Origin of the sequence: Yinghuangia soli (genome assembly GCF_021502675.1) — a bacterium.
GTDB lineage: Bacteria > Actinomycetota > Actinomycetes > Streptomycetales > Streptomycetaceae > Yinghuangia > Yinghuangia soli.
Genome location: NZ_JAKFHA010000013.1, coordinates 178532 through 234404 on the forward strand (window position 1 = coordinate 178532; position 55873 = coordinate 234404).

54 protein-coding genes and 1 pseudogene (1 of these 55 only partly in view) are annotated in these 55873 nt (G+C 72.8%); 33 read left to right on the forward strand and 22 right to left on the reverse strand.

What is annotated here, in order from left to right; all coding sequences use genetic code 11:
- The 3 genes from LZ495_RS22240 to LZ495_RS22250 form a co-directional block, all read left to right on the forward strand.
- A protein-coding gene (locus tag LZ495_RS22240; RefSeq protein WP_235054548.1) for a TetR/AcrR family transcriptional regulator crosses the window boundary here: on the forward strand, positions 1-123 show its 3' end. 432 nt of this gene lie to the left of the window's left edge; 123 of the gene's 555 nt are visible here — the last part of the coding sequence; its start codon lies off the left edge, out of view; its stop codon occupies positions 121-123.
- 68 nt (positions 124-191) lie between these two features.
- Positions 192-1301, forward strand: coding sequence for a ferritin-like domain-containing protein (locus LZ495_RS22245; RefSeq protein ID WP_235054550.1), 1110 nt, complete (start codon positions 192-194; stop codon positions 1299-1301).
- A 55-nt stretch (positions 1302-1356) separates the two neighbouring features.
- Positions 1357-2067, forward strand: coding sequence for an HAD family hydrolase (locus tag LZ495_RS22250; RefSeq protein ID WP_235054551.1), 711 nt, complete (start codon positions 1357-1359; stop codon positions 2065-2067).
- A gap of 25 nt (positions 2068-2092) precedes the next feature.
- On the opposite strand, the gene LZ495_RS22255 is transcribed toward LZ495_RS22250, so the two are convergent.
- Entirely contained in the window at positions 2093-2902 is an 810-nt protein-coding gene (locus LZ495_RS22255; RefSeq protein ID WP_235054553.1) for a DUF4097 family beta strand repeat-containing protein, read from the reverse strand.
- Between the two features lie 316 nt (positions 2903-3218).
- Here LZ495_RS22255 and LZ495_RS22260 point away from each other — a divergent pair, with 316 nt between their 5' ends.
- Positions 3219-3746, forward strand: a complete 528-nt coding sequence (locus LZ495_RS22260; RefSeq protein WP_235054555.1) for a DUF2231 domain-containing protein — start codon at positions 3219-3221, stop codon at positions 3744-3746.
- Positions 3747-3807: 61 nt separating this feature from the next.
- Here the strand turns inward: LZ495_RS22260 and rsgA are convergent, their stop codons facing one another.
- Both rsgA and aroA read right to left on the reverse strand, forming a co-directional pair.
- Positions 3808-4857, reverse strand: a complete 1050-nt coding sequence (rsgA, locus tag LZ495_RS22265; protein ID WP_235054556.1) for a ribosome small subunit-dependent GTPase A — start codon at positions 4855-4857, stop codon at positions 3808-3810.
- Between the two features lie 6 nt (positions 4858-4863).
- Entirely contained in the window at positions 4864-6153 is a 1290-nt protein-coding gene (gene aroA, locus LZ495_RS22270) for a 3-phosphoshikimate 1-carboxyvinyltransferase (protein ID WP_235054557.1), read from the reverse strand.
- Between the two features lie 92 nt (positions 6154-6245).
- Here aroA and LZ495_RS22275 point away from each other — a divergent pair, with 92 nt between their 5' ends.
- The 5 genes from LZ495_RS22275 (at position 6246) to LZ495_RS22295 (ending at position 10335) form a co-directional block, all read left to right on the forward strand.
- The gene (locus LZ495_RS22275; RefSeq protein ID WP_235054558.1) at positions 6246-7028 is read left to right on the forward strand and encodes an SOS response-associated peptidase; all 783 of its coding nucleotides are present in this window, start codon (positions 6246-6248) and stop codon (positions 7026-7028) included.
- A 296-nt stretch (positions 7029-7324) separates the two neighbouring features.
- Positions 7325-7993, forward strand: a complete 669-nt coding sequence (locus LZ495_RS22280) for an alpha/beta hydrolase family protein (RefSeq protein WP_235054560.1) — start codon at positions 7325-7327, stop codon at positions 7991-7993.
- 103 nt (positions 7994-8096) lie between these two features.
- Positions 8097-8870 carry a sigma-70 family RNA polymerase sigma factor gene (locus tag LZ495_RS22285; protein ID WP_235054562.1) on the forward strand — a complete coding sequence of 258 codons (774 nt, stop codon included), beginning with the start codon at positions 8097-8099 and terminating at the stop codon, positions 8868-8870.
- Positions 8867-9205 carry a mycothiol system anti-sigma-R factor gene (gene rsrA / locus LZ495_RS22290; RefSeq protein ID WP_235054563.1) on the forward strand — a complete coding sequence of 113 codons (339 nt, stop codon included), beginning with the start codon at positions 8867-8869 and terminating at the stop codon, positions 9203-9205. Before LZ495_RS22285 ends, rsrA begins: the two co-directional genes overlap by 4 nt.
- A 296-nt stretch (positions 9206-9501) precedes the next feature.
- The gene (locus tag LZ495_RS22295; protein ID WP_372498623.1) at positions 9502-10335 is read left to right on the forward strand and encodes an HD-GYP domain-containing protein; all 834 of its coding nucleotides are present in this window, start codon (positions 9502-9504) and stop codon (positions 10333-10335) included.
- A gap of 93 nt (positions 10336-10428) precedes the next feature.
- On the opposite strand, the gene LZ495_RS22300 is transcribed toward LZ495_RS22295, so the two are convergent.
- From LZ495_RS22300 to LZ495_RS22310, 3 genes are all read right to left on the reverse strand, one after another.
- The gene (locus LZ495_RS22300) at positions 10429-11412 is read right to left on the reverse strand and encodes a RodZ family helix-turn-helix domain-containing protein (RefSeq protein ID WP_235054565.1); all 984 of its coding nucleotides are present in this window, start codon (positions 11410-11412) and stop codon (positions 10429-10431) included.
- Positions 11409-11945: a SigE family RNA polymerase sigma factor gene (locus LZ495_RS22305; protein WP_372498624.1), complete on the reverse strand. Its 537-nt coding sequence runs from the start codon at positions 11943-11945 to the stop codon at positions 11409-11411. Before LZ495_RS22305 ends, LZ495_RS22300 begins: the two co-directional genes overlap by 4 nt.
- Positions 11946-12039: 94 nt before the next feature.
- Positions 12040-12603: a DUF5317 family protein gene (locus tag LZ495_RS22310; RefSeq protein ID WP_235054569.1), complete on the reverse strand. Its 564-nt coding sequence runs from the start codon at positions 12601-12603 to the stop codon at positions 12040-12042.
- 288 nt (positions 12604-12891) lie between these two features.
- On the opposite strand from LZ495_RS22310, the gene LZ495_RS22315 reads away from it, so the two are divergent.
- Complete coding sequence (locus LZ495_RS22315) at positions 12892-13107, forward strand: biotin/lipoyl-binding carrier protein (protein ID WP_235054570.1); 216 nt, start codon at positions 12892-12894, stop codon at positions 13105-13107.
- Between the two features lie 48 nt (positions 13108-13155).
- On the opposite strand, the gene bsaP is transcribed toward LZ495_RS22315, so the two are convergent.
- Entirely contained in the window at positions 13156-13389 is a 234-nt protein-coding gene (gene bsaP / locus LZ495_RS22320) for a biotin synthase auxiliary protein BsaP (RefSeq protein WP_235054572.1), read from the reverse strand.
- 19 nt (positions 13390-13408) lie between these two features.
- On the opposite strand from bsaP, the gene LZ495_RS22325 reads away from it, so the two are divergent.
- On the forward strand, positions 13409-13816 hold the full coding sequence (locus LZ495_RS22325; RefSeq protein ID WP_235054573.1) for a thioesterase family protein: 408 nt from the start codon (positions 13409-13411) through the stop codon (positions 13814-13816).
- 7 nt (positions 13817-13823) lie between these two features.
- On the opposite strand, the gene LZ495_RS22330 is transcribed toward LZ495_RS22325, so the two are convergent.
- Together LZ495_RS22330 and bioB are read right to left on the reverse strand one after the other, a co-directional pair.
- Entirely contained in the window at positions 13824-15563 is a 1740-nt protein-coding gene (locus LZ495_RS22330) for an acetolactate synthase (RefSeq protein ID WP_235054574.1), read from the reverse strand.
- A gap of 216 nt (positions 15564-15779) precedes the next feature.
- Positions 15780-16820 carry a biotin synthase BioB gene (gene bioB / locus LZ495_RS22335; protein WP_235054576.1) on the reverse strand — a complete coding sequence of 347 codons (1041 nt, stop codon included), beginning with the start codon at positions 16818-16820 and terminating at the stop codon, positions 15780-15782.
- 128 nt (positions 16821-16948) lie between these two features.
- Here bioB and LZ495_RS22340 point away from each other — a divergent pair.
- Positions 16949-18183: pseudogene (locus LZ495_RS22340) on the forward strand (RNA-guided endonuclease InsQ/TnpB family protein).
- Between the two features lie 34 nt (positions 18184-18217).
- Here the strand turns inward: LZ495_RS22340 and bioD are convergent.
- A complete protein-coding gene (gene bioD / locus LZ495_RS22345; RefSeq protein ID WP_235054577.1) occupies positions 18218-18949 on the reverse strand; it encodes a dethiobiotin synthase in 732 nt (243 codons plus the stop codon).
- Between the two features lie 433 nt (positions 18950-19382).
- Positions 19383-20123, reverse strand: a complete 741-nt coding sequence (locus LZ495_RS22350) for a GntR family transcriptional regulator (RefSeq protein WP_235054644.1) — start codon at positions 20121-20123, stop codon at positions 19383-19385.
- Positions 20124-20511: 388 nt separating this feature from the next.
- On the opposite strand from LZ495_RS22350, the gene LZ495_RS22355 reads away from it, so the two are divergent.
- The 5 genes from LZ495_RS22355 (at position 20512) to LZ495_RS22375 (ending at position 26490) form a co-directional block, all read left to right on the forward strand.
- A complete protein-coding gene (locus tag LZ495_RS22355; protein WP_235054578.1) occupies positions 20512-21816 on the forward strand; it encodes an extracellular solute-binding protein in 1305 nt (434 codons plus the stop codon).
- A 174-nt stretch (positions 21817-21990) separates the two neighbouring features.
- A complete protein-coding gene (locus tag LZ495_RS22360; protein WP_235054579.1) occupies positions 21991-23004 on the forward strand; it encodes a carbohydrate ABC transporter permease in 1014 nt (337 codons plus the stop codon).
- Positions 23001-23834, forward strand: coding sequence for a carbohydrate ABC transporter permease (locus tag LZ495_RS22365; protein WP_235054580.1), 834 nt, complete (start codon positions 23001-23003; stop codon positions 23832-23834). The genes LZ495_RS22360 and LZ495_RS22365 overlap by 4 nt, the downstream gene beginning before the upstream one ends.
- 6 nt (positions 23835-23840) lie before the next feature.
- Positions 23841-25346 (forward strand): glycoside hydrolase family 3 protein, encoded by a 1506-nt coding sequence (locus LZ495_RS22370; protein WP_235054581.1) that lies wholly within the window; start codon positions 23841-23843, stop codon positions 25344-25346.
- Between the two features lie 82 nt (positions 25347-25428).
- A complete protein-coding gene (locus LZ495_RS22375; protein WP_235054645.1) occupies positions 25429-26490 on the forward strand; it encodes an SIS domain-containing protein in 1062 nt (353 codons plus the stop codon).
- Between the two features lie 247 nt (positions 26491-26737).
- Here the strand turns inward: LZ495_RS22375 and LZ495_RS22380 are convergent, their stop codons facing one another.
- Positions 26738-27628 (reverse strand): LysR family transcriptional regulator, encoded by an 891-nt coding sequence (locus LZ495_RS22380; RefSeq protein WP_235054582.1) that lies wholly within the window; start codon positions 27626-27628, stop codon positions 26738-26740.
- An 87-nt stretch (positions 27629-27715) separates the two neighbouring features.
- On the opposite strand from LZ495_RS22380, the gene LZ495_RS22385 reads away from it, so the two are divergent.
- The 3 genes from LZ495_RS22385 to LZ495_RS22395 all read left to right on the forward strand — a co-directional run bounded on the left by LZ495_RS22385 (position 27716) and on the right by LZ495_RS22395 (position 30670).
- Positions 27716-28411 carry an SDR family oxidoreductase gene (locus tag LZ495_RS22385; protein ID WP_235054583.1) on the forward strand — a complete coding sequence of 232 codons (696 nt, stop codon included), beginning with the start codon at positions 27716-27718 and terminating at the stop codon, positions 28409-28411.
- A 337-nt stretch (positions 28412-28748) separates the two neighbouring features.
- On the forward strand, positions 28749-29528 hold the full coding sequence (locus LZ495_RS22390; protein ID WP_372498628.1) for a GNAT family N-acetyltransferase: 780 nt from the start codon (positions 28749-28751) through the stop codon (positions 29526-29528).
- Between the two features lie 266 nt (positions 29529-29794).
- A complete protein-coding gene (locus LZ495_RS22395) occupies positions 29795-30670 on the forward strand; it encodes a lysophospholipid acyltransferase family protein (protein WP_235054585.1) in 876 nt (291 codons plus the stop codon).
- Between the two features lie 482 nt (positions 30671-31152).
- Here LZ495_RS22395 and nagA read toward each other — a convergent pair whose 3' ends face one another.
- Both nagA and LZ495_RS22405 read right to left on the reverse strand, forming a co-directional pair.
- Positions 31153-32307, reverse strand: coding sequence for an N-acetylglucosamine-6-phosphate deacetylase (gene nagA / locus LZ495_RS22400; protein WP_235054587.1), 1155 nt, complete (start codon positions 32305-32307; stop codon positions 31153-31155).
- A 216-nt stretch (positions 32308-32523) separates the two neighbouring features.
- The gene (locus tag LZ495_RS22405) at positions 32524-33702 is read right to left on the reverse strand and encodes an 8-amino-7-oxononanoate synthase (RefSeq protein WP_235054589.1); all 1179 of its coding nucleotides are present in this window, start codon (positions 33700-33702) and stop codon (positions 32524-32526) included.
- A 231-nt stretch (positions 33703-33933) separates the two neighbouring features.
- On the opposite strand from LZ495_RS22405, the gene LZ495_RS22410 reads away from it, so the two are divergent.
- Positions 33934-35400: a sensor histidine kinase gene (locus LZ495_RS22410; RefSeq protein WP_235054646.1), complete on the forward strand. Its 1467-nt coding sequence runs from the start codon at positions 33934-33936 to the stop codon at positions 35398-35400.
- 135 nt (positions 35401-35535) lie between these two features.
- On the opposite strand, the gene LZ495_RS22415 is transcribed toward LZ495_RS22410, so the two are convergent.
- Both LZ495_RS22415 and LZ495_RS22420 read right to left on the reverse strand, forming a co-directional pair.
- Entirely contained in the window at positions 35536-35790 is a 255-nt protein-coding gene (locus tag LZ495_RS22415) for a WhiB family transcriptional regulator (protein ID WP_231778498.1), read from the reverse strand.
- A 321-nt stretch (positions 35791-36111) separates the two neighbouring features.
- Positions 36112-37041, reverse strand: coding sequence for a diacylglycerol/lipid kinase family protein (locus tag LZ495_RS22420; RefSeq protein WP_235054590.1), 930 nt, complete (start codon positions 37039-37041; stop codon positions 36112-36114).
- Between the two features lie 161 nt (positions 37042-37202).
- On the opposite strand from LZ495_RS22420, the gene LZ495_RS22425 reads away from it, so the two are divergent.
- Entirely contained in the window at positions 37203-37751 is a 549-nt protein-coding gene (locus LZ495_RS22425; RefSeq protein ID WP_235054592.1) for a hypothetical protein, read from the forward strand.
- A gap of 130 nt (positions 37752-37881) precedes the next feature.
- On the opposite strand, the gene LZ495_RS22430 is transcribed toward LZ495_RS22425, so the two are convergent.
- The 3 genes from LZ495_RS22430 to sodN all read right to left on the reverse strand — a co-directional run bounded on the left by LZ495_RS22430 (position 37882) and on the right by sodN (position 40219).
- Positions 37882-38841 carry an RNA polymerase sigma factor SigF gene (locus LZ495_RS22430; protein ID WP_235054594.1) on the reverse strand — a complete coding sequence of 320 codons (960 nt, stop codon included), beginning with the start codon at positions 38839-38841 and terminating at the stop codon, positions 37882-37884.
- 68 nt (positions 38842-38909) lie between these two features.
- The gene (locus tag LZ495_RS22435; RefSeq protein ID WP_235054595.1) at positions 38910-39341 is read right to left on the reverse strand and encodes an ATP-binding protein; all 432 of its coding nucleotides are present in this window, start codon (positions 39339-39341) and stop codon (positions 38910-38912) included.
- Positions 39342-39814: 473 nt separating this feature from the next.
- Positions 39815-40219 (reverse strand): superoxide dismutase, Ni, encoded by a 405-nt coding sequence (sodN, locus tag LZ495_RS22440; RefSeq protein ID WP_235054597.1) that lies wholly within the window; start codon positions 40217-40219, stop codon positions 39815-39817.
- A 159-nt stretch (positions 40220-40378) separates the two neighbouring features.
- Between sodN and sodX the strand changes: the two genes are divergently transcribed.
- Positions 40379-40741, forward strand: a complete 363-nt coding sequence (sodX, locus tag LZ495_RS22445) for a nickel-type superoxide dismutase maturation protease (protein WP_235054598.1) — start codon at positions 40379-40381, stop codon at positions 40739-40741.
- A gap of 7 nt (positions 40742-40748) precedes the next feature.
- Here sodX and LZ495_RS22450 read toward each other — a convergent pair whose 3' ends face one another.
- Positions 40749-41303, reverse strand: coding sequence for a CGNR zinc finger domain-containing protein (locus LZ495_RS22450; RefSeq protein WP_235054599.1), 555 nt, complete (start codon positions 41301-41303; stop codon positions 40749-40751).
- 395 nt (positions 41304-41698) lie between these two features.
- Here LZ495_RS22450 and LZ495_RS22455 point away from each other — a divergent pair, with 395 nt between their 5' ends.
- The 10 genes from LZ495_RS22455 to LZ495_RS22500 all read left to right on the forward strand — a co-directional run bounded on the left by LZ495_RS22455 (position 41699) and on the right by LZ495_RS22500 (position 54303).
- The gene (locus LZ495_RS22455; RefSeq protein WP_235054601.1) at positions 41699-42892 is read left to right on the forward strand and encodes an NAD(P)-dependent malic enzyme; all 1194 of its coding nucleotides are present in this window, start codon (positions 41699-41701) and stop codon (positions 42890-42892) included.
- Between the two features lie 179 nt (positions 42893-43071).
- Positions 43072-44034: a zinc-binding dehydrogenase gene (locus LZ495_RS22460; RefSeq protein ID WP_235054603.1), complete on the forward strand. Its 963-nt coding sequence runs from the start codon at positions 43072-43074 to the stop codon at positions 44032-44034.
- A 79-nt stretch (positions 44035-44113) separates the two neighbouring features.
- Positions 44114-45655, forward strand: a complete 1542-nt coding sequence (locus tag LZ495_RS22465) for an ABC transporter substrate-binding protein (RefSeq protein WP_235054605.1) — start codon at positions 44114-44116, stop codon at positions 45653-45655.
- Between the two features lie 27 nt (positions 45656-45682).
- Entirely contained in the window at positions 45683-47266 is a 1584-nt protein-coding gene (locus LZ495_RS22470; protein ID WP_235054607.1) for a N,N-dimethylformamidase beta subunit family domain-containing protein, read from the forward strand.
- 123 nt (positions 47267-47389) lie between these two features.
- Positions 47390-48772 carry a PucR family transcriptional regulator gene (locus LZ495_RS22475; protein WP_235054608.1) on the forward strand — a complete coding sequence of 461 codons (1383 nt, stop codon included), beginning with the start codon at positions 47390-47392 and terminating at the stop codon, positions 48770-48772.
- A gap of 325 nt (positions 48773-49097) precedes the next feature.
- Positions 49098-50027 (forward strand): ABC transporter ATP-binding protein, encoded by a 930-nt coding sequence (locus LZ495_RS22480; RefSeq protein ID WP_235054610.1) that lies wholly within the window; start codon positions 49098-49100, stop codon positions 50025-50027.
- Positions 50024-50965 (forward strand): ABC transporter ATP-binding protein, encoded by a 942-nt coding sequence (locus LZ495_RS22485; RefSeq protein WP_235054612.1) that lies wholly within the window; start codon positions 50024-50026, stop codon positions 50963-50965. The genes LZ495_RS22480 and LZ495_RS22485 overlap by 4 nt, the downstream gene beginning before the upstream one ends.
- A complete protein-coding gene (locus LZ495_RS22490; protein ID WP_235054614.1) occupies positions 50962-51852 on the forward strand; it encodes a branched-chain amino acid ABC transporter permease in 891 nt (296 codons plus the stop codon). Before LZ495_RS22485 ends, LZ495_RS22490 begins: the two co-directional genes overlap by 4 nt.
- Positions 51845-53032: a branched-chain amino acid ABC transporter permease gene (locus tag LZ495_RS22495; protein ID WP_372498626.1), complete on the forward strand. Its 1188-nt coding sequence runs from the start codon at positions 51845-51847 to the stop codon at positions 53030-53032. Before LZ495_RS22490 ends, LZ495_RS22495 begins: the two co-directional genes overlap by 8 nt.
- Positions 53029-54303 carry an ABC transporter substrate-binding protein gene (locus LZ495_RS22500; protein WP_235054624.1) on the forward strand — a complete coding sequence of 425 codons (1275 nt, stop codon included), beginning with the start codon at positions 53029-53031 and terminating at the stop codon, positions 54301-54303. The genes LZ495_RS22495 and LZ495_RS22500 overlap by 4 nt, the downstream gene beginning before the upstream one ends.
- Before the next feature lie 252 nt (positions 54304-54555).
- On the opposite strand, the gene LZ495_RS22505 is transcribed toward LZ495_RS22500, so the two are convergent.
- Entirely contained in the window at positions 54556-55302 is a 747-nt protein-coding gene (locus LZ495_RS22505) for a hypothetical protein (RefSeq protein ID WP_235054625.1), read from the reverse strand.
- 102 nt (positions 55303-55404) lie between these two features.
- Positions 55405-55873 (reverse strand): pyridoxal-dependent decarboxylase (locus LZ495_RS22510; protein ID WP_235054626.1); only part of this gene is annotated, 469 nt, incomplete at its 5' end.

Genomic DNA, 55873 nt, shown 5'->3' on the forward strand with positions numbered 1-55873 from the left:
TGGGTGGCCGAGTTGGCCGTCCGGCTCACCGTCTCGCACCTGGTGGTCCCCACCGAGGCGGTCGAGGTGACCGCCGACCACATCGCGCTCATGGTCAGACGGCTGCTCGCGCCCGCCGCCTGACCATCCGCCCCGTACCGGCCCCGCACTGCCGCACCGCCCGAACCTCCGCCCTCCGAAGGAGTTCGCACGTGTCGACGCATGAGCTGTACGCCCTCCCGGCCGACATGACGGTCTGGGAAGTCCCCGCCACCGGCGCCGCCCGCTTCAACTGGGAGTACGACGACGGCCGCGACCGCCTCCTCGCGCTCTACGCCAAGGGCAAGGACAAGCAGTGGGACGCGGCCCGCCGCATCGACTGGGACCTCCCGGTCGACCCCGTCAAGCCGCTCGGCCTCCCCGAGGAGACCCACGCGCTGTACGGCACACCCAGCTGGAACAAGATGTCCCAGAAGGAGCGCGACGAACTGGGCCGGCACAGCACGGCCTGGCAGTTCAGCCAGTTCCTGCACGGCGAGCAGGGCGCGCTCATCTGCAGTGCGCGGATCGCCGAGTCCGTGCCCGATCTGGACGCCAAGTTCTACGCCGCGACCCAGGTCATGGACGAGGCCCGGCACGCCGAGACGTACGCGCGCTTCCTCAAGGAGAAGGTCGGGCTCTACTACCCGATCAACCCGCAGCTGAAGGAACTCCTCGACGACACCCTGTCGGACTCCCGCTGGGACATGCCCTACCTCGGCATGCAGGTGCTCATCGAGGGCCTCGCCCTGGCCGCGTTCGGCATGCTGCGCGACCTGACCCCGGTCGAACTGCCCAAGCAGATCCTCGCGTACGTCATGCAGGACGAGGCCCGGCACGTCGCCTTCGGCCGCCTCGCGCTGCGCGACTACTACCGCGAGCTGAGCGACGCGGAGCTGGCCGAACGCGAGGAATTCGTCGTGCACGGCTGCTACTTGATGCGCGACCGGCTCCGCGGCGAGGAGGTCTGGCAGAACTTCGAGATCGACAAGAGGGAAGCCACCGAGGCCACCGCGAACTCCGAGTACCTGCGCGCCTTCCGCAAGCTGCTGTTCAGCCGCATCGCGCCGACCATCAAGGACGTCGGCCTGTGGGGACCCAAGGTGCGCGCTGCGTTCGAGGACATGGGCGTCCTGGACATGGCCGGCACCGACGTCGAGGTCATGATGCGCCAGGACGAGGACATCGCCGAGAACATCGACCGCGAACGCCGGTTCGCGGCCGAGGAGGCCGCCCGTGCGGCCGAGGTGGACGCGATGGTGAAGCTCGGCGCCGACACGTGACGGGTACGCGGGCCGGGCGGCGGCCTGCCGCCGGTGCCGGGGTTAGATTCGGGGCATGAGCGATCTTATGCCGGGCTCGGCAGCCCTCCCGAGGCCTCCCGCGCCCGCGTTCGTCTTCGACCTCGACGGGACCCTCGTCGACAGCGTCTACCAGCACGTCGTGTCGTGGCAGGAAGCGCTGGCCGAGGCCGGGATCCCGCTCGCCACCTGGCGGATCCACCGCAAGATCGGGATGAGCGGCGGACTGTTCGTCAAGGGCGTCCAGCGCGAGACCGGCATCGCGCTCGACGCCGAGCAGGTCGAGCGGCTGCAGGACGCGCACGGCCGGCACTACGCGGCCCGGGTCGCCGAGGTGCAGCCGCTGCCCGGCGCCCCCGAACTCCTGCGCCACCTCACCGCCGTCGGCATCAAGTGGACGATCGCGACCAGCGGCCGCCGGACCGGCGCCGAGCCGATGCTCGCCAAGCTCGGCGCCCCCGCCGACCTGCCGATGGTCACGCGCGACGAAGTGGCCCGCGCCAAGCCCGACCCCGACCTGTTCCTGGCCGGGGCCGCCAAGCTCGGCGTCGACCCGAGCAACGTCGTGGTGGTCGGCGACAGCATCTGGGACCTGCTCGCCGCGCGGCGCGCCGGCTCGCTCGGCGTCGGGCTGCTGTCCGGCGGCTACGGCCAGGACGAACTCGAACGCGCGCACGCCTTCCGGGTGTACGAAGAGCCCGGCGACCTGCTCACGCACATCGACGAACTGGGTGTACGGGGCGCCTGACGCCGCGGGGCCGCGGCGCCGCGGGTCACGACGGCTGACGCGGCGCCTCGGTCACCCCGAACGGCCCGTAGTTCACCCGCACCGAACCGTTGTCGGACGAGACGTCGAGGAGGAAGTTCGACGCCGCGCTGTCCTTGATGCCCGAGGTGTTCTTGGAGCCGTTGTCGGTGTCGACCTTCAGCTTGTAGACGCGGTCGCCCTGCGGCAGCGTGAGGCGCGCGCTGCCGTTGTCGGACGAGGCCTTCACCCAGGACGGCTCGTTGTTCAGGGTGATCTTGAGGCTGCCGTTGTCCGACGAGGCCTCGATGCGGTCCGCCCACGTGCGGTCCACGTTGATCGAGCCGTTGTCGCTGTCCATCTTCAGGTTGCCGACCGAATCGCGGACGGTGATGGACCCGTTGTCGCTGGTCAGGTTGAGGTCCTTGTGCATGCCCTCGGCCCGGATCGCCCCGTTGTTGTTGCGCACCGTGACCACCTTCACGGCAGCCGGCACCGTCACCGTGTAGTTGCCGTCGCAGTTCACCGAGAAGAACATCGGGCAGTTGGTGTCCAGCTTCAGCTTGTCGCCGGCCATCGACCACTTCGGCTTGGCGCCGCGGATGGCGTGCGTGGTGGTGCGGTCCACATTGACCACGCCCGGCTCGCCCGGCACCAGCTTCACACCGCCGCCGTCGCTCTCGATGACCAGCGTGTCGGCGGTGAGCGTGAACTGCGTGTGCGCCTTGTCGTCGTGCGCGGACAGGAGCACGATCCCGGTGAACGCGGCCGAGCCGATCGCGCCGGCGAGCACCACACCGCCGACGGTGAACAGGGCGACGCGCGACGGGCTGGGCATGGTGGCTCCTGAGGTCGGTGCGGGGGACGCGGCTTGATCCGGTGCGACGAGCCTATGAGCAGCCCCCGGGCGGGCGGCATGCGGCACTCTCCCGGATACGGGGTAGGGACAACCCCCCTACGCCGGGCCGCCTTCGTCCCGCCGTCCCGCCGCCTGGCCGCCGGCTGCGCCGACCGGCCGCAGCGGCTTCGGCCGCTTGTTCGGGACGCGTCGAACCGGGGAAGTCTCCGGCACGTGCAGAACGTGCCGGGGGAGTGGCCCGGTCGTCCGCCCGGAGGTCTCGACGGCCTCGAAGGTCTCTAAGGAGTGTCCGCGCATGTTCGACACAGTGTTCGGTCTGCCCGTACACGTCCTGATCCTGCACGCCGCCGTCATCGGCGTCCCGGTCGCCGCGCTGGCCACCGCGGCGGTCGCGGTACGGCCCGTCTGGCTGCCCAAGTTCGGCTGGTGGGTGGTGGGCCTGGACGCGGTGATCCTGCTGGTCGTGTTCGTGACCCGCGAGAGCGGACAGGAGTTCGCCGAGCGCTTGTTCCCGGACCCGGCGAGCCGCTCCCCGCAGCTGCGCACCCACATCGCCCGCGGCGAGGACATGCTCTGGTACGCGATCGCGCTGTTCGTCGTGGCACTCGCGCTCGTCTTCGTGGCCCGCCAGCGGGACCGCGGCGACATGTTCCGCCCCGGCGGCAACTTCCCGGCGTTCCTGGTCCCGACCGTCGCCGTGCTGGCCGTGGCGGCCGCGGTCCTGGCCACCATCCAGGTGATCCGGGTGGGCCATTCGGGTTCTTCCGCGGTGTGGGAAGACGTCGTCAAGTCCACCGACTCCGCGGCGGCGAGCACCCGCTGAGTACCCGCTGAGCACCCGCTGAGCAGACGACGGCCGCGGGCCGGCCGGGGGCCGGCTCCGGTCAGTCGCCCTCGGCCTGCTCGCGGGTGGCCAGCAGGCGCCGCAGCGACGTGAGGCGGGCCGGGTCGGCGTGCCCCGCGGCGACCCATGCGTCCAGCGCGCAGTCCGGCTCGTCGTGCGAGCAGGCGCGCGGGCAGTCGGCCGTGCCCGGCTCCAGATCCGGGAACGCGCCGATGATGCGGCCCAGGTCGACGTGGTTGAGGCCGAACGAGCGCACGCCCGGGGTGTCCACCACCCAGCCCGACTCGCGGTCCTCGCCGTAGTGCGGCAGCCGCAGGGTCAGTGCGGACGTCGTGGTGTGCCGGCCGCGCCCGGTCACCTCGTTGACGTGGCCGGTGGCCCGCTGCCGGTCCGGCACCAGCGCGTTGACCAGGGTCGTCTTGCCGACCCCGGAGTGGCCCACGAACACCGTGGTCTGCCCGGCGAGATGCGCGCGGATCGGGTCGAGGTCCCAGTCGTCGTACGCATCGCCGCCGCGGGTGACCACGTACGGCACGCCGAGCGCGCCGTACAGCTCGAGCAGCGACTCGGGGCCCTTCAGGTCGGCCTTGGTGAGCACCAGCAGCGGCTCCAGGCCCGCGTCGTACGCGGCGACCAGGCAGCGGTCGATGAGCCGCGGCCGCGGCTCGGGGTCGGCCAGCGCGGTGACGATGGCCAGCTGGTCGGCGTTCGCCACGATGATGCGCTCGAACGGGTCGTCGTCGTCCGCGGTACGCCGCAGCACCGACTCGCGCGGCTCGACCCGGACGATGCGGGCCAGCGCCCCCCGGTCGCCGCTCACGTCGCCGACGATCGCCACCCGGTCGCCCACCACCACGCCCTTGCGGCCCAGCTCGCGGGCCTTCATCGCGGTGACCTCGTGCTCGCGCTTGGTGTCCTCGTCGACCAGGCACGTGTAGCGGCCGCGGTCCACGGTCAGCACCCGGCCCGACTCGGCGTCCTCGTGCTTGGGCCGGATCCGGGTCCGCGGGCGCGAACCGCGCCGGGAGGGGCGGATCCGGACGTCGTCCTCGTCGAAGTCGGTGCGGCGCGTGGAGCGGGCGTTCGCCATGACCCGTCAGCTCGCCGGCCTGGCGGAGCCCAGGAGCCCGGCCCACAACCCGGGGAAGTCCGGCAGCGTCTTGCCGGTCGTCGCGATGTTCTCCACCTGCACACCCGGCACCACCAGGCCGATCACCGCCGCGGCGGTGGCGATGCGGTGGTCGTCGTAGGTTTGGAACTCGCCGCCGTGCAGCGGGCGCGGGCGGATCTCCAGGCCGTCGGCGGTGTCCGAGACGTCGCCGCCCAGCGCGTTGATCTCCTTGGCCAGCGCGGCCAGCCGGTCCGTCTCGTGCAGGCGCAGGTGGGCGATGCCGGACAGCGAGCTGGGCGAGTCCGCCAGCGCCGCGACCGCGGCGATGACCGGGGTCAGCTCGCCGACATCGTGCAGGTCCGCATCGATGCCGTGCACCGTGCCGGTCCCGGTGAACGCCAGGCCCTCGTCGGTGAATTCGCACGAACCGCCCATGCGCGTGAACAGGTCGCGCAGCCAGTCGCCGGGCTGCGTGGTCTCGCGCGGCCAGTCCCGGATGGTCACGGTGCCGCCGACGACCAGCGCGGCGGCCATGAACGGCGCGGCGTTGGACAGGTCCGGCTCGACGACCATGTCGCGGGCCGCCAGTGGGCCGGGCGCGACGCGCCACACGTCCGGCTCGGAGTCGTCGACCTCGGCCCCCGCGGCGCGCAGCATCGCGACGGTCATCTCGATGTGCGGCATGGACGGCACCGAGGTGCCCACGTGCCGGACCTCGACGCCCTCCGCGAAGCGCGGCCCGGACAGCAGCAGCGCGCTGACGAACTGCGAGGACGACGACGCGTCGATCTCCACGATCCCGCCGCGCAGGCCGCCCTTGCCGCGGACGGTCATCGGCAGCCGCCCGGTGCCCTGGTCGTCGATGTCCGCGCCCAGGTCGCGCAGCCCGAGGATGACGCCGTCCAGCGGACGTTCGTACGCCCGCGGGTCGCCCTCGAAGCGGACCTCGCCCTCGGCCAGCGCGGCCACCGGCGGCAGGAAGCGCATCACCGTGCCGGCGTTGCCGACGTCGACGTGCGCGGGACCGCGCAGTTGCGCGGGTACCACGTGCAGGTCGCCCTCGGGGGTCTCCTCGATGCCGACGCCCATCGCGCGCAGCCCGGCCGTCATCAGCGCGCTGTCCCGGCTGACCAGCGGACGCCGCACATAGCCCGGGCCGTCCGCGAGCGCCGCGAGCACGAGGGCGCGGTTGGTGACCGACTTGGAGCCGGGCAGCGCGACGACGGCGTCCACGGGAGCGGACGCGACAGGGGCGGGCCAGAGCGGAGACGTCATGCCCCACAGCCTATCCGGGGGGCCGCGGCCCACCTGCGGGTATTTGGCCCGGGCTAGCCCGGACGTGCGACGGATGTGTGAGGGTGGATCTCATGTGCGGTCGCTACGCCTCAAGCCGGCAGCCCGACGATCTGATCGAGCTGTTCGAGATCGAGAAGTTCACAGCGTCGGAACCGGAGCAGTTGCTGCCCCCGGACTGGAACATCGCGCCCACCAAGCAGGTGTACGCGGTGCTCGAACGCGCGGCCGAGCGCGAGGGGCCGCCGGTCCGGCAGCTGCGCACGCTGCGCTGGGGCCTCGTGCCGTCCTGGGCGAAGTCGCCCGAGACCGGCGCCAAGATGATCAACGCGCGGTCCGAGACCGTGTCCGAGAAGCCCGCGTACCGCAAGGCCTTCTCCACGCGGCGCTGCATCCTGCCCGCCGACGGCTACTACGAGTGGTACACCCCCGAGACGGCCCCCGACGGGCCGAAGGGCAAGGTCCGCAAGCAGCCGTTCTGGATCCACGCCGCGGACGGCTCGCCGCTGGCCTTCGCGGGCCTGTACGAGTGGTGGCGGGACCGGACCCGCCCCGACGACGACCCGCTCGCGTGGCTGTGGACCTGCACGATCATCACCACCGACGCCGAGCCGGACCTCGCCAGGATCCACCCGCGGATGCCCCTGGTGCTGCCCCCGGACCGCTGGGACGCCTGGCTGGACCCGCGCCTGAGCCACAGCGACGACGCCCGCGAACTCCTCGCCCCGCCGCCGCCCGGGCACATGGCCGCGTACCCGGTGTCGGTCGAGGTCAACAGCGTCCGCAACAACAGCCCGCACCTGACCGACCCGCTGCCGCCCGAGGACGTGCTGAGCCCCGACGCCACTCTCTTCTGACGCCGACCCCGACACGGGGGAGCCCGACGGGTCCTGCCCCGTCGTCGCGCCGCCGCCCCGGACGGGCCACGCCTCCACCCGCGCTGCGTGCCTGATGACCCGCTCCCTGCCCCCGCTGTGCCTGGCTGCCGGTCTCGCCTCGTCGTCTGCCCGCCACGCCTTGCGGCGCGCGGCCGGCGGCCCCGGTTCTCGTGCCCGCTTCCGGCTCTCTCGTCAGGCCCGGCACGGGGCCGGGCGGCCGCGGAGTGCGGCGTGGCGGGTGGCGGGCGGGGAGGCGGTGCGGCCAGGATGCGGCGGTGACCAGCGCCAAGGCGAAGAACCCCGAGACCGTGCTCGTCCCCACGCCCTTGGGCGATGCGCGGGCGACCGTGCACGCTGCCCGTGAGCCGCGCGGCTGGCTGGTGACCAGCCACGGTGCGGGCGGCGGGATCGAGGCGCGGGACCTGGTCGCGCTGGCGGCCGCGCTGCCGCCGCTCGGGGTCACCGTCGCGCTCGTGGAGCAGCCGTGGCGAGTCGCGGGCAAGAAGCTCGCGCCCGCCCCCAAGCGCCTCGACGAAGGCTGGATCCCGGTGGTCGAGGCGCTCGGCAAGCGCATGGCCGGGCTGCCGTTCGCCGCCTCCGGGCGCAGCGCCGGAGCCCGGGTGGCCTGCCGCACAGCGGCCGCGACGGGGGCGGCCGGGGTGGTCGCGCTGGCCTTCCCGCTGCATCCGCCGGGCAAGCCGGAGTCCTCGCGCGCCGCGGAACTCCTCGGCGCCGGCGTGCCGACCCTGGTCGTGCAGGGCGGCAACGACCCGTTCGGCGGACCGGACGAATTCCCGGAGCTGCCCGCCGACTGCACCCTCGTGCCGGTGCCGCACGGCGACCACGGCTTCGCGGTGGCCAAACGCGCGCCGGTGTCGCAGGACGAGGCGATCGCGGTCGTGACCGAGGCCGCCGGCGACTGGCTGACCTCGCTGTTCGCCTGATCCCCGGGAGTCGAACGCACGTGCCGGGGGCGGCCGGGCCGGGGAATGATCCCGCGCGGAGCCGCGTTGTGGCCGGTACATCTTCGACCCGCGGAGGCGCTCCATGCTCACTGCCACGTCATCGGTCGGCCGTTCCGAGGCCGCCCCCGACGCATCTGTGCTGCAGTGGCCGGAGTGGGTGCCGGGCGGTGATCGTCCGCGACCGATATCGTCGACGTCGAGCGGGTCCGTCAGGATCCGCGAAGATCATCAGGTCGAGGAGGTGGGTCCGGTCGCGGAGACAGAGACCCTGGAGCAGCGGGATGCGCGGTTCGAACGCGACGCGCTGCCGTTTTTGGACCAGCTGTATTCGGCCGCGCTGCGCATGACGCGCAACCCCGCGGACGCCGAGGACCTGGTCCAGGAGACGTTCGCCAAGGCGTACGGGTCGTTCCACCAGTTCCGCGAGGGCACCAACCTGAAGGCCTGGCTCTACCGGATCCTCACCAACACGTTCATCAACAGCTACCGCAAGAAGCAGCGGGAGCCGCAGCAGAGCGCCACCGAGGAGATCGAGGACTGGCAGCTGGCGCGCGCCGAGTCGCACATGTCGACCGGGCTGCGCTCGGCCGAGGCGCAGGCGCTCGACCGGCTGCCGGACTCCGACGTCAAGGAGGCCCTGCAGGCGATCCCCGAGGAGTTCCGCATCGCGGTGTACCTCGCGGACGTCGAGGGATTCCCGTACAAGGAGATCGCGGACATCATGGGTACCCCCATCGGTACGGTGATGTCCCGGCTCCACCGCGGACGCCGCCAGTTGCGGACCCTGCTGGAGGACTACGCCCGTGAGCGCGGGCTGGTCCCGGCGGGTTCGGATCGGAAGGATTCGGTCTCATGAGCTGCGGCGATCACCACGAAGTCGACTGCTCGCAAATTCTCGACCGGCTCTACGAGTACATCGACAACGAGCTGGCGGATGCGGACTGCGGCGACATTCGCACCCACCTCGACGAATGTTCTCCCTGCCTGGAGAAGTACGGCCTCGAACAGCACGTGAAGGCGCTCGTGCAGCGCTGCTGCGGCTGCGACGACGTGCCCGTCGACCTGCGCAGCAAGGTGCTGGCCCGGATCCGCGAGGTGAAGGTGCAGGTCGAGACGGACGGCTCCGGCACGCATGTGCGGGTCGAAGAGGTCACCGTCGAGCAGGTCGCGGTCGAGCGCCCCGGCGCATAGCGGCGTTCTCCGGACGGCTTTTCGGCTCCGGCGTTTCCGGCAGTGCCGATTCCCGATGACGCGGTGCATGGCGACGATGCATTGCGGCTGGAAGTCGGCAGAGAGTCGGCAGGAGTTGCGGCAGAGGGGCACGCGCGGGGCGCGTGATACGGCGAATGGCCTATTGCGCGCCCCCCGTTCGGGTTAATCCGGCGGCGCTGGACGGAGTAAAACGGACAGAAGGCGCTCAGCGCCCTTAGCCCGTCCTATCCTCGGTTGGCGGTTCAATTCGCGACCGGAGCCGAGGAGGCAGTCGCATGGCAACGCTGCCGAGCCCCCCGTATGGCCGGTCCGCCGCCCGCACCCTGCGCATCGGGGTGGGGGTCGCGCTGCAGGGCGCCCTCGTGGCGACCGCAGCCTTGTTCTACCTGCGCCGGAACCTGGTGCGGGCGCGCGGCGAGGCGGCCCGCGACGCGTCGGTGCGCAGTCTGCTGCGCGCCGTCGAGGTCAAGGACGGCTACACCCGCGCGCACAGCGAACGCGTGGCGTACGCCGCGGTGTTGATCGCCCGCGAGATCGGCATGCCGGAGCACCGCGTGACGCTGCTGCGCTACGCGGCGCTGCTGCACGACGTCGGCAAGCTCGGCGTCCCGACCCGGCTGCTCACCAAGTCCGGGCCGCTCGACGCGGACGAGCGCGAGACCATCCAGCGGCATCCGCAGTGCGGCGCCGACCTGGTCCGCGACCTGGACTTCCTGGGCGAGGGCCGGGACGGCATCCTGCACCACCACGAGCGCATGGACGGCCGGGGCTACCCGTCCGGCCTGTCCGGCACCGACATCCCGGAGTTCGCCCGGGTGATCGCGGTCGCGGACGCCTTCGACGCGATGACCTCGACCCGGTCGTACCGCAGGTCGCGCCCCATCGAGGCGGCCCTGGACGAGCTGCAGCGGTGCAGCGGCGCGCAGTTCGACCCGCGGATGGTGGCCGCCCTGGAGACCGCGCTGCGCCGGCACGGCTGGCCGCTCGCGGAGCGCCCGGTGCCGGTCCCGCCGGGCATGCCGCCGGTCCCGGTGCCGCGCCTCGGCCCCCACGACACCCACAGTGTGGCGGGTGCGCTGGCCGCCGACCGCGGCGGCGAGGCGGGCTGAGAGTGCCGCCGGGCACGCGGCACCCGCGGCCCGGCCTTCGCCTCCCGGCCAGTCGCCTCTCAGCCAGTCGTCTCCCGGCCAGTCGTCTCCCGGTCAGTTCTTGAACCACCGCAGATCGCTGGCGGTCTGGGCCAACTGCTCGGCGGTGAGCGGAGGTTGCGCCATCCCCGGGAGGTAGCCCGGGACGTTGTCGAAGCCCGCGTCCGACCGCATCTGGATGGACCGCCCGTCCGCATAGGCGACCAGCACGCTGAAGGACGGCCCGCGCTTGGTGGTCGTGTTCGGGGTGTCGCGGGTGCCCGCCTGCGTCCAGGACTTGAACAGCCCGCCGGCCGGCAGGTCGCTGATCCGGCAGTCGGTGGCGCGCGGCCCTTCGCTGTTGTCGCAGTGGTCGTACGCGCGCATCTCGGCGAGCGTCATCGTGGCGGCGTCCGGATTGACCTTCGGGTCCTTCACGTAGATGTCGACGAAGCCCATCTTGCCGTTCTTGGTCACCAGGTAGCGGCCGGTCAGCGGGTGGGCCGCCGGCCCGTCCGGCTCCTCGACCTTCTTGGTGATCTCGCCGATGCCGGTCGGCAGCAGCGCCTTCACCGTGTCCAGCGCGGTCTTCGCGGGCGGCGGGGCGCTCGGCTTGGTGGCCGTGCCGGTCTTCGACGTGCTGGGCGTGCCGCTCGGCTTGGGGGTGCCGGACGAGGTGCCGCGCGAGACGTTCGGCCCGCTGGTCGGCGCGGTCGAGGTCGAGCCGACCGACGGGGCGCCGTCGGCGTACTGCGAGGGGTCCGACCCGGTCAGCCCCGCCGTGGGACCGGGGTCGCCGGTCTCCGGCGGGGCCGGGTCCGTCCAGGGCGCGGTGGCGGCGCTGTCGTGCGGTGCCGCGGAGCCCGAGGCGGGCAGCCGGGCGGTGCCGACCCCGACCGCCACCATCGCGGCCGCGGAGGCCACCGCGACGGCGATGCGGCGCCGGCGGCGTACCCGGTCCGCCTGCTGCAGGATGTCGTCCACTCCCGGATCGGCGGGCAGCGCGACTCCTCGGGCGGCGAGCCCCAGGAGTTCCTTCACGCGCATCTCCTCGTTCAAAGCCGTGCCTCCTCGGGCGCGGGTCGGGCGGCCGCGGCGTTCGGCAGCGCGTCGCCGAGCGCGGTCCGCAACGTGGCCAGGCCGCGTGCGCTCTGGCTCTTGACCGTCCCGGGGCTGACCCCGAGTATCTGCGCGGTCTCGTCCACGCTGAGGTCCTCCCAGAAACGCAGCACCAGTACGGCGCGCTGCCGGGGCGGCACCTGGGTCAGCGCGGTGCGGACCGCGAGGCCCATGTCGATGTCGCTGCCGGGGGCGGCAGCGGTGTCGGGGGGTGCGGCGTGCGGGTGCTCACGCCGCCAGAGCCGGCGCCGGGACGAGATGAACACGCTCATCAGCGTGCGGCGCGTGTACGCCTCGATGTTGTCGATGCGGTCCAGCCGGCGGCCCGCGAGGACCACCTTGACCAGCGTCGACTGCACCAGGTCCTCGGCCTCGTGGACGTCTCCGCACAGCAGGAATGCGCTGCGCAGCAGCGGCCCGCGCCGGGCGGCGATGAACTCGAGAAGTGCTTCGTCGTGACCCGCCAACGCCACACCCCCCTACGAGGGCTCGATCGTGGCCCTCATATCGGAAGAGACGCGGGATGCCCCGGCGGTTGCCAGGTCAGCGCGGGAAAATACGAAAACCTCAGCGCGGTCGGGCGGTTCGGCGCCGCAGCGCGCCGAACACCGGGGTGCCGCGGTCGCGCAGCATGCCGTCCACCACCAGCAGGCCCACGCCGGCCGCCACCATCAGGTCGCCCGGGCTGTCCACTTCGGGGCGCAGCGGCAGCGGCACCGGGACGGATTCGCCGAACGCGTCGAGCACGGTGTCCGGTCCGGCCGCGATCCGGCCCGCCTCGCCCGGCCGGTCGAGCGGCACCCCGGCGCGCGCGGCCGCGTGCTCGGACAGCGGCATGCCGCCGTTGACCGCGATGACCAGCGCATTGAGCAGCAGCCCCGCGGCGGCCAGCGGGATGCCCGCGATGTGCAGGTTCCCGGCCGCGAACCGCACGGCGAGGCCGGCCGAGGCGAGCAGGGCGAGCTGGTGCAGCGCCGGCGCGGAGATCAGGGCGCCCAGCAGCTGCAGCGCGAACGCGCCGCCCAGCCAGGGGAGATGGCGTACCGGCAGCCGGGAGAGCCCGGAGACGCGGCCGCCGAGGAGCGCACCCGCACCGAGCGCGAGCAGAAGGACGAGCACGGCCAGACCCATGATCCGAGTCTGCCCACCCGATCGGCCGAAGGGCGTTGCCCGACACGGCGCGACCGGGTGATCCGCGGACGCGTCCCGCCGTGCGCGGCGCCCCGGTCGCCTCGGCTGCTCGGTGCTGCTCCGGCTGCCCTGGCGGCCCCGACAAAGATCCGCGGTGCGTGTTGTCGCGCACACCACCGGCCGCAGGCGCCCGCCGTGGTTGGATTTTTCCGCGGGCCGCCACCGCGGCCCCGGCACGAGCCGTGCGTACCCGCGCACTTGGCCGCGACCCACAGAAGGAGCACCGTGATGGCCGAGGAGGTCCGCGCGGAAATGGTGGCCAATGTCGCCCAGATCGTGGTCGCGGAAGGCGACGCGGTCGAGGCGGGCGCGACCCTGGTGATCCTGGAGTCGATGAAGATGGAGATCCCGGTGCTCACCGAGGGACCGGGCACCGTCTCGGCGATCAAGGTCTCCGAGGGCGACAACATCCAGGAAGGCGACCTGATCGCGGTCATCGACTAGCGGTGCCCAGGGGCTGCGCCGCCGTGCCGTACGGCGGGTGACGCGGCGTCAGCCCGTGCGCACGCCGTGCTCGACGCACTTGGCGGTCCAGCCGCGCGGCGTCACCTGCACCACCATGCGGCGCCGGCAGTCGGCGCAGTAGCGCGGCGGCTCCAGCGTGCGGCGCCGCGCACAGGCCGCGTGCGTGCCGGCGTCGGCCGCGGCCCCGGTCGGCTCGCCGCACTGGTCGCAGTACGGGGCGGACAGGGCCGAGGCGGTGGCGGGCGTGTCGGATGCGTTCACGCACGTAGAGTACGGCCCCATGGCCGACCAGCCCCTTCCGGTGTCGCCCGGAACACACGCCGAGCTTGTCCACGTCGTCACGGACGCCGACACCGCCGCCGCCCTCGGCAGCGGCGACCTCCCCGTGCTCGGGACGCCGCGGCTGCTGGCGCTCGCCGAGGCGGCCACGGTCCGGGCGCTCGACGGGCTGCTGCCCGACGGCCGCACCTCGGTCGGTACGCGCGTGGCGCTCGAGCACCTGCTGGCCGCACCGGTCGGCGGGACCGTCACGGTCCGCGCCGAAGTGGTCTACGTCGACGGGCGGTTGGTGCGCTTCTCGGTGATCGCCGAGGACGCCGCGCGGCGGCTGCTCGGGCAGGGCGAGGTGACCCGCGTGATCGTGGACCGCGAGCGGTTCATGGCCCGGGTGCCCGCCGCGGACGCGTAGCCCCGGGTCACACCCCGTTGGTGCTGCGCGGGTACACCGCCTGCGGGTCGGTCAGCACGTTGACCAGGTACGGGACGCCGGACGCGAAGCCGCGCGCGAGCGCCGCGCCGATGTCGTCCGCACGTTCGACCGTCTCGCCGGCCCCGCCCAGCGCCCGGACGACGTCGTCGTAGCGGGTCGCCGGGGACAGGTCGGCGGCCACGTCGTAGCCGTACAGCATGCGCATCGGGTGCTTCTCCAGCCCCCAGATGCCGTTGTTGCCGACCACCATGACGACCGGCAGTTTGTGCCGCACGAGCGTGTCCACGTCCATCAGCGAGAAGCCCGCCGCGCCGTCGCCGAGCAGCACCACGATCTGCGCGCCGGGGCGGGCCAGCCGGGCGCCGATCGCGTAGCCGAGTCCGGTGCCCAGGCAGCCGTACGGGCCCGGGTCGAGCCAGCTGCCCGGCCGGCCCGGCTCGACGTACTTGCCGGCGAACGACACGAAGTCGCCGCCGTCCCCGACCACCACCGCGTCGTCGTCCAGCACCCGCAGCAACTCGCCGTACACGCGCACCGGGTGGATGCTCGCGCCGCTGCCGCGCAGCAGCGCCCGGTCGGACTGCGCGGCGGTGCGCACCGCGGCCTGCAGGTGTTCGCACCAGCGCTGGTACGCCGCCGGGCGGCCCTTCTGCGTCCACGCCTCGACCAGGCCGTCCAGCACCAGCGTCAGATCGCCGGACGCGGACGCCGCCACCGGGCCCGCCGCGCTGACCTGCTCCGGTGCGTCGACCAGGTGCACGACGCGCGCCGGGGCTGACCCGTCGCGGCCGCCGAACACCCCGTACCCGAGCCGGAAGTCGAGCGGTGCGCCGACCACCACGACCAGGTCCGCGCCGCCCAGCGCGGCCGCGCGGGCCCGGGTGACCAGGAGTTCGTGGCCGTTGGGCAGGACGCCGCGGCCCATGCCGTTGGCGACGACCGGGACCCCCATGGTCTCCGCGGCGCGGCGCGCGGCCTCGTCGGCGCCGTCCATCCACACGTCCTGCCCGAACACCAGCACGGGCCGCTGCGCGTCGCCCAGCAGCGCGGCCGCCGCGGCCAGTCCGACCGGGTCGGGGGCGGCGGGCAGGCGCTCCTCGGCGACCGGCGCGGGTACCGCCGCGCGGTCGAAGAGCACGTCCATCGGCACGTCCAGGAACACCGGTCCGCGGTGCGGCCGGGCCGCCAGGGCCAGCGCATCGGCCACGTCGGCGGCGATCCGGTCGGTCTCGTGCACGGTCGCGGCGCGCTTGGTGACCGGGGCGAGCAGCGGGGGGTGGTCGAGTTCCTGCAGCGCGCCCGAACCCCAGCGGAACGCGGGGGCGCGGCCGCCGAGGACCAGCAGCGGCGAACCGTTCATGTGCGCGGTGGTCACCGCGCTGATCCCGTTCGTGACGCCGGGGCCCGCGGTGAGCACCGCGAGGCCGGGGCGGCGGGTCAGCTTCGCGGTCGCCTCGGCGGCGAACACCGCGGTCTGCTCGTGCCGCACGTCCACGATGCGCAGCGGCTCGGCGGCCTTGACCGCGCCGTCGTACACCGGGAAGACGTGGCCGCCGGAGAGGGTGAAGAGCGTGTCGATGCCGTGCGCCCGGAACGCCGCCACCGCGAGGTCGCCGCCGTGTCCTTCGACGTGCCCGCCCGGTTCGGGCGGCTGCCCCGAGGCGGGGCTGCTGTCGTGGTCCTTGTCGTGCGCGTCCGAGTCCGTGCTTGTGCCCGTGTCCGACATGCCGACACCTCCGAACAAGAACGGTAGCGGCGCGGCCACGCTGCGACGTGGATTCCCCGATTCCGGACGCCCGCACCGGGCGAAACGTTCGTGCGCGGGCCGGGGAACGCACCGGGCCCGGGGGGGGGCCCCCCCGGCGGCCGCGGGCCCGGCCCCGCCCCGACGGGGGGGTGCGGCTTGCCCGTTGCCCCGGATACCGACGGCCGGGGCACCCGGCTACAGCGTCTGGTTCAGCGCCTTGACCGGCATCTGCAGGTCGGCGAGCAGCTCCAGGTCGCTCTCCGGCTTGCGGCCCAGCGTGGTGAGGTAGTTGCCGACGATCACCGCGTTGATGCCGCCCAGCAGGCCCTGCTGGGTGCCCAGGTCGCCGAGCGCGATCTCGCGGCCGCCCGCGTACCGCAGGATGGTGCGCGGCAGCGCGAGCCGGAAGGCACCGATGATCTTGAGCGCCTCGCGCGGCTCGATGACCGTCTGCTCCTCGAACGGCGTGCCGGGGCGCGGGTTGAGGAAGTTCAGCGGCACCTCGTCCGGCTCCAGCTCGGCCAGCTGCCCGGCGAACTCGGCACGCTGCTCGGGCGTCTCGCCCATGCCGACGATGCCGCCGCAGCACACCTCCATGCCGGCCGCGCGGACCATGCGCAGGGTGTCCCAGCGCTCTTCCCAGCTGTGCGTGGTGACCACGTTCGGGAAGTAGGAGCGCGCGGTCTCCAGGTTGTGGTTGTAGCGGTGGATGCCCATCTCGGCCAGCTCGTCGACCTGCTCCTGGGTGAGCATGCCGAGCGAGGCGGCGATGTTGATGTCGACGGCCTCGCGGATCGCCTTCACGCCGTCGCGCATCTGGTCCATGAGCCGCTTGTCGGGCCCGCGCACGGCGGCCACGATGCAGAACTCGGTGGCACCCGTCGCCGCGGTCTCCTCGGCGGCCTTGACCAGCGAGGGGATGTCCAGCCACGCGGCCCGGACCGGCGACGGGAACAGCCCGGACTGCGAGCAGAAGTGGCAGTCCTCGGGGCAGCCGCCGGTCTTGACCGACACGATGCCCTCGACCTCGACCTCGGGACCGCAGTGCCGCATGCGGACCTCGTGGGCCAGCTGCAGCAGCTCCTCGAGCCGCTCGTCGGGCAGGTTCAGCACCGCGAGCACCTGCTCCGCGGTCAGCCCGCGCCCCTGCTCCAGGACCTGCTCACGCGCCACGGCGAGGATGTCGCCCTCGGCCGCAGGCCCCTGCCCGGTCGTCACATCGAGCGTTTCCGTCACCAGTACCTCCGAAGGATGCCGCGGCTGTCGGGCCGCGGGGAAATTCGAACGCCTGCGGAGCAGGGCGGGGAAAAACGAACCGCCTGAGGGCGGCCCGATGCCGGCATGCCCCCCGAAGGGGCCTGCCGATGTCGGTGGGCGGGGCTACCGTCGCGCGAGTGACGGCGACACGACCAGCCGACGAGGGTGCCGGGTACGCCCGGTACACCTATCGGCTGCGTGTGTCCGCAACCGCGCGCGCCGCGCTGCTGGCCGAGTGCGCGCGGTGCCGGTGGGTGTGGAACGAGTGCGTGGCCCGGTCCAGGAAGGCCTACGCCGACGGGGAGAAGATCGGCCCCGCCGCACTGGACCGGATGCTGACCGGAGCACGCGCGGTCACTCCCTGGCTGCGGGAGGGCAGTACGGTTCCCCAGCAGCAGGTCATCCGGGATTTCGGCCGGGCGCGGGCCAAAGCGCTCAAGGACATCCGCGACCGATTGCCGCAGCACCTGCGGGCGGGGTTGCCGCGCTGGAAGAAGCGGCGCGGGTCGGCGCCGAGTCTGAATTACACCCGTCGCGGCTTCCGCCTGGTGAACGGGCGCCTTTACCTGGCGGGCGGGATCGTGCTGTCGGTGGTCTGGTCGCGCGATCTGCCGGCCGATCCGTCGTCGGTGCGGGTGTACCGGGATGCTCTCGGGCACTGGTACGCCTCGTTCGTGGTTCCGGCGCAGGTCGAGCCGCTGCCCGTCACCGGCCGGGTGCTCGGCGTCGACTGGGGCGTCACCGAGACCGCGACGACCACGGACGATGCGTACGACCTGCCGCATCCCGAACACGGCCGCAGGGCCGCCGCACGGCTGGCCCGGTACCAGCGGATGATGGCCCGCCGCCTTCCCGCGAAGGGCAATCCCGGCTCCGACGGCTACCGGGAAGCGCAACGCCAGGCTGCGAAGCTCCATGCCAAGGTCGTGCGGCAGCGGCAGGACACCGCCCGGAAATGGGCCAAGCGCGTCGTGGCCGACCACGACGCGATCGCCGTGGAGGACTTCCGCCCGAGGTTCCTGGCCAGGTCCACCATGGCCCGCAAGGCGGCCGACGCGGCGATCGGCGCCACGAAGAGGGCCCTGCTGGAGATGGGGCGCAAGCATGCACGGGACATCCGTCTCGTGCACCCCGCGCACACCACCATGGACTGCGCGAAGTGCGGCGCGAGAGCCAAGCACGCACTTCCCCTTTCCGAACGTCACTACGAGTGCACCGCGTGCGGAGCCTCGTCCCCCGGGACAAGAACTCCGCACACGTCATGCTGAACCGGGCAGGTCTGAACCCGGCTGGTGCCGAAGGCAGAGGACCTGGCTGTCCGCCGGACAGCCAGGCAGCCTGAGCCAGGAATTCCTCGGCGGGTGCCGAGGAAGCAGTCAACTCGCGCTGGATCGTGGATCGTGGGCGGCACGGAACGCGCCCGGGTCGAAGGTACCCCCCAGTGCCGGGGCGAGTGCCGAGCGGGCTGCTCCGAGGAACTCGGCGGGGTGCAGGGTGCCGGCGCCGGCGCCCATCACGCCGGCCAGCGGGCGGGCGGCGAGCGTCTCCAGGTCGCGGACGTTGGAGCGCATCGCCAGGTCGGGCTCGGTCGGCCAGGAGCCGATGACCACGCCGGCCAGGTCGATGCCGCGGTGCGCCATCGCCTCCAGGGTGAGGGCGGTGTGGTTGAGCGTGCCCAGGTCGGGGCGGGCCACCAGGAGCACCTGGGCGCCGAGCGTGTGGGCGAGGTCGGCGAGGGTGGTGCCCTCGTCGTCGAAGCGCACCAGCAGGCCGCCGGCGCCCTCCACGACCACCAGGCGCCGCGTCTCGGCGAGCTCGCGGACGGTGCCGGCCACCTCGTACAGGTCCACCGGGGTACGCCCGGCCAGCCGGGCGGCCGCGGCAGGGGACAGTGCGGCCGGGAAGCGGGCGCATTCGTGCAGGTCGGTGATGCCGGCCAGGCGGCCGACGTCGTCGGCGTCGCCCGGCTCGCCGGGCCCGATGCCGGTCTGGGCGGCTTTCACGACGGCGACGGACGAGCCGCGCGCGGCGGCCAGGGCGGCGACTGCGGCGGTGACGACGGTCTTGCCGACGCCGGTGTCGGTCCCGCTTACGACGAGGATGCTCACGGAAGCCGAGCCTAGGCCGTCCCCGCGGCCGCTCCCGACGCCCCTCCTTGCCGGGGGCGCGGGACCAAGGTCCCGGTGATCACGGACCAGCGGCCCCGCTGCGGGGCCCGCGGTCCGGGGGAGGATCGGGGTGTGGGCGTGGAGCCCGCGCCGGACGGCCTCCGGTGCGGGCACGCGACCTGCGGCCTCTCTGCACAGGCACAGGAGTGAACGGCAATTCCTCCGCAATGTGGCCGGGACCGGCGGACGACCTCCGCCTGTCCCGGCCGCCTGCGTTTCCGGGCCGGACGAGGGTCCGCCGGGGGCTCGGGGTGTGACGGAGAGCACCCGGGCCGGCGCCGCCCGGGCCGGGAGCCCGGGCGGGGAGCGGGTGGCGGGAGGGGAGTCGAACGTCCCTTAAGGAAGGCTTATGTCCGTTTGATCCGCCGGTATGTCACCCTTGGGGGCGCTGCAGGCGCGCCACGAACTTGTACCGGTCGCCGCGGTAGACCGAGCGGACCCACTCCACGGGCTCGCCGGACGTGTCGAAGCTGTGCCGGGACAGGAGCAGCAGCGGCATGCCCACGTCGGTGCTCAGCAGGCCTGCCTCGCGCGGGTTGGCGAGCGCCGTCTCGATGGTCTCCTCGGCCTCGGCCAGGTGCACGTCGTACGCCTCGCGCAGCGCCGTGTAGAGCGAGGTGTACCGGTCCAGGGTGCGCCGCAGCGACGGGAACCGCTTGGTGGACAGGTGGGTGGTCTCGATCGCCATCGGCTCGGCGTTGGCGAGCCGGAGGCGCTCGATGCGCAGCACCCGGTTGCCGGGCTTGATGGCGAGCCGTTCGGCGAGCTGGTCGTCCGCGGCCATGTAGCCGATGTCGATGAGACGGGAGGTGGGTTCCAGGCCCTGGGCCCGCATGTCCTCGGTGTACGAGGTCAGCTGCAGGCTCTGCGCGACCTTGGGCTTGGCCACGAACGTGCCGCGGCCCTGCACGCGTTCGAGCCGGCCCTCGATCACCAGCTCCTGAAGCGCCTGCCGGACCGTGGTCCGCGAGATGTCGAACTCCCCGGCCAGCGTGCGCTCCGGCGGCACGGGCGTGCCGGGCGGCTTGGTCTGGGTCAGTTCCAGCAAGTGCTTCTTGAGCCGGTAGTACTTCGGCTCGCGCGCCGCGCTGTCGGCGGCCGGGTCCCCGCCCATGCCGTCCGCGGGCGTGTCCGCGCCTTGTTCGTTCGACACGGCCGCCATTGCGGCCGCCCCTGTTTCCGCCGTCACCGGTGCCCTCCTGACACGTTCGGTCCCCATCGTGGCACGACCGTCCGCACCGGGGTGCCGAGCCGTGTGGAGAGCGGCTCAGATGTCGGTCGGGTAACGGCTGACGCAGGTCTTCTGCGGAACCTTGACACCCCAATTGGTCTATGCCAACCTCCGGAATGGTCTAAACCATTGGTGGTCACCGCGCAACCCTCGTCCAGGTTCGCAAGGCAACTCCCCCCAGGAAAGATCCTGAAGGCCCGGTCGCACACCGGACCCCAAGCGGGGACGCGAAACCCACGGCAGCGGTACCAAGCATCCTGAGGAGGATGGTGTGAAGCGTCGTCTCTTCGTCGCGGCAGGTGTCGCGGCGGCGCTCACCGGCGTCGCTGCCTGCGGCAGCTCGGACAGCGGTGACAAGGACAAGCCGGCCGCGTCCGGCGCCCAGAGCAACGCCCCCGCGGACGGCAAGGGCAAGAAGGTCACGATCTGGGTCATGAAGGGGTCGACGAACGACGAGTTCAACGCCGCCTTCAAGGCCAAGTTCGAGGCCGACCACCCGGGCTCCACGGTGGACATCCAGGTCCAGCAGTGGAACGGCATCGGCGAGAAGATCACCGCCGCGCTGGCGAGCAACGACGCGCCGGACATCGTCGAGGCGGGCAACACCCAGATCGCGGGCTACGCGGCCTCGGGCGGCGTCTACGACCTGTCGAGCAAGGTCACCGAGCTCGGCGGCAAGGACTGGATCCCCGGCCTGGCCGGCCCGGGCAAGGTCGACGGCAAGCAGTACGGCGTGCCGTTCTACGCCGCGAACCGCGTCGTCATCTACAACAAGGAAGCCTTCGCGAAGGCCGGCGTCCAGCCGCCGAAGACCCGCGCCGAGTGGCTCGAGACCACCAAGAAGCTGAACAGCGGCGACCAGCAGGGCATCTACCTGCCGGGCCAGAACTGGTACTTCTACTCCGGTCTTCTCAAGGACGAGGGCATCGACCTCACCACGAAGAACGGCGACAAGTGGAAGGCCAACGTCGGCACGCCGCAGGGCGCCGCCGCCGCGACCTTCTACAAGGACCTCGCCGCCAACGGCAAGGGCCCGAAGGACCAGGACGAGAAGACCCAGCCGGAGACCGTCGCGGCGGCCAACGGCAACATCGCGCAGTTCATCGCGGTGCCGGGTGAGCTCGACACTGTCCTGAAGAACAACCCGGCGCTCAAGGGCAAGTACGACTTCTTCCCGATCCCGGGCAAGGAGGCCGGCAAGCCCGGCGCCAACCTGACCGGCGGCTCGGACCTGTTCATCCCGGAGAAGTCCAAGAACAAGGACCTCGCCTACGACGCCATCAAGCTGTTCAACAGCGACGAGATGCAGGTCAAGCTCGCCAAGGCGCTGACCTACGTGCCGAGCAAGACCACCCAGGTCGCCGCGCTCGAGGGCGTTCCGGGTGCGCAGGCCCAGGCGCTCGGTGCGCAGAACGGCTTCGTCATCCCGGCCACCGTCTCCACCAACTGGGGCGCGGTCGAGGAGACCAACCCGCTGAAGCCGTTCCTGACCTCTGTCCTGACCGGTGGAAACCCGGAGTCGGAGGGCAAGAAGGCGGACGAGGCGATCGAGAAGGTGCTCAACACCAAGTCCTGACGACCGGCGGCCCGGTCCCCCCGGACCGGGCCGCTGATCCGATCGACTGATTCGCCGTCGCGACGCTCGGGCCGCTCCCGCCGCAGGGTATTCCCCCTGACCGGCGGGAGCGGCCCGCACGACGACCGCGCCGGCTCCTGACAACACCGACTCCGAGACGACGGGAAGGCACCTGTGTCAGCCTCCAAGGCAGACGCGGTGGTCGCGACGCCCACGCAGCCCCCGCGGAACGACGCACCGGCAGGTGGGTCGAGCTCCCACAAGCGCCCACGCCGCAGAGGCGGCCCGCTCCGGCTGGTCAGCCCCTACCTGATGGTCGCCCCGGCGATCCTCGGCATCGCCTTTCTGCTGTTCTACCCGGTGGTCAAGAACGCCATTTTGGCGTTCAAGAACTACGGGCGCCGCGACTTCACCCTGGGCCTGTCCGGCGAGTGGATCGGGCTCGACAACTTCAAGGAGATCTTCCAGGACAGCGAGTTCTGGGAGGTCCTGCGCCGCTCCTTCTGGTTCACCGCGATCAACGTGGTGTCCATCATGGTCATCTCCACGCTCATCGCGCTGATGATCATGAAGCTCGGCAAGAGCATGCGCATCCTGGTGCTGATCAGCCTGGTCGCCGCCTGGGCCATGCCGGTCATCGCCGCCACCACCGTCTTCAAGTGGCTGTTCCGCTCGGACAACGGCGTCGTCAACTGGCTGCTCGTGCAGCTGGGCTTCGAGTCGTACGACGGCTACACGTGGTTCGCGCACGGCGGCTCGACGATGTTCGTGATCATCCTGCTGATCGTCTGGCAGTCGATCCCGTTCGCGACGCTCACCATCTACGCCGGCCTGACCACCGTCCCCGACGAGGTCTACGAATCGGCGCGGCTCGACGGCGCCGGCCCGGTGCGGATCTTCCGGTCCATCACCTTCCCGATGCTGCGGCCTATCTTCCTCCTGGTCACCTCGCTCGAAGTGATCTGGATCTTCAAGTGCTTCGCGCAGATCTGGGCCATCGCCGGCCAGAACGGCCCGCTCAACGAGGTCTCCACGCTGCCGGTGTACGCGTACCAGATCGGTATGCAGCTCAAGCGCTTCGGCATGGCCGGTGCGGTGTCGACGATCACCGTCGTGATCCTCGCGGCGATGATGGTCGTCTACTTCCGTCAGTTGTTCAAGCAGGAGCGGGAGGCCGAGAAGGCATGAAGGCGAAGACGCTGAAGCGGATCCCGCTCAACATCGCCGCGCTCGTCACCTTCGTGGTGATGATCTTCCCGGTCTACTGGATGGTTCTCACCGCCATCAAGCCGGCCAAGGACATCGGCGCCGAGACCCCGAAGTTCATCCCCAGTTCGGTCACGTTCCAGAACTTCAAGACCGCCACCGACGTCGACGGCTTCTGGGACTTCTGGCGCAACAGCCTGATGGTCGCGGTCGGCGGCGTCGGCCTGGCGCTGATCATCGCGTGCTTCTCGGCCTTCGCGGTGGCGCGCATGCAGTGGAAGGGCCGCGCGCCCTTCATCCTCATGGTGTTCATCGCGCAGATGGCCCCGTGGGAAGCGCTGATGATCCCGATGTTCCTGATCGCCCGCGACCAGGACCTGCTCAACTCGCTGCCGATGCTGACCGCGATCTACTTCGTGATGACGCTGCCGTTCGCGATCGTGACGCTGCGCGGCTTCCTGGCCGGCATCCCGGTCGAACTCGAAGAGGCCGCCCGGGTCGACGGCTGCACCCGCTTCGGCGCGTTCCGCAAGGTCGTCTTCCCGCTGCTCGCGCCCGGCCTGCTGTCCACCTCGCTGTTCGGCTTCATCACCGCGTGGAACGAGTTCGCGTTCGCCAACGTGCTGCTCTTCTCCGACCCGAAGCAGGACACGCTGCCGGTCTGGCTCAACGAGTTCAGCAACGGGCTCACCGTGGACTGGGGCGCCACCATGGCCGCCGCGACGGTGTTCATGCTGCCCGTGCTGCTGATCTTCATGGTCCTGCAGGGCAAGGTCACCGGGGGTCTGACCTCCGGCGCGGTCAAGGGCTGATCCGCCATGTCGGACGAGCTGCACCGCCTCGCACTGACGGTCCTCCAGCCCGGTTTCGAGGGGCTCACCCCGCCGGACTGGGTGCGCCGGCACCTCGCCGACGGGCTCGGCGCCGTCGGCCTGTTCGGGCGCAACATCCGCACCCCCGAGCAGGTCGCGGCGCTCACCGCGGCGCTGCGCAAGGAGAAGGACGACGTCCTCGTCGCGATCGACGAGGAGGGCGGCGACGTCACCCGCCTCGAGGTCAACGAGGGCAGCTCCTGGCCCGGCAACCTCGCGCTGGGCACGGTCGACGACGTCGGTCTGACCCGCGCGGTGGCCACCGGCCTGGGCCGCGATCTGGCCCGCTGCGGCGTCGACTTCAACTGGGCGCCGGACGCCGACGTCAACTCGAACCAGGACAACCCGGTCATCGGGGTGCGGTCCTTCGGGTCCGACCCGCACCTGGTGGCCCGGCACACCGTGGCGTACGTCGAGGGACTGCAGTCCACCGGCGTGGTGGCGTGCGTGAAGCACTTCCCGGGGCACGGCGACACGTCCGTCGACTCGCACCTGGGGCTGCCGCGCGTCGACGCGTCGCGCGAACTCCTCGCCGAGCGCGAGCTGGTGCCGTTCCGGGCCGCGATCGCGGCGGGCGCCAAGGCGGTCATGTCGGCGCACATGGTGCTCCCCGCGTACGACGCCGAATACCCGGCCACGCTCAGCCGCGCCATCCTCACCGGCCTGCTCCGCGAGGAACTCGGCTTCCAGGGGCTGATCGTCACCGACGGCATCGAGATGGGCGCCATCGCCGACACGTACGGCGTCGCGGACGGCAGCGTGCGCGCGCTCGCGGCCGGCGCCGACGCGGTGTGCATCGGCGGCGGGCTGTGCGACGAGGCCACGCTGCTGATGATCCGGGACGCCATCGTGACCGCGGTCCGCGAGGGCCGGCTCTCCGCGGAGCGGCTCGCCGACGCCGCAGCCCGGGTCGCCGCCCTCGCAAGCTGGACCCGTGCCGCCGCCGCGGCCGGGTCCGGCGCGCCCGGTCCGGACGGCGGCCTGGCCGCCCCCGGCGACCACGCCCCGGGCCTCGACGCGGCCCGCCGCGCGGTGCGCGTCGAGGGCGTCCTGCGCCCGGTCGAGTCCGCGGCGCACGTCCTCGAACTCACCTCGCAGGCCAACATCGCCGTCGGCGACGCCACGCCGTGGGGCGTCGGCGCGTACCTGGCCGAGGCGCTGCCCGGCACCACCGTCGCGCGGGCCGGCGTGACCACCTTCGGGCTGGTCGACACCCAGCTCGCGGCCGCCGCCGGACGCCCGTTCGTGGTCGTGGTGCGCGACTTGCACCGCAACGTCGCGGCCGCGGACCTGCTGGCCGGTCTGGTGGCCGCCCGCCCGGACACCGTCGTGGTCGAGATGGGCCTGCCGTACGGCGACGCCCAGGGCCTGACCCGCATCTCGACGCACGGCGCGGCGCGCGTGTGCGGCATAGCGGCGGCCGAGACGCTGACCGGGCGCACGCTGCGCTGACCCGCACGACGCACACCCCGCACGACGCACCGACGCACCGACGCACGACGCTCCACAGGAACCAACGGAAGGCATGACGACGATGTCTGCGAGCACCGAAGCCGTAACGCCGCGCGGCGGGATCATGTCCGCCGAGATGGCGGAGCAGCCCGCGGTACTGCGCCGGATCCTGACCGAGGGCGCGCCGCGCATCCGCGAGGTGGCGGCCGCGATCGCCGCCCGCAACCCGCGCTTCGTGCTGCTCACCGCGCGCGGCACCAGCGACAACGCGGCGCTGTACGCGAAGTACCTGGTCGAGGTCCTGCTCGGCAAGCCGGCCGGGCTGACGTCGATGTCCACCACCACCGCGTACGGCGCCGAACCCGACCTGAGCGACTGCCTGGTGGTCACGGTCAGCCAGTCCGGCGGCTCGCCGGACCTGGTGGCCTCCACCGAGGCGGCCCGCAAGGCCGGCGCGATCACCCTGTCGGTGACCAACAACGCCGACTCGGCGCTCGCCGCGGTCTCCGAGTTCCACATCGACGTGCTGGCCGGCCCCGAGAAGGCGCTGCCCGCGACCAAGACGTACACCGCCGAACTCCTGGCGCTGTACCTGCTGGTCGAGGGCCTGCGCGGGGGCGGCGGCGCGGACGCCGCGGGGCTGCCGGAGTACGCCGAGGGCATCCTGGCCCGGCAGTCCGAGGTCGCCGCGCTCGCGCAGCGCTACCGCTTCGCGCAGCGCCTGGTCATCACCTCGCGCGGCTACGGCTACCCGACCGCCCGCGAGGCCGCGCTGAAGATCATGGAGACCAGCTACATCCCCGCCCACCCGTTCTCCGGCGCCGACCTCCTGCACGGCCCGCTGGCCATGGTCGACAACGTCAGCCCGGTCATCGCGGTCGTCCCGGACGGCCGCGGCGGCGAGGCCCTGCAGCCGGTCCTCGAACGGCTCCGCGGCCGCGGAGCCGACCTCATGGTGGTCGGCCAGGCCGACCAGGTCGCCCAGGCCAGCGCGGGCTTCGCGATGCCCGCCGGGGTGCCCGAGGAGGTGCAGCCGATCCTGGAGATCCTCCCGCTGCAGCTGCTCGCCTACGAGATCACCATGGCCCGCGGCCTCGACCCGGACGCCCCGCGCGCCCTCGCCAAGGTCACCGAGACGCACTGACGCACTGACGTACTGACGCACGGCACGCCCACGACCTGCCGCCGGCCGCGTACCGCCGGCGGCAGCCGGACACCGGCCCGGCCCGGCCGGCCGCCGCACCGCCCGTCCCGCGGTCGGCGGCCGACCGCCGTCCTCCGGTCCCGGCGGGCCCGGACCGGCCCCCGACCGGCCCGGCCCCACGGACACCCGTCCGCGTTCCACCGCCCGGCCCCGCCCTCGCCTCCCGAGGGCGGGGCCGGACGCCTTTTCAATACGCGGCCGCGGCGGCCATCGCCTCGACGAGGTCGCGGACCACCGGCCGGTGGTCGCCGGCCGCCCAGGCCAGGGCGAGTTCGCACGGAGGCAGGCCGCTGACCGGCATCGCCGCGATGCCCGGGCGGCGGTAGATGGCCGCGTTGCCCTCGGCCAGCAGGACGATGCCGCTGCCCTCCTCTACCGCGGTGAACGCCTCGTCGGCGTTGGCCACCGTCGCGCCGATCCGCGGGGCGCGGCCGCCCCGGTGGTCCAGCGCGAGCCAGAAGTCGCGCAGCGGCCCCGCGGTCGCCGGCAAAGCCAGGAAAGGCTCGTCGAGCAGCTCGCCGAAGGCCACCTCCGAGCGGTGCGCGAGCCGGTGGTCGGCGCGCATCGCCACCCAGCGCGGCTCGGTGGCCAGCACCTGGACGCGCAGCGACTCCTGGCCGGCGAACGGCAGCCACAGCAGCGCGACGTCCACGCCGCCGCCCGCCAGGCCCGCGGTGGCGTCGTCCCAGTCGATCTGACGCAGCTTCAGGGTCCACTGCGGGCGCCGCTCGGCGAACCGCTCGCGGGCGCGCGGCAGCAGCCCGCGGCCGACGCTGGTGGACAGCCCCACGGTGAGCACCGCGGCTTCCGCGGCCGCCGCGTCGGCGACCGCCCGCTGCGCCTCGTCCCAGGACCGCAGCAGCTCCCGCGCGGCAGGCAGCAAGGCCTCGCCCGGTGCAGTCAGCGCGACCGAGCGCTTGTCCCGGTCGAACAGGCGGACCCGCAAGTGGTCTTCCAGTTGGCGGATCTGCTTGCTGAGGGCGGGCTGCGAGACGAAGAGCCGTTCGGCGGCGCGGGTGAAGTTCAGCTCTTCCGCGGTGGCCACGAAGTAGCGCAGGTCGCGCAGGTGGACGTCCATAGCCGATGGCTATCACGCCACGTCTTGGACGCGCTGCGGGGATCCGCCGCATGATCGCCGGAGACGGTCGGCACGAGGAGGCGCGGCATGGCAGCGGTGGCGTTGGTGACGGGCGCGAACCGGGGGATCGGCCGCGAGACGGCCGGGCAACTGGCCGCCCGGGGCTGCACGGTACTGGTCTCGGCGCGGGACACGGACGCCGCCGCGGAGGCCGCGTCGGGGCTGTCCCGGGGCGGCGCCGACGCGCACCCGCTGGTGCTGGACGTCGCGTCCGGCACCGACCCGCGCCGGGCCGCGGCCGAAGTGGCGGAGCGCTTCGGGCGGCTGGACATCCTCGTCAACAACGCCGCGATCCACTACGACACCTGGCAGCGGGCGGCCGGCGCCGACCTCGACGTGGTGCGCGAGGCCATGGAGACCAATCTGTACGGCCCGTGGCGGGTCGTCCAGGCCTTCCTGCCGCTTCTCCGGGGCAGCGGGCACGGGCGTATCGTCAATGTGTCCAGCGAGGCCGCCTCGCTCACCAACATGGGCGGCGGGACGCCCGCGTACAACACGTCCAAGGCCGGCCTCAACGCCCTCACCCGCATGCTCGCCGCGGAACTGCGGCCGCACCGGATCCTGGTCAACGCGGTGTGCCCCGGCTGGGTCGCCACCGACATGGGCGGTCCGGGCGGCCGCCCGGTCACGGACGGCGCCGCGGGCATCGTGTGGGCCGCGACGCTCCCCGACGACGGCCCGACCGGCGGCTTCTTCCGCGACGCCCGCCCGCTGCCCTGGTAGTTCCGAGTAATTCCGGGGCTTGCCTTTTTCTCCCGGTTCGCGGGCATACTGCGGAAGATTTCAGCACCGCCACACTCGGCCGCACTTCCGCCGCCATGCCGCCGCAAGCCGCGTCCGGGATGAAGGACGTGCGGCGCCGCATCCGCGACCCGCCACGCCCCGGCCGGACCGCCGGGTTCGGGAGACCCCCATGACCGCGCCCGCGTCACTGTCGCCCCAGCCCTCGTACGCCTTGCCCGGTACCGCCTACGAAGTCCCCGCCGATTCCGGCGCCGCGCAGGTCCTCGCCGCCCGCGCCTCGGCCTCCGCCGTGGTGTCCGCGGCCGCCGCGCGCATCGTGCCCGGCAGCTCGTTCACCCCGCATCCTCCGGCCACCGCCCAGAAGTTCCGCTACTCCGTCGGCTTGGCCCGCGACGCCGCCGAAGTGCGGGCCGCCCAACAGCTGCGCCACCTGGTCTTCGCCGAGGAGCTCGGCGCCCGCCTGCACGGCGGCGAACCCGGGCTCGACACCGACGAGTTCGACCCCTACTGCGACCACCTCGTGGTACGCGAGGACCGCACCGGCATGATCGTCGGCACCTACCGCCTGCTCCCGCCGGGCCGTGCGGCAGCCGCCGGCGGCCTCTACGCGGCCGGCGAGTTCGAGATCGGCAACCACCAGGCGCTGCACGGCGACCTGGTCGAGGTCGGCCGCTCGTGCGTGCACCCCGACCACCGCGAAGGCGCGGTCATCGGCCTCATGTGGGCCGGCATCGCGCGCTACCTGACCGACGCCGGGCACAACTGGCTTGCCGGCTGCTGCTCGATCCCGCTTTCGGACGGCGGCGTGCTGGCCGCCGACGTCCGCGACGCGGTGAACCGCAAGTACCTGGCCCCGCAGGAGTACCGGGTCGCGCCCCGGCGGCCGTGGGAGGTCCCGGCCGAGGTGCGCGACGCCGAGCGCGGCCGCTCGGCCCTGCCGCCGCTGCTGCGCGGCTACCTGCGCCTCGGCGCATGGGTGTGCGGCGAGCCCGCCTACGACCCCGACTTCGGGGTCGCCGACTTCTACGTCCTGCTGTCGCTGCGCCGCACCGACGCCCGCTACCTGCGCAGGTTCCTGAGCCTGGAAGCCGCGTGAGCCACCCCGGGCCGAGACCCGGGTGGGTGCCCGGATCGCCATGCACGCCGGAGCGTTGCGCCGACACCCCCGAGGCCAGGTACCAAGTCGCGCGGAGCCGACGGAGGGTGCGGGACAGCCTGTCCGCCGCGGCGCCGCACCCCCGGCAGGCCGAGGCAGGCGCAGACGCGGGCCGGCACCGCGGCCGGGACCTGGACCGGCCGGCCGGCCAGGGGCGGGAGGGCCGTCCGGGCCCTGCCGCGCGCTTCTCCCGCAGGGACCGGCACGTGGGCGCGGTCCGCCGCGTCGTCCGATGCGTGGCGTGTGCGGTGGTCGCCCTTCCCGGCATAGCGCTGTCGCCTCTCGTGGGCAAGCTGCCTGCAGGCGTGCGCGACCGGCTGGTCCGCAGGTGGGCGCGGGCGGTCGCGGCGAGTCTCGGGGTGCGGGTGCGGGTGGTGTACGACCCGGGTGCGCGGCCGTTGCCCGGTGTGCGGGCGGAGCGGGGCGAACTCATCGTCGCCAACCACATTTCGTGGCTGGACATCCCCGTTCTCGCGATGGTCCGCCCGGCCCGCATGGTCGCCAAGCGCGAGGTGGGGGAGTGGCCGGTGGCCGGCTGGCTCGTGGCGCGCGCCGGCACGCTGTTCGTGTCCCGGGACCGTCCGCGCGCGCTGCCCGGGGACGTGGCCGCGATCGCCGCGGCCCTGCGCTCCGGATCGGCGGTCGGCGCCTTCCCGGAGGGCAGCACCTGGTGCGGGGCCCGGCAAGGCCCTTTCCGGCGTGCGGTGTTCCAGGCAGCGCTCGATGCGGACGCCCTGGTGCGACCGGTCGCGATCGCCTACCGGCACGGGAAGGACGGCCCGCGCGCCCAAGCGGCCGCGTTCGTCGGCGACGACACCCTGGGCGCCTCGGTCTGGCGGCTGGCCGGCGCCCGGGGAGTCGTCGCGGAGGTACGCGTGAAGCCGCCGTTCAGCGCCCGTGCGCACCCGGACCGCCGCGCCGCGGCGACTGCCGCCGAACACGCATGCTGCGAGGGCAAGAGCCGGCCGGAAGCCCTCACGACCCCGAACCCGCCTACCGCCGCGACCGGGCCGCCCCGAATCCGCCCCGCACTCGAGCTGCCGCGAACCGCCGCCCGCCCCGCCGAATCCGTGCGCACCTGACTCCGTGCTCCGCAGTACTGCCGGTCGTGCAGGCCCGAGCAGGGCGGCACTGCCTCGCGCCCTATTGGCGAATCCGTCCGCAGCGGGCGGGGTGGCCTGCGCGCTCTGCCTGCCGCGGTCGTCCTCGTCGCCCCCGCCCAAAGGGAAAGGCGGCGCCGGTCCACCAATAGCCGGCGCCGCCTTGGGCCCCTCCTGAGTCGGTGGCAGCCGCTCCGGAAGGAAGTGGCGGGCGGCCCACAGTGCGGCTGCGGCCCCTCGCCACGTCTTGGCGTACCGCGGGACCGGGGGCGACCGGTCCCGCAGCATCGTGCTCGCCGCGCGGCCCGGAAAGGCGGTCCGCGTCGCGTCGTGCGTCGTGCGCGGCGGTCCCGGCTACCGACCGGTCCCGCCTCGTGGTGCTTCCGGCCCGGGGCCACAGCCGCCCCGCTCCGTCTTGCCGCGGCGGAGGTCCGGCAGTGCGCCTACCGGACTCCCGCCACGTCTCACGCGGTGTACGCGGCCGCTCCCGCGACCCAGGTACGCCGCACGTTCAACTCGTCGTCCCACCACACCAGGTCGGCCAGTGCCCCCGCGTCGATGCGCCCGAGGTCCTTGCGGCCCAGCGCGTCGGCCGGGACGGTCGAACCGCAGGTCACCACCTCGGCGAAGTCGTGCCCGAGCGCGGTCAGGTTGCGGACCGCCTGGTCCATGGTCAGCGCGGAGCCGGCGATGGTGCCGTCCGGGTTGCGCGGCACGTCGCCCTCGGTGAGCGTCACTTCGACGTCGCCGAGCCGGTAGTGCCCCGGCGGCATGCCGGCCGCGGCCATCGCGTCGGTGACCAGCGCGGTCCGGCTGCCCGCGATGCGCAGCACCAGCGAGCACACCGCGGGGACGACGTGGTGCAGGTCGGCGATCAGCCCGGGGGTCAGGCGCGGGTCGGTCAGCGCCGCGCCTACCACGCCCGGTTCGCGGTGGCCGAGCCCGCGCATGGCGTTGAACAGGTGGGTGACCAGCGTGGCGCCCGCGTCGGCGGCCTCGGAGACCTGGGCCGCGGTGGCATCGCTGTGCCCGATGGACACCTTGATGCCGGCCGCGACCAGGCGGCGTACCGCCGCGATGCCGCCGGGGAGTTCGGGGGCCAGGGTGACCAGTGCGAGGACGTCGCGGACCGCGTCGTCGCCGAGCAGCCGGTCGACCAGCTCGGGCTCGGGCTCGCGCAGGTGCTCGGCGGGGTGGGTGCCGACCTTGGCGGGGGACAGGAACGGGCCTTCGAGGTGGACGCCGAGCACCCGGGCGACGGGTTCGGCGGCCAGCGTCGCCCGGGTGGTGTGCGCCTGGGCCAGCGCGGCGACCAGGGTGTCCAGCGCACCGGTGATGAAGGTGGGCAGGAACGACGTGACGCCGGTGCCGGCCAGGCGCGCCGCGACGGTGTGCCACTCGGCGGGGGAGGCGGCCACGAAGTCGGCGCCGAACGCGCCGTTGACCTGCAGGTCGATCAGTCCGGGAGTGAGCACGCCGTCGGGGAGCGCGAGGTGGTCCGGGCCGGCCGGCGGCACGGTGTCCTCGATGCGCACGATGCGGCCGTTCTCGACCACGAGCGCGGCGGGCCCGACGATGCGGCCGCCGACGAGCACTCGGGGAGCCGAGATGGTGGCCACGCGCGGTCCTTCCCTCAAAGGTGCCTCTACCCCGGCGGGTGCGACGTCCGCCGGGGTAGAGCCTCCTGGATCAGAGCAACGCGGCCTATTGTGGTTCAGACCAATCGCAAATGTCTAGACCAATGCGCGGCGGGTTGCGCAGAGCGCACCGTACGGTGCCGTCCGGATACCCCGAAGCCGGGCGAATCACCCCTGATCCAGTAGCGGAAGGCCAGCTCAGAGGCCCTTTGTGGCCTCCGCGAGGACATCCAGGGCACGCGCCACATCCGCATCCGTGAGGTCGGCCCGGGCCGCCAACCGCAGCCGCGAGATGCCGTCGGGGACCGACGGAGGCCGGAAGCAGCCCACCCGGACGCCCGCCTCGGCACTGCGCCGGGCCGCCTCGAACGCCGCATCCGGGGCGCCGATCAGCACCGACGCCACCGCCCCCGCGGGCACCGTCGCGCGCAGCCCCAGTCCGCGGGCGCCGTCCGCGATCTGCCTGGCCCGGGCCCGCACCGCACCGGCCAGCGCCGGTTCCTCGCGCAGCATCCGCAGGCTCTCCAGCGCCGCCGCCGCGCACACCGGGGCCAGCCCGGTGTCGAAGATGAACGGCCGCGCGGTGTCGACCAGGTGGTCGACGACGCGCTGCGGGCCGACCACAGCGCCGCCCTGCGAGCCCATCGCCTTCGACAGCGTCACGGTCTGCACCACGTGATCCGCCCCCGCCAGCCCCGCCGCGTGCACCGCACCGCGCCCCGCCTCGCCGACCACGCCCAGCCCGTGCGCCTCGTCGACCAGCAGCACCGCGTTGTACCGGCGCACCACGGCCGCGATCTCGGCGAGCGGGGCCAGGTCGCCGTCCACCGAGAACACCGCGTCCACGACGACCAGCGCGCGCTCCTCGGTGCGCTGCGCGAGCACCTCGGCCAGCGCGGCCACGTCGCAGTGCGGCGTGATGGCCACCCGGGCCCGGGAGAGGCGGCACGCGTCGACGATCGAGGCGTGGTTGATCGCGTCCGACACCACCAGGTCGCCGCGGCCGGCCAGCGAGGTGATCGCGCCGATGTTGGCCAGGTAGCCGGACGAGAAGACCAGCGCCGCCTCCGACTCCAGGTGCGCGGCCAGCTCGGCCTCCAGCTCGGCATGCAGGTCCGTGGACCCGGTCACCAGCCGCGAACCGGTCGAGCCCGCACCCCACACCCGCACCGCGTCGGCGGCCGCGGCCAGCACGCGCGGATGCCGGGCCAGCCCGAGGTAGTCGTTGCCGGCCAGGTCCAGGACCCCCGGCTCGTCCGCCGGGCGCGGCCGCAGGCGGCGGCGCAGCCCCGCGGCCACCCGCTCCTTCTCGCGGATCTCCAGCCAGTCCAGCGGATGGCCGCCGGACGGCGCGGGCTGCGGACGGTTTTCGGACACGGCGTCGACCTCCGAACGGCGGCGCCGGACCGAGCGGGCCTGCCGGGTTGCGGAACCGGGCGCCGAAGACGCGCCCGGGGTGTCCGGACAGCTTCTCACCCCGCTGCACGCCCCCGGCCCGCACTGTGCGCAGCGTCCCACTCCCGGCCCCCGGGGGCCCGCGCCGGCGGTCGTTCGGCCACCCGGCGCGAAGCGCGGCCGGGGCGGAGTTACTCTCTCGCTGTGCGCTCCATGAACAACCTCGTCCGCAACTACGGGGACCTGCCGCCGGCCGACCTCGAGTGGCTGCACCTGCTGGTCTCCGAGTGGCAGCTGCTCGCGGACCTGTCGTTCGCCGACCTGGTGCTCTGGGTGCCGACCAGCGACGGCCGATATGTCGCGGTCGCCCAGATGCGTCCCAACACCGGCGCGACCTCGCACCAGGACGACCTGGTCGGCGACTTCGTCGAGCGCGGCGAGCGCCCGATGCTCGACGCCGCCTACGACGAGGGCCGCATCGTGCGCGAGGGCGACCCCGAGTGGCGCGACGACGTGCCGGTCCGGGTGGAGGCCATCCCGGTACGCCGCGACGGCCGCGTCATCGGCGTCATCGCGCGCAACACCAACCTGCTCACCGCGCGCACCCCGAGCCGCCTCGAACTCACCTACCTGCAGAGCGCGGCCGACCTCGCGCAGATGATCGCGTCCGGCTTCTTCCCGTACAAGGGCGAGCAGGTCGACATGGACGCCTCGCCGCGCGTCGGCGACGGCCTGATCCGCCTGGACGCCGAGGGCTTCGTGCAATACGCCAGCCCCAACGCGCTGTCCGCGTACCACCGGCTCGGCCTGACCAGCGACCTGGTCGGCTGCCACCTCGGCCGCACCACCGCCGAACTCGCGCCCAGCGAGGGCCCGGTGGACGAGTCGATCTCCGCGGTGGCGAGCGGCTGGGCGCCGCGCGAGACCGAAGTGGAGACCGCCGCCGCGGTGGTCCAGGTCCGGGCCATCCCGCTCAAGCCGCGCGGCGCCCGGATCGGCGCCATCGTGCTGCTCCGCGACGTGACCGAACTGCGCCGCCGGGAACGTGAGCTCATCACCAAGGACGCCACCATCCGGGAGATCCACCACCGGGTGAAGAACAACCTGCAGACCGTCGCGGCACTGCTCCGCCTGCAGGCCAGGCGAATGGATTCTCCGCAGGCCAGGGCGGCCCTGGAGGAAGCGGTCCGGCGCGTCGGCTCGATCGCGATCGTGCACGAGACGCTGTCCCAGACGCTGGACGAGCGGGTCGACTTCGACGAGATCGCGGACCAGGTGCTCAGCATGGTCACCGAGGTCGCGGCGTCCGCGTCCCGGGTGCGCACCGCGCGGCACGGCAGTTTCGGCGAGCTCATCGCGGAGACCGCGACGCCGCTCGCGATGGTGCTGACCGAACTCCTGCAGAACGCCCTGGAGCACGCGTTCGACACGCACTCCGGAAGCCTGGAGATCACCGCGGCCCGGGACCACGAGCGCCAGCGCCTGGTGATCACCGTGGCCGACGACGGAGCCGGCCTGCCGGCCGGCTTCGACCCTCAGGAGTCCGGCAACCTCGGCCTGCAGATCGTCCGCACGCTGGTGGGCAGCGAGTTGGGCGGCCGCTTCGACATGACCGCCCGCGACGGCGGCGGCACCGTGGTCACCCTGGACTTCCCGGTCCGCCGCAAGGCCCGCGGCTGACCGCCGCCCCGGCCGGCTCGACCGGGCCGTCCGGAAGACGACGCAGAAACGGCAACACCCCGGTGCGGTCGCGATGACCACCGGGGCGTTGCCGAGGTTCTGTGTTGGTGCCGTGGAGATCCGGATGCAGGGGGATCAGGCAGAGGCGCGTGCGCGGTTGCGCGCGGCACGGCGCTTGAGCGCGCGGCGCTCGTCTTCGCTCATCCCACCCCAGACGCCCGCGTCCTGACCGGACTCGAGGGCCCACTGCAGGCACGCCTCCATCTCGGGGCAGCGACGGCACACGGCCTTCGCCTCCTCGATCTGCAGCAGCGCCGGACCGGTGTTACCGATCGGGAAGAACAGCTCCGGGTCTTCGTCACGGCAGGCGGCACGGTGGCGCCAGTCCATGCGGTCCAACTCCTCGTAAGCGGGCGAAGCTTGTGGCCTCGCCTAGTGACGGCTTGTGAATGTGAACGCTTTCACGAATCCTCCAACAACGTAAGGGCCGACAAAGTCGGTCCCCAGGTTTGGTGGTGGAGTCGGGCGGAGAGGATTGGCCTTTGGGCCGTTCCTGCTGGCCGCCACGTAGAGCCTGACAAAACTGGGCCGTGGACACAACCCCTCTTGCGAAGGATTTTTTGAATCATCGGTGTCGGGTAGGTCACACCGCTACTTCGAAGGAGTGAACGGGCTTCTACGTTCGACTGAAAGGCGTAGCGGCCCTTCTACTCACACAATCACACGCAGTGCCCGGGGGACGCCCCGGAACGTCACACTGCGATGTTCCCCCAGGTGGTCGCCGTCCACCTGAAGCGACACGGCCTCCTCAGCCCCAAGAGTGAACGTCGCGCAGTCGTGCAGCGACACCACGTGACGTCCGTGCGGTGCATTCCCCGAAGAGCCCAGCATGCGGCTGAGATGCCGCAACGTGGGCAGAGTGGACATCCTGGTCAGCCCGAACAGGTCGAGACCTCGGTCGAACGACGCGTCGGGACACGCGTTCACGGGGCGATTGCCCAGGAAAGTCCAGGGATTCGTGTTCTGGACTATGCCCAGGCACAGTCCCTCCACCGGTTCCTGGCCCGGTACGTCCAGTGTGAGGGGACCGGACCGCCTCGTGCCACCGCTTCGGTAAAACCGGTGCAGAGCGGACCGCACATAGAGGCCGTGCGTCGACTTGCGGCCCTTGGCCCGGTGCTCCTCGACGCGGCCGACCACGTCGGCGTCGAAGCCGAGGCCCGCGCAGAACAGGAACCACCGGTCGCCGGCCATGCCCAGGCCGATCTCGCGGTCCCGCCGGGTGCGCAGCGCGTCCAGCAGCACACCGGTCGCCTCGACCGGGTCGTTCGGCATGCCCAGCGCGCGGGCGAAGACGTTGGTGCTGCCGCCGGGGACGACGGCGACGGCCGGCAGGTCCGGCGACGGGCCCTCGGCGAGCACGCCGTTGGCGACTTCGTTGACCGTTCCGTCGCCGCCCAGGGCGATGACCAGGTCGATGTTGTCGGAGACCGCGTCCCGGGCCAGTTCGGCGGCGTGCCCGCGGTGCGTGGTGGTCGCGACGTCGAGCTTGAGGTCGCTGGCGAGTGCGTGCGCCAGGACGTCGCGGGTCCGCTCGCTGGTGGTCGTCGCCTTGGGGTTCACGACGAGAAGGGCACGCATGTACGACAGAGTAACCGCGCGTGCCGGCCGGCGGGCGGCCGAGGCCGCCTCGGCAATCTCCTCGGCAAACCCCGGGTGACCTGCGCGGACGCCGCTGCCTGCCGGGGCACGGGGGCGGGCCGTCCCGCGCCGCCGCGCGGCCCGTCTACCCTCGTGGGGTGATGACTGACGCCGCTCCCGCACCCACCGCCTTCGGGGCCTTGCGGTCCCTGCCGCCGAGTTTCCGGATCGCGACCGGGATCGTCGCCGCGGAGACCGTGATCGGTCTCGGCTTCTCCCTCTACATCCTGCTGGCGAGCCTCTTCGGGGACCCGGTCGACGAGGGCAAGGGCATCAGCGAGGGCATCTACCTGCTGCTGCTCGGCCTCGGCATGCTCGCCACCACGGTCGGCTTGGTCCGCGGCCGGCGCTGGAGCCGGTCGCCCGCGATCACCATCAACCTCGTGGTGCTCGGTATCGGCTACTGGATGGGCAGCGGCAGCGGCCGCTGGGTCTTCGGCATCGCGATCATCGCGGTCGGCCTCGCCGCGATCGTCATCCTGGGACGCCCGAGCCTCTACCAGGCGCTCGAGAACCTGCACGAGGAGCGCACCGCCGAACGCCGCGCCGCGGAGCAGCCCGCCGAGGAGAAGCCCGCCGCGAAGCCGGCCGCGGCCCGGCCCGGCGGCCAGGCGCGCACCGGCGACAAGCGCAAGAAGCGCAAGAAGTAGCGCCCCGCAGCGGCTCACCCGGACAGCATCCGGACGCCGAGCGAGCGGCGCCCGCAAGGTCATCCGAGGCATGCGCCGAGGGCCCGGAGGAACGTATTCCTCCGGGCCCTCGGCGCATGCCTTCTGCGGTCTACTCCTCGACCAGCAGGCGCTCGCGCAGCTGCGCCAGCGTGCGGGCCAGCAGCCGGGAGACGTGCATCTGCGAGATGCCGACCTCCTGCGCGATCTGGGACTGCGTCATGTTGCCGAAGAACCGGAGCAGCAGGATGCGCTTCTCGCGCGGCGGCAGCTGCTCGAGCAGCGGCTTGAGCGACTCGCGGTACTCGACGCCTTCCAGCGCCTCGTCCTCCGAGCCGAGCGTGTCGGCGACCGCGGGCGACTCGTCGTCGGTGTCCGGCACGTCCAGCGACAGCGTGCTGTACGCGTTCGCGGACTCCAGGCCCTCCAGCACCTCTTCTTCGGAGATGCCCAACTGCACGGCCAGTTCGCCGACCGTGGGGGAGCGGCCGTTGCGCTGCGACAGCTCGGCGGTCGCGGCGGTCAGGGCGAGCCGCAGCTCCTGCAGCCGGCGCGGCACGCGCACCGCCCAGCCCTTGTCGCGGAAGTGCCGCTTGATCTCGCCGACGATGGTCGGGGTGGCGTACGTGGAGAACTCCACGCCGCGGTCCGGGTCGAACCGGTCCACCGACTTGATCAGCCCGATGGTGGCGACCTGCACCAGGTCGTCGAGCGGCTCGCCGCGGTTGCGGAACCGCCGCGCCAGATGCTCGACCAGCGGCAGGTGCATCTCGACCAGCCGGTCGCGGATGGCCCGGCGGTCCGGGTCCTCCGGGGCGAGCTTCGCCAGCTGGGCGAACATGCCCTTGGCCAGCTCGCGGTCGTGCTGCGAATGGCTCGAGGACCGGCGCCTGCCGGGCACGGGAGTCTCGGGGATGCCCGGGGCCGCCCGGCCGGCGGTCTCGGTGTCCTCGTCGGCCGCGACGGTGTCGACAGTGCTGTCCACGTCGTCGGCTTCCGAAGACCCGGGGGCGTCGGAGCTGTCGTGCGGCGGGGCGGTCTCGTCCGCCGTCACGCTCGTGTCACTGACCATGTCCTCGGCCTCCCGGGCCCCGTCCGCCGGGGGATCTTCGCCCTGGCGGTCACTCGCGTGCTCGGTGCTCACGGCGCCCCCGGCCCGCCACCGCGCTTCTTGTGGAGGCTGATGCTCACGACGGAGTTCTCGTCCACGGTCGCGTCGACCTCGCCCGCCAGGGCGGACAGCACGGTCCACGCGAACGTGTCGCGCGCCGGCGTGTGCCCGTCGGTCGTCGGGGCGGACACCGTGATCTGCAGGGCGTCGCCGACGAGGTGGAACACGCAGGACAGGACGCTCCCCGGGACGGCCTGGCCCAGGAGCATCGCGCACGCCTCGTCGACGGCGATGCGGAGATCCTCGATCTCGTCCAGGGTGAAATCCAGCCGGGCCGCGAGGCCGGCCGTCGCGGTACGAAGAACCGAGAGGTACGCCCCCGCGGCGGGCAACCGGACCTCGACGAAGTCCTGCTGGCCGGCGCCGGCTTCGTCCGCCGTGTGTGCGGATCGCTGGGACACCCTCACCTCCAAGGTGCTGCGTAGGTGGCCACGACTGTGACCACGACCGATGACGGGGACCTTGTCGACGCTATCGCGCGGACCCCCGACCCGTCTCCGCCACCACTCTTCCAGGGAGCTCGATCGTGATCTCCTCTGGCATCCCGTCCCGGCCCGCAGGCCCGTCGCCGCATCGCCTACGCGTACGACAGTACGTCACCGCATGTGATTTGGCGAGTACGCAGTGTACCTGCTTATTCGCCGTCTGCACGGTGAGCGACCCGAACGGGCGAAAGTCCCCCACACGAGAGAAACCAGGCAAGGGGTGGTGATGTCAAGGGTGTTGACCCGATAGGGGGACATTGAGGTGCAGGCGCAGCGTGCCGGAAACGCAGACGCACCCGGCCGCACGGCCTCCGTTGCCGGAGGCGTGCGGACCGGGTGCGCTCGGTCGGCAGGCCGGGGACTCGCCCCGGGACGGCCGGCCCGGTGGATCAGGCAGCCTTCTTGGTCTCCCAGAAGATGGCGTCGATCTGGGCGATCAGGTCCAGCAGCGCCTGGCCGGTGGCCGGGTCGTTCGAGCCCTTGGTGCCACCCGCGCCGGCCGCCTTGATGGCGTCGTTGAACAGGGTGTGCAGGTTCGGGTAGGCCTCGAAGTGCGGGGCCTTGAAGTAGTCGCTCCACAGCACCGACAGGTGGTGCTTGACCAGCTCGGAGCGCTGCTCCTTGATCTCGATCGCACGCGCGCGGAACGCGGTGTCCTCGTTCGCCTGGTACTTCTCCTGGATGGCCTTGACCGACTCGGCCTCGATGCGGGCCTGCGCCGGGTCGTAGACACCGCAGGGGAGGTCGCAGTGCGCCTCGGCGGTCACCGTGCTCGCGAACAGTCGAGAGAACATGGGGGTCCTTTCTGTGATCGTCTTCCCACGGGGGACCCTACTCCCGGCGGACCGCGATTTCCCGGTGACCCCGGCCTACCGGCCGGTGTGTTCACACCGGGTTCACGCGGGCCGGGCGCGGCAGTTGGGCGGAAACGGTCATACCGGATGAGAGGTGTCATGGCGGGCGGCAAGGCGGTGTCCCGATGGCGGCTGCCCTGGGGGATGGCCGACGTGAGCGGGGGCTCGATGCTGCCCAATCTCGCGGACGGGGAAAGGGTGTTGGTCCGCTACCGCGCCCGGGTCCGGCCGGGTGACGTCGTCCTTGCGGTGCGCCCGGACCGCCCGGACGTCCTCATGTTCAAGAGGGCCGTGCGCCGCGATCCGGAGGGCTGGTGGGTGCTCGGCGACCAGCCGTACCGCAGCACCGACAGCAGGGAGTTCGGCCCGGTGCCCGACGGACTGGTCCTGGCCCGCGCGCTCCTGGTCCGGCGCCGAAAGCGCTGGTCGAGGATCGGGACGGATAACCCGTTCGAGGGATGACGGGGCGTCAGTCGGTGGTGGCGCGCGCCTTGCGGCGGGCGCGATATTGCGCCACGTTCGCCCGCGTCGAGCAGCGGTCCGAGCAGTAGCGCCGCGACCGGTTCGCCGAGGCGTCGACGAAAACGTTTCGGCACGGCGCCGCATCGCACACGCCCAGCCGGTCGGCGCCGAGCGAGGTCAGCTGCACCGCGAGCCCCATCCCGGCCACCGCCGCATACGACTCGGCCGCGCCCGCCTGGTCGCCGGCGAGGTGGATGTGCCAGGGCCGCCCGTCGTGCCCGGTGATCCGCGGGTGCACGGGGTACTCGGCGAGCAGCCCGTTGAGCGTCGCGACCGCATCGGCCGGCCGGCCTTCGGCCGCATCCGTGAAGACCGCGCGCAGCCGGGTCCGCACCGCGCGCAGCCGCGGCACGTCGGATTCCGCGACCCGGGACGGCGGCCTGCCCACCGCGTCGAGCAGCCGGGCGATGTCGCCGGTGGTCCGCAGGTCGTCGGTGCCCCGTCCGGGCGCCTCGGTATTGACCAACCGGACCGCGTAGTCGGCGTACGCGGCGAGCTCCACGGTGGCGGTCCTCCCGGGGGCTCGTGCCCGGGCCCAGGGGCCACCGGACATTTGGGGTCGCCGGGTGTGGCGGCGGTTACACCAAGCGTACTGGCCGTGGCAGTACCTTTGGCGGCCAAGGGCGGTGTGCGTACACCAACGATTCCTCCCGCCTTTTGGGCAGCGTCATCGCCCCGACGTACCACCGCTCGGGGGCTGTGAAAAGCTAGATGTCACGGGTGACCCCCGTACCCTCGTCGGATCGATTGCGCGGACAGCAGCGCCGGCGCCGGCGAGGCAGGCAGCATCCAGCCGTGCTCGATGTAGGACCACCCCCGGGCATCTACCCCTGGTCGTGGCGTACATCGCCAAAGGAGCTGCACCACTCACTCATGACGGTTGACAAAGGGGTCACTGTGGCAGCGGAGATCATCCCCACCGAAAGCACCACACCGGGCGAGACCGACCCGGCGTTCGTCCTGCACCAGGGCGGCAAGCTGGAGATCCGCTCGACGGTCCCGGTCCGCAACAAGGACGACCTTTCGCTGGCCTATACGCCGGGTGTGGCACGTGTCTGCACCGCGATCGCCGAGAACCCGGACCTGGTGAACGACTACACCTGGGTCGCCAACACCGTCGCGGTCGTCACCGACGGCACCGCGGTGCTGGGCCTGGGCGACATCGGCCCGAAGGCCTCCCTCCCGGTCATGGAGGGCAAGGCGCTGCTCTTCAAGCAGTTCGGCGGCGTGGACGCGGTGCCGATCGCGCTGGACTGCACCGACGTCGACGAGATCGTCGAGACCGTCGTGCGCCTGGCCCCGTCGTTCGGCGGCATCAACCTGGAGGACATCTCCGCGCCGCGCTGCTTCGAGGTGGAGCGCCGGCTGCAGGAGCGCCTGGACATCCCGGTCTTCCACGACGACCAGCACGGCACCGCGATCGTCGCGCTCGCCGCGCTGCGCAACGCCGCGATCGTCACCGGGCGCGAGCTGAAGGACCTGCGCGCGGTCATCTCGGGTGCGGGCGCGGCCGGCATCGCGATCGCCAAGATCCTCATCGAGGCCGGCATCGGCGACATCCAGGTCGTCGACTCGCGCGGCATCGTGCACGAGGGCCGCGACGACCTGACCGCGATCAAGCGGCTGATCGCCGAACTGACCAACAAGGCCAAGCTCAAGGGCGGCATCGAGGTCGCGATGGAAGGCGCGGACGTCTTCCTGGGCGTCTCCGCGGGCAAGGTCCCCGAGGACGTCGTGGCGACCATGGCGCCGAACGCGATCATCTTCGCGATGGCCAACCCGGACCCGGAGATCATGCCGGAGGTCGCGCACAAGTACGCCGCGGTCGTGGCGACCGGGCGCAGCGACTACCCGAACCAGATCAACAACGTGCTGGCGTTCCCGGGCGTCTTCGCGGGCGCCCTGTCGGTGCGCGCGACCCGGATCACCGAGGGCATGAAGGTGGCCGCCGCCGAGGCGCTGGCCGCGGTCGTGGCCGACGAGCTGTCCGCGGACAAGGTCATCCCGAGCCCGTTCGACGAGCGGGTGGCCCCGGCGGTGACCCTCGCGGTCGCCGAGGCGGCCCGCCGCGACGGCGTCGCGCGCCGCTGACGATCGGCTGAACCGGCAGTACTTCACCACCGCAGCACCGCAGGACCAGCACAGAACGTCCCCGACCCCGGCGGGGGGGCCCGACAGCGGGTGGGGGCCGCCCCCCGGGGGGGGTGGGCCCCCGGGGCGCCCCGGCGCCGCCGGTCGGCGGCCCCGGCCCTCTCGATAAGGTCGCAGCCATGTTCGCCGTGAGCGCCGTGCGCATCAGCCCCGAGGACCCGCTGTCCGGACTCGAGCTCGGGGAGCGCGCCGAACCCGGCGCGGACGCCCCGCTGCCGCCCGGCTGGACCACCGTCCGGGTCAAGGCCGCCTCCCTCAACCACCACGACCTGTGGACCCTCAAGGGCGTCGGGATCACCGACAAGCAGCTGCCGATGGTGCTCGGCTGCGACGCCGCGGGCATCGACGAGGACGGCAACGAGGTCGTCGTGCACTCGGTGATCGGCGGCCTCGGCACCGACGAGCCGCGCTCGATCCTGACCGAGAAGTACGACGGCACCTTCGCCGAGAAGGTCGCGGTGCCGCGCTGGAACCTCCTGCCCAAGCCGAAGGAGCTGTCCTTCGAGGAGGCCTGCTGCCTGCCCACCGCGTGGCTGACCGCGTACCGCATGCTCTTCACCAATTCGGGTGTACGGCCCGGCGGGACGATCCTCGTGCAGGGGGCCGGCGGCGGTGTCGCGACCGCGCTCGTGGTGCTCGGCAAGGCGGCCGGCTACCGCATGTGGGTGACCAGCCGGGACGCCGCCAAGGGCGAGCGCGCCGTGGCGCTGGGCGCGGACCGGGCGTTCGCGTCCGGCGAGCGGCTGCCCGAGCGCGTCGACTCGGTCATGGAGACCGTGGGCGCGGCCACCTGGAGCCACTCGGTGCGCAGCCTCAAGGCCGGTGGCAGCGTGGTCATTTCGGGTGCCACCAGCGGCTCGAACCCGCCCGCCGGTGAGCTGACCCGGATCTTCTTCCAGGAGATGCGCGTGGTCGGCTCCACGATGGGCGACAAGGACGAACTGGCCGGGCTGCTCGCGCTGTGCGCCAACTCCGGGGTGCGGCCGGTGATCGACACCGTGCTGCCGCTGGACCGGGCCCGCGAGGGCTTCGCCCGGATGGCCGAGGGCGACCAGTTCGGCAAGATCGTCTTCACCGTCTGAGCCGCTCGCGCATGCACGTTCCCGCCCTGCCGCAGCCCTAGGCTTGGCACCGACCAAGCCCGGCAGGGAGGGAACGCACATGCAACTGGGCCGACGCCGCTTCCTGGCCCTCGGCACCGGATCGGCATTGGCGGCCGCGGCCGGCGGCCTGCTGTCCGGCTGCGGCGACGGCGGCCCCAAGCTGCGCAGCGGCGGCACGCTCGCCGTCGCGCTGCCCGCGTTCCCGGCGGTGCTCAACCCGGTGCACGGCACCGCCGAGGAGACCCGCTGGATCTCCGATCCGGTGGTCGAGGCGCTGTACCGGTACCGCGACGACACCACGCTGGAGCCGGTGCTCGCCGCCGCCGACCCGGTGGTCTCAGCGGACGGCCTGGTGTGGACCCTGCGGCTGCGCGACGGCATCACCAACTCCGACGGCAGCGCCTTCGACGCCGAGCAGGTCGCGGCCTGCCTGCGCCGCGTCGCCGACCCGGCGACGGCCGCGGCCTGGGGCCCGTACCTGGCCGGCCGGATCCGCACCGCCACCGCCGTCGACGCGGGCACCGTGCGCCTCGAACTGCCGCGCCCGTTCGGCGTGCTGCGCCAGTTCCTGGCCTGCCTGCCGATCCCCGCGCGCAGCTCGCTGGACGACCCGCAGGCGCTCGTCGGCACCGGCCCGTACCGGCTCGACGCGGCCGTGCCGGGGGAGTCCGTCCGGTTGCGCCGCAACGAGGCCTACCGGGGCCCGGAGACGCCGCTCGACGTCCTGGAGTTCCGGACCGTCGCGGAACCGGCGGCCCGGACGGCCGAGTTGAAGGCCGGCCGGATCGGCGTCGACCCGCGCATCGCGCCCGCCCAGGTGCGCCCGGTGCAGAGCGGCGGCCTGCAGGCGCACGCGGTGTCCTCGCCGCTGGACCTGGTGACCGCTCTCAACCTGCGCCGCGCGCCCTTCGACGACATCGCGGTACGCCGAGCGCTGGCCGCCGGGACGGCCCGCAAGGCGGTTGCCGACGAGCTCTACAAGGGCTTCGCGGTGCCCGGCCGCGGACCCGTCGGACCGGCCACCGAGGGCTGGGACGACGACTTCACGCCCTATGCGGCCGCCGTCGACCCGGACCGGGTCCGGGTGCTCCTGGGCGAGTCCGGGCGTACCGGCCAGCTCCGGTTCGCCGTGCTCGTGGCGACGGGCGACGGCCTGGCACCGGTGGCCGAAAAGCTGGCCGCGCAATGGACCACGGTCGGCTTCCAGGCCGGCGTCGAGGAGGTCGCCCCGGACGTGTGGCGGCAGCGCCGCGCCGCGGGCGACTTCGACCTGGCGCTGTCGGTGCGGCGCCCTGCTTACGCGGTCGGCCGGACCGCGTTCGACGTGCTCGGGCCCGCGGCGTCCGACCACCCGGACAACACCGGCTACCGCAACCCCGAGTTCGACCGGCTGCTGGCCGAGGCCTGGGCAGCCTGGGATGCCTCGCAGCGCGCCAAACTGTGCGCGCTGGCCAACGAGATCCTGGTGCGCGACGCGGTCATGATGCCGCCGGTCTACCCGCGCTTCCTGACCGCGCAGAGCCGCCGCGTGGAGTCGCTCGACGAAAAGCAGATGGCACTGGGCCGGTTGGACCTCGCATCCCTGCACCGGCGTTCGTGACCGCCGCGGGCGGGTACTGCGACGACCATGGCGCATGATCAGGACGACCCGCCCCGCGCTGCCGCGCCGCCCCGCGGCCATGCGCCGGCCCGCCGCGCACTCCTCGGCGCGGCCGCGGCCGCGGCGGGGGCCGGCTTCGCACTGCTCGGCCGCTGCACCCCGCATGCGGCCCGGGACATCGCGGGTGCCGCGCGGCCGGGCCCGCCCGGTCTGGTGCTGCCCGCCCAGCCGGACCTGGTGGCCGTCGAGAACACCCGGGCCGGGGACGCGGGTTGGCGGCCCGGCGGGAAGACCGCCGGGGACGCCGCCGGGCAGATCAAGGGGTATGCCGCCGAGGCCGGGGTGCAGGCCGGCGGCCGGCTGCGCCTGAAGGTCTCGGTGGACCGCGACCAGCCGTTCACCGTCGAGGTCTTCCGCCTCGGGCACTACGGCGGCACGGGCGGCCGCCTCATGCTGCGCGCCGACGGCGTGCCCGGCCGCCGCCAGGAGCCCGCGCGGCTCGACCCGGAGACCGGGACCGTGGTGTGCGACTGGGCCGACACCTGGGAGACCGAGGTGCCCGCGGACTGGCCCGGGGGCATGTACACCGCGGTCCTCACGAATGCGGACGGCTTCCGCAACCACGTGCCGTTCGCGGTCACCGAGCCGGCCCGGGCCGCCGACTTCCTGGTCGTGCTGCCGACCACCACGTACCAGGCGTACAACGAGTACCCGGTCGACGGCAGTACCGGCCGCAGCCTCTACTACGGCCAGGATCCGTCGACCCGCAAGGCGAGCGCCCGGCTGAAGGCCCGCGTGGTCTCTTTTGACCGGCCGTACGCGGGCACCGGCCTGCCGCAGTCCTTCGAACTCGATCACGCCTTCGTGCGCTGGGCCGAGGAACGCGGCTACGACATGGTCTACGCGACGTCGCTCGACCTGCACGCGGGCCGCATCGACCCGTTCCGCTACCGCGCGATGGTCTTCCCCGGCCACGACGAGTACTGGTCCGCGGAGATGCGCGAGGTCCTGGAGACCGCGCTCGCGGGCGGCGTCGGCGCCGCGTTCCTGACCGCGAACAACGTGTACTGGCATGTGCGCGTGCTGCCCTCCGCGTCGGGCACGCCGCACCGCCTTGTGCGCTGCCACAAGGACGCCAAGGCCGCAGCCGACCGGGACGCGCCCGGGCCGACCGTGCGCTGGCGCGACCTGCGCCGGCCCGAGCAGGAACTGCTCGGCATCCAGTACGTCAGCGTCATCAAGGGCGAGCACCCCCTGGTGGTCCGGGGGACCGATCACTGGTTCTGGTCGGGCACCGGCCTCCGCGACGGCGATGCGCTGCCCGGGCTGCTGTGGGGCGAGGCGGACCGGCGCTTCCCGGGATCGGCCGCGCCGCGCGCCACGGAGTCGGTGCTGCTCGCCGAATCGCCGTACCCGGACGGCAAGGGGCGCCCCGAGACGCAGCAGAGCATGCTGCACCGGACCGCTGCGGGCGGGTGGGTGTTCACCGCCGGGACTTTCCGCTGGCCGCAGGCGCTGGGCGACCCGCGGTTCGCGGAGCCCCGGATCGCCCGGGCCACCGCGAATCTGTTCGCGCGCTTTCTGGATACTCGACCGTCCGGTCACCTCTGAGGGGCTTTGTCGGCCGAATCGTTACATCAGCAGACCCTCCGCACGGCACGGTTGCGGTGGCAGGCTGATCCCCGCTGCATCCCGCACGGCGTCCCGTCCACGACCGGTGGAGGCACGATGCACGTGGCACCACCCCCCGGCACCACCTCGAACGGCATGGCCGCCACCGGCAAGGCCGACCTCGGAAGAACCGACCTCGGAAGAGCCGAACCCGGGAAAACCGACCCGGGAAAGACCGATCCGGGCAAAGCCGACACCGCAAAGACCGAACCGCCGCACCTCCCCGCATTCGGGGCCGACCCGCACGCCGCCGACACCGGACCGCACGTACGGCTGCTGCGCAAGGCCGCGCGCGTGCTGCTCGAACGCCTGCCGCAGTTGTCCGACCGGCTGGTGGCCTCGCTGTACGAGCACGAGGCCTCCTACCGCGACGGCCCCGTGCCGCCGGACGACCTGTGGCAGGGCTGCCACGAGTCGCTGCGCAGCGCGCTGCTGGCGCTGCTCGCCCCGGCCGAGGCCGGCGACGCCAACCCGCAGACCTGGCGGCTCGGCCGGCGCCGCGCCGAACAGGGCCTGCCGCTGGAGGCGCTGCTGCACGCGTACCGGATCGGCGGCGTCATCGTGTGGCAGTCGCTGGTCGAGATCACCGTGGAGCGCGAGCCGCAGGACGTCCACGAACTGGTCCACGCCGCAACCACGGTGTGGAACGCGGTCGACCACCATTCGACGATCGTCGCGGACGCCTACCGGAGCCTGGCGAACGATCTTTCCAGCCACCACCACGAGCGCACCCGGGCCCTGCTCGACTCGCTGCTCGACGGCCGCGCCGAGCCCGCCGACATCAGCGCCGCGGCCACGGTGCTCGACCTGCCCGAGGACGGCCGGTACGCGGTCGGCATGCTGCGGCACGCCCGCCCCGGGACCGGCCAGCACGACGGCCCGCGCCCGTCCGGCACCGAGTCCGCACACCTGCTGTGGCGGTCCCGGGCGGACGCCGAGTTCGCGGTGGCCCTGCTGCACAACGGCGCCGCGGAGGGCGAGGTGCTCGACGGCCTCGCCAAGGCGCTGCGCCCGTCGGCCGGCTCCCGGGTCGGCATCGGCCTGGTCGTGGACGGCCTGGCCGAATTGGGCCGGGCCCGGCGGTTCGCCGAGGTCGCCCTGCGCACCTGCGCGGCGGACGGCGAAGTGGCCCGGCTGGACCAGCGGCTGCCGGCCGCGATGGTCGCCTGCCAGGCCGACCTGTCCGGTGCGCTGGCCACCCGCACCTTCGGTGCCGTGCTGGCCCTGGACCCCGGCGACCGGGACGTCCTGCTGGGCACCCTCGCGGCGTGGTTCGACGCGGGCGGCTCGGCGGCCCGCGCCGGAGCCCGCTTGTTCTGCCACCGCAACACCGTGCTCAACCGGCTGCGCCGGCTCGAACAGCTGACCGGCCGGGATCTCGGACTGCCCCGCGACCTTGTCGAACTGGGGCTCGCGCTGGACGCCTACCGGCTGTCCGGCGGCTGACCGATTGCACAGCCGCCCGGTTGTCCGCACCGTCGGCCGGGCGGCGCGCCGGGTCCCGGCACTCGTGCCGCGGACCCAAAAACCGCGGCCGGACACCGCAGTTCGGGGCCGTCCGGTTGTGGCTGCTCACAAGCATGGCAGCGGCACGGAACCGGTCGCTGTGCGGCTGCACAAGCGTGCGGAGTCGCAGTTGGTCCGGTGCCCCGTCCTGCGCCATGCGTCTGGACGATGCCCATCGCCACGTGTTGTGGTGTCCGTCACTCCGAGGACTCCGAGGACATCGAGGACTTCAGGCGTTCGCGGACTCCACAGGAAGGGAGGCCGGATGGCACGGGCGGAGCACCAACCTCCGCAGGGGAACGAACCCGCGCCCGCGGAGCATCCGGGCGGGGCCCACCCCCGACTCCGGCAGGCCGGCGGCGCACTGGTCGTCGACGGGCTGCACGTCGCCTATGGCAGGTCCGTGCAGGCCCTGCGCGGCGTGAGCATCACGGTGCCGCCGAGCGGCATCGTCACCGTGCTCGGCTCCAACGGCGCCGGCAAGAGCACACTCCTGCGCGCGATATCCGGCACGCTCTTCCTGCACCACGGTGCGGTGGAGGGCGGCACGATCACCTACAACGGGCAGAACCTGCGCGGCCGCGACGCGGCTGCCGCGGTACGTGCCGGGATCGTGCAAGTACCGGAAGGCCGAAGGGTGTTCGCGGGGCTCTCGGTGGCCGAGAACCTGCAGGCCGGGCTCCTGGGGACGGGCGACCGCCGCTCGGCGCGCGCCAAGCAGGCCCGCGAGCGGGTCCTGGAACTGTTCCCGGTGCTGGCCGAGCGCGAGACCCAGCACGCCGGACTCCTGTCCGGCGGCGAGCAGCAGATGCTCGCGATCGGGCGGGCGCTCATGGCCGGTCCCAAACTCCTGCTCCTGGACGAGCCTTCGCTCGGCCTCGCACCCATGATGGTCGGCCGGATCGCCCAGGTGATCCGGGAGATCGCCGAGCAGGGCACCGCGGTGCTCCTGGTCGAGCAGAACGCCGCCGTCGCGCTCGGCCTGGCGGAGACCGCGTACGTGCTCGACGTCGGCGAGGTCCGGCTCACCGGTCCGGCCGCCGAACTCGCCCGCACCGACGAGGTCCGGCGGCTTTACCTCGGCGACCACGACGAGAGCGGGCACGCCGGCACCCCGGCCGAGGGCACGCCCCACGAGACCCCGGCCGCCGCGACGTCCGCGCCCCGGGCCACGCTGCGGAGGTGGCGAGGATGACGCAGTCCGTACCGCTCGCCGAGACCTCCGGCGCGGACGCCGACTTCGCGATCCCCGAGCTGAACGTCCGGGCCGTCACGGTGCGGTTCGCCGGCCTGGTGGCCCTGGACGCGGTCAGCTTCACGGTCGCACCGGGCAGCATCCACGCGGTCATCGGCCCCAACGGGGCCGGCAAGTCCACGTGCTTCAACGTGCTGTCCGGGGTGTACAAGGCGACCCGCGGCACCGTGCACCTCGGCGAGCACGAACTGACCGGGCTGGCCCCGCACAAGATCGCCGAACTGGGCATCGCGCGCACCTTCCAGAACATCGTGCTCACCCAGGGCACGGTCGCCGACAACCTCATGCTCGGCCGGCACGGGCTGACCAAGGCGGGCTTCACGGCCACCGCGCTGCATCTGCCCAGCGCCGTGCGCGAGCAGCGCCGGCACCGGGAACGCGCGCGGGAGATCGCCGAGTTCATGGACCTCGGTGCGGTCTTCGATGCACCGGTCGGGCTGCTGCCGTACGGCGTGCGCAAGCGCGTCGAGATGGCGCGCGCCTTGTGCATGGAGCCCAAGGTGCTGCTGCTCGACGAGCCGGTGGCCGGCATGAACGGCGCCGAACGGGTGCGCACCGCCGAGGCGATCGCCTCGGTCCGGGACGGCCTGGGCATCTCGATCGTGCTGGTCGAGCACGACATGGGCCTCATCATGCGGCTGGCCGACGAGGTCACCGTGCTCGACTTCGGCCGCCGCATCGCGAGCGGCCATCCGGATGCGATCCGGCGGGACCCCGAGGTGATCCGCGCGTACCTGGGCGCGGGCGAAGAGGAAGGCGCGGCCGGCGAACCGGTCGCCGCGGGACTGGCCGGCCTGGTCGGGGCGGCGGACGAGGCACCGGCCGCGGCCGACGCAACTCCCGTGCACGTACGGCAAGAGAACGAGGAGCGGCAATGACCAAGCTCTCCGAGATCGTCCTCAACGGGCTCGCTCTCGGATCGGTGTACGCCCTCATCGCCCTGGGCTTCGTGGTGATCTTCAAGGCCTCCGGGGTGATGAACTTCGCGCATGCGTCGCTGCTGCTGCTCGGCGGCTACGTGATCGCCCAGCTGCACGACGAACTGGGCTTCGCCGGCGCACTCCTGGTCGGAGTGGTGGTCACGGCGGCGGGGGCGGGACTGATCGAGATGCTGTTCATCCGGGGGCTCGGCAAAGTCGAACTCCATGTGCTGACCATCTTGACCATCGGCATCGACATCCTGCTCACCACCGAACTGGTGCGCCGGATCGGCTCCGACAAGCTCTCGCTGGGCGACCCGTGGGGTGCCAAGTCGGTCGAGGTCTTCGGGGCCAACGTGGCGCAGGCCCGGATCGCCGCGATCGTCGTCGCGGTGGTCCTGATCACGCTGTTCTTCATGGCCTTCCGGTACACCGCGTGGGGCCTTTCGATGCGCGCCGCGTCCGAGGACCGCGAGGCGGCCGCGCTGATGGGCGTCCGGATGAAGCGCGTGCAGCTGGTCGCGTGGTGCGTGGCCGGTGCGCTGGCCGCGGTGGCGGCGGTGTTCCTGACCGCCTCGCCCACCCCGGGCCTGGACCGGACCACCGGGTTCGTGGCCCTCAAGGCCTTCCCGGCCGCGGTGCTGGGCGGCATGGACTCCGCGCTGGGCGCGCTGATCGGGGCCATGATGATCGGCCTCACCGAGGCCCTCGCGGCGGGCTACCAAAGCGACTTGGACGCGCTCGGCGGCGGTGCCTCGGGCATCGCACCGTACGTCGTCATGATCCTCATCCTGCTGTGGCGGCCGACCGGGCTGCTCGGGTCGAAGGAACTGAGCCGTGTCTGAGCCGGAACCGAAGCCGGGCGCGGCACTGCGCCCCGCGGCCCCCGGGCCCGCGAAATCGTCCGTGCTGAACCTGCGCGTCGCCGCGGCGGTGATCGCCGTCGTGGTGATGGCCCTGATGCCCTACTACCTCACCGACTTCTGGCTGCTCACCGGGTTGTTCGCGATGGCCGCGGCACTCGGCGCGATCGGGCTGAACATCCTGTCCGGGACCACCGGGCAGCTCTCACTGGGGCACGCGTTCTTCCTCGCGGTCGGCGCGTACGGCTACATGTACTTCTCCGGCGACTCGGGCCGCAGCGGCACGCACGACATCTCCGGGCTCGGCCTGCCGCCGTTCATCGCGCTGATCCTGGCGGTGCTGCTGGCCGGCGCCGTGGGCGGCCTGTTCAGCCCGATCTCCGGGCGGCTGCGCGGCATGTACCTCGGCATCGCGACGCTGGCGCTGGTCTTCATCGGCGAGCACGTCATGATCAACGCGCACAGCGTGACCGGCGGCTACAACGGCCGGGCCGCGGAGCCGATGGAGTTCTTCGGCTTCACGCTGGCCGACGAGGACCCCTATCTGGAGGTCGCGGGCGTCGAGTTCGCCAAGTACGAACGCCTCTGGTACCTGGCGCTGGCACTGCTGGTGATCGGCATCATCGTGGCCCGCAACCTGCTGCGCGGCCGCCCCGGGCGCGCGCTGGGCGCGGTGCGCGACAGCGAGATCGCGGCGGCCGTCATGGGCGTGCCGGTGGCCCGCTTCCGGTCGATGGCGTTCGTGGTGTCGTCGATGTACGCCGGACTGGCCGGCGTGATCCTGGCCTTGGTGTTCGGCCGCATGATCCCGGAGTACTTCGGTCTGGCGCTGTCCATCGACTATCTCGCGATGATCGTGATCGGCGGCCTCGGCTCGGTCGGCGGCGCGGTCGCGGGCGCGGTGTTCGTCACCGTGCTGCCGCAGCTCTTCGCGCACTATGCGGCGTCGCTTCCGCTGGTGGTGGAGTCCGGCGGCGACGGCGTGGGCCCGACCGAGGCGGCGCGCTACCTGTACGGCGCGGCGATCGTGCTGGTGCTGCTGTTCTCGCCCGGCGGACTGGCCGGCCTCGTCCGGCGCGTCCGCACCCCGCGCACCACTCCGCGCACCCCTGCCCGTTCCCGGTCCGCCCACTCGAAGGAACCCCAAGGAGCTGCCTCGTGAAGCCACGCAAGGGCACCAGAGCCGCGGCCGCGGTCATCGCCATCCTCGCGCTGTCCGCAACCGCGTGCAGCACGAAGGAGAAGGACAAGGACCCCGCCCCCAACGGGTCGGGGAACGCCGGCCAGCTGAAGACCGGCGCCGGAGTCTCCGACACCGAGATCAAGGTCGGTGAACTCTCGGACCTCAGCGGCCCGTTCGCCCCGCTCGGCAAGAGCGTCACGAACGCCGAGGCGCTCTACTACGAGCAGCTGAACGCGGCCGGCGGCGTCTGCAACCGGCAGGTCAAGGTCGAGGTCAAGGACCACGGGTACGACCCGCAGAAGGCCGGCACCGCGTACACCGAGCTGTCCGGCAAGGTGGTCGGCATCTCGCAGCTGGTCGGCTCGGCGATCGTCACGCAGCTGAAGGACCAGATCGAGAAGGACGGCATCCTCACGCTGCCGCAGGCCTGGCCCTCCACGCTGCTCGGCAAGAAGGTCATCCAGGTGACCGCCACGACGTACGACGTCGAGATCATCAACGGCATCTCGTACCTGGCCAAGAACGTCGGCCTGGTGTCCGGCGACAAGGTCGGCCACATCTTCAGCGACGACGAGTTCGGGGCGAACAGCAACGCCGGTGCGAAGTACGCCGCGCAGCAGGCGGGCTTCTCGCTGGTCGAGCAGAAGATCAAGCCGACCGACGCGGACATGACCGCGGCGATCAGCGCGATGAAGTCGGCCGGCGTCAAGGCCATCATCGTCAGCGCCAGCCCGCGCCAGGTGGGCCCGATCATGGGCGGCACCGAGACGGCCGGCTTCAAGGTCCCGGTGCTCGCGCACTCGGTGGGCTTCCACCCGCAGCTGCTCGCGCTGGTGGGGGCGCCGATGGAGGCCCGGCTGTACGTCGCCAGCCCGGTGCCGTCCATCAACACCGACATGCCGCTGCTCACCAAGCTGGTGGCCGACTACAAGGCCAAGTACCCCGACCAGCCGATCGACCAGGGCGTGCTGTCCGGGTACACCACTGCGGCCATGTTCGGCGAGGCGCTGAAGGCGGCCTGCAAGGCCGGCGACCTGACGCCGGCCGGCGTCATGGCGGCGCACCGCGCCCAGACCTCGCTGGACCTCGGCTACGGGGCGAAGCTGGACTTCTCCTCGCCGGACAAGCCGCCGACGTACCAGACGTACATCCTGCGCGTGGACAAGACGGTGCCCAGCGGTCTGAAGACCGTCGAGCAGGCCTTCGAGTCGCCGGGCGCCCGGACGTACACGCTGCCGAAGCCGAGCTGATCCCGGCCCGAGCCGAGCGCACGCCGCCGCGCGGCAGGCCGGCCCCGGGAGGCGGGGCCGGCCGCCTGGCGGACCGGCAGAAGAGAACGGGCCCGGGGGGGGGGGGGGGGGGGGCCCCCCGGCCCGGCGGCCCGGGCACGCGCCCCCCCGCGGGCGCGCGTCCGGCTGCGCCCCCCCCCCCCCCCCCGGGCCCGTTCCCATGTCCCGTTCCCACGTCCCGGTCCAAGTGCTCCCGCGTGCCGCGGGGAGCGGTCATTCGGGGCGCAGGTGGACGAGCCCGATCGGCCGGTGCGCCGAACCGGCGCGCAGCTCGGCGGCTCTGATGTATGCCAACAGGCCGTGCGCGCCGGTCTCTTCGAGCATGCGCACGGTGTCGGACCACGGCATGTCCGGCAGCGAGCGGGCCGCGCCGCCGTTGAGCAGCACCAGGGTGTGCACGTCGCGGCACGGCGAACTCCCGGTCGCGGCATCGGCCGCGGCGGACGGCCGGGCACCCGCGGCATGCGCGCGTCCCGCGGGGTCGCGGATCGCGCGGACCGATGTGTCGCGCCGGATCAGCACCGCACCGGGGCCCAGCACCAGGTGGTCCAGGCGGTCTCCGGTGAGGCGTACGGCGACCACGGATGCGGTCGGCGTGCCGTGCAGCGCGAGGTCGCAGCGGCCGCCGTGCAGTGCCGCGGTCTCCGCGATGGCGTCGGACAGGCAGTCCGCGACGCGGCGTTCGGGCCGGTCCACGAGCCGGGTGAGCAGGTGCGCACCCAGCCGCCGCAGATACCAGCCGGTGCCGTGCCCGCAGCCTTCCACCGCGCCGCGGTGCGCGAGCGCGGTGGTGGCGATCACCGCCGCCTCGGGGGTGGCCAGCGCGAACACCCGGTCGCGCGGCCGGTGTTCGGCATCGAAAAGGCCGCCGGTGCCGCGCGCGGCCGGTTCGTCTTCCGCAGAATCGCCGGCCGCGCCGAAAGCGCCCGAGCCCGGGTCCGTCACCACCTCGAGATGCACGGTGATCAGTCTCGGGGAGGCACCCGTTCCGGGTCAGGTGCACGGGACGGATTGGCTCGAACGTGTCACCCGGATGTGACCTGGTGCCGTACGAGGCGCCGATCAGGCCATCGTGTCGAGGATTTCGTGGACCATGTCCATGGTGGTGTGGGGGTGGAGGAAGGCGAAGCGGGCGACGGTTTCGCCTTCCCAGCCGGTGGGGGTGACGAAGCCGACCTGTCCGGCGAGGAGCCGGTCGGACCAGGCGGTGTAGTCCTCGGCGGTCCAGCCGGTGCGGCGGAAGACGACCGCGGACAGCTCGGGGTCGCGGATCAGTTCCAGGTGCGGCGTCGCCCGGATGACCTCCGCGGTCTCGCGGGCCAGGGTCAGCGCGGTCTCGACGGCGTCGGTGTAGGCCTGGACGCCGTGGACGGCGAGGGAGAACCACAGCGGCAGGCCGCGGGCGCGGCGGGTGAGGTGGTAGGCGTAGTCGGTGGGGTTCCACTCGTACTTGTCGCCGGTGTGCAGGACGTCGAGGTAGGAGGCGTCCTGGGTGTGCACGGCCTTGGCCAGGTGCGGGTCCCGGTAGATG

Coding starts and splice junctions, on each gene's coding strand:
- LZ495_RS22250 (WP_235054551.1), top strand. CDS start 1,357: ATGAGCGATCTTATGCCGGGCTCGGCAGCCCTCCCGAGGCCTCCCGCG.
- LZ495_RS22255 (WP_235054553.1), bottom strand. CDS start 2,902: ATGCCCAGCCCGTCGCGCGTCGCCCTGTTCACCGTCGGCGGTGTGGTG.
- LZ495_RS22260 (WP_235054555.1), top strand. CDS start 3,219: ATGTTCGACACAGTGTTCGGTCTGCCCGTACACGTCCTGATCCTGCAC.
- rsgA (WP_235054556.1), bottom strand. CDS start 4,857: ATGGCGAACGCCCGCTCCACGCGCCGCACCGACTTCGACGAGGACGAC.
- aroA (WP_235054557.1), bottom strand. CDS start 6,153: ATGACGTCTCCGCTCTGGCCCGCCCCTGTCGCGTCCGCTCCCGTGGAC.
- LZ495_RS22275 (WP_235054558.1), top strand. CDS start 6,246: ATGTGCGGTCGCTACGCCTCAAGCCGGCAGCCCGACGATCTGATCGAG.
- LZ495_RS22285 (WP_235054562.1), top strand. CDS start 8,097: ATGCTCACTGCCACGTCATCGGTCGGCCGTTCCGAGGCCGCCCCCGAC.
- rsrA (WP_235054563.1), top strand. CDS start 8,867: ATGAGCTGCGGCGATCACCACGAAGTCGACTGCTCGCAAATTCTCGAC.
- LZ495_RS22295 (WP_372498623.1), top strand. CDS start 9,502: ATGGCAACGCTGCCGAGCCCCCCGTATGGCCGGTCCGCCGCCCGCACC.
- LZ495_RS22310 (WP_235054569.1), bottom strand. CDS start 12,603: ATGGGTCTGGCCGTGCTCGTCCTTCTGCTCGCGCTCGGTGCGGGTGCG.
- LZ495_RS22315 (WP_235054570.1), top strand. CDS start 12,892: ATGGCCGAGGAGGTCCGCGCGGAAATGGTGGCCAATGTCGCCCAGATC.
- LZ495_RS22325 (WP_235054573.1), top strand. CDS start 13,409: ATGGCCGACCAGCCCCTTCCGGTGTCGCCCGGAACACACGCCGAGCTT.
- LZ495_RS22330 (WP_235054574.1), bottom strand. CDS start 15,563: ATGTCGGACACGGGCACAAGCACGGACTCGGACGCGCACGACAAGGAC.
- LZ495_RS22350 (WP_235054644.1), bottom strand. CDS start 20,123: ATGGGCGGGGACCCGGCCGCCGACAGCGCGGCGCGCGAGCCGAAGTAC.
- LZ495_RS22365 (WP_235054580.1), top strand. CDS start 23,001: ATGAAGGCGAAGACGCTGAAGCGGATCCCGCTCAACATCGCCGCGCTC.
- LZ495_RS22370 (WP_235054581.1), top strand. CDS start 23,841: ATGTCGGACGAGCTGCACCGCCTCGCACTGACGGTCCTCCAGCCCGGT.
- LZ495_RS22375 (WP_235054645.1), top strand. CDS start 25,429: ATGTCTGCGAGCACCGAAGCCGTAACGCCGCGCGGCGGGATCATGTCC.
- LZ495_RS22380 (WP_235054582.1), bottom strand. CDS start 27,628: ATGGACGTCCACCTGCGCGACCTGCGCTACTTCGTGGCCACCGCGGAA.
- LZ495_RS22385 (WP_235054583.1), top strand. CDS start 27,716: ATGGCAGCGGTGGCGTTGGTGACGGGCGCGAACCGGGGGATCGGCCGC.
- LZ495_RS22410 (WP_235054646.1), top strand. CDS start 33,934: ATGAACAACCTCGTCCGCAACTACGGGGACCTGCCGCCGGCCGACCTC.
- LZ495_RS22415 (WP_231778498.1), bottom strand. CDS start 35,790: ATGGACTGGCGCCACCGTGCCGCCTGCCGTGACGAAGACCCGGAGCTG.
- LZ495_RS22420 (WP_235054590.1), bottom strand. CDS start 37,041: ATGCGTGCCCTTCTCGTCGTGAACCCCAAGGCGACGACCACCAGCGAG.
- LZ495_RS22425 (WP_235054592.1), top strand. CDS start 37,203: ATGACTGACGCCGCTCCCGCACCCACCGCCTTCGGGGCCTTGCGGTCC.
- LZ495_RS22430 (WP_235054594.1), bottom strand. CDS start 38,841: ATGGTCAGTGACACGAGCGTGACGGCGGACGAGACCGCCCCGCCGCAC.
- sodN (WP_235054597.1), bottom strand. CDS start 40,219: ATGTTCTCTCGACTGTTCGCGAGCACGGTGACCGCCGAGGCGCACTGC.
- sodX (WP_235054598.1), top strand. CDS start 40,379: ATGGCGGGCGGCAAGGCGGTGTCCCGATGGCGGCTGCCCTGGGGGATG.
- LZ495_RS22460 (WP_235054603.1), top strand. CDS start 43,072: ATGTTCGCCGTGAGCGCCGTGCGCATCAGCCCCGAGGACCCGCTGTCC.
- LZ495_RS22465 (WP_235054605.1), top strand. CDS start 44,114: ATGCAACTGGGCCGACGCCGCTTCCTGGCCCTCGGCACCGGATCGGCA.
- LZ495_RS22470 (WP_235054607.1), top strand. CDS start 45,683: ATGGCGCATGATCAGGACGACCCGCCCCGCGCTGCCGCGCCGCCCCGC.
- LZ495_RS22480 (WP_235054610.1), top strand. CDS start 49,098: ATGGCACGGGCGGAGCACCAACCTCCGCAGGGGAACGAACCCGCGCCC.
- LZ495_RS22485 (WP_235054612.1), top strand. CDS start 50,024: ATGACGCAGTCCGTACCGCTCGCCGAGACCTCCGGCGCGGACGCCGAC.
- LZ495_RS22490 (WP_235054614.1), top strand. CDS start 50,962: ATGACCAAGCTCTCCGAGATCGTCCTCAACGGGCTCGCTCTCGGATCG.